The organism is Staphylococcus sp. GDY8P198P, from assembly GCF_017891615.1.
Classification (GTDB): Bacteria; Bacillota; Bacilli; order Staphylococcales; family Staphylococcaceae; genus Staphylococcus; species Staphylococcus cohnii.
Genome location: NZ_JAESJQ010000002.1, coordinates 57,672 through 108,459, shown reverse-complemented (window position 1 = coordinate 108,459; position 50,788 = coordinate 57,672). Strand labels below are relative to the sequence as shown.

Here is a 50,788-nt window from a genome sequence, read left to right as displayed (position 1 = left end):
GCTTGTCTAAAGTCAGGAAAGGTCCTTAGCGCCGAAGGTAGCCGACTTACGTTCCGCAAGAGTAGGACGTTGCCAGGCAATTAAGACCCGAAAGGGTCTCTTTTTTTTGCATCAAAAAGGAGCTTAACTTCCAGTTCGAAGAACTGTAAACTGACAAAAGAAAGCGTTTGAAGCTGACGAAGTGAGCGAAAGACGAAACGAGCTTACAAGTGGTAAGTGAGTGAGGAAAGCGTGAAACTGAGAAAAGATGCGAGCGCTTGTCTAAAGTCAGGAAAGGTCCTTAGCGCCGAAGGTAGCCGACTTACGTTCTGTAAGAGAAAGGAAACGGAAATACATGGCATGAGCAAAAGCTCATGCATAAGTACCATTAGAACAATAAATTGAAAATGTTAAATTCGTATTGAACATAAAATAAAAAGTCTAGCATAAGCTAGACTTTTTTAAATTAATAGTGAATAAAGCATTTTATTCTCATTGATGTAGATATTTGAAGGGTCAAATTCATCTACATTTAACTTTAAGTTATCTAAATCTTGATGATTATTTAATTGGATACCGATGATAACAGTCCCTGTATTTTGAGAACTTTTCTTAAGATACTCAAATTTAGTAATGTCATCTTTTGGTCCAAGCACATCATTTACAAATTCTCTTAAAGCTCCAGGTCTTTGTGGGAAGTTGAGAATGAAATAATGTTTCATTTCCTCAAATAATAAAGAACGTTCTTCGATTTCTTTCATGCGGTTAATATCATTGTTACCACCACTTACAACACAAACAACTGTCTTACCTTTAATTTCTGAACGATATTGTTCTAATGCTGAAACACTCAAAGCACCAGCAGGTTCAGCTATAATTGCTTGTTTAGAATACATGTCTAAGATTGTTGAACATACAGCACCTTCATGGACTTGTACGTAGTCATCAACTACATTTTTGGCGATATCATATGTGATTTCACCGACTTTTGCTACAGATGCACCATCCACAAATTTATCAATTTCAGGTAAAGTCACAATTTGATTTTCTAGCACAACCGAAGCATACATGCTACTAGCACCAGCAGGCTCTACGCCAATGATTGAAGTTTGTGGTGAATGTTCTTTAAAGTAAGTACCTACCCCTGAAATTAATCCACCACCACCTATAGCTGCAAATAAATAATCAAATTGTACGTTATCCTCTTTAGATTGTTCTAAAATTTCTTTAGCTAGTGTACCTTGGCCAGCGATTGTATAAATATTATTAAATGGATCGATGAAATTCATTTTATGATCTTGTGTATACGTGAGCGCCTTTTTTAGACAATCATCAAATGTATCACCGGTGAGTACGACTTCAGTGTTACTTCCACCAAAAAATTTCACTTGATTTATCTTTTGAAGAGGCGTAGTCACAGGCATAAATATAACAGCATTTAAATTAAGTTTGTTAGCCGTGTATGCAACACCTTGTGCATGGTTACCTGCGCTTGCACATGTAATACCGTTTTGTCTATCACTTTCATTTAACGCTATAATTGCGTTATAAGCACCTCTTAATTTAAATGATCTAACCCATTGTAAGTCCTCTCTTTTTAAATAGACATCACAATCATATTTATGCGATAAGTAATGATCCTTTTGCAAAGGAGTTTCTTTAACAACATCTTTCAATTGTAAGAAAGCTTCATCTATATCTTTTGAAGAAACAGTTGTTTTAACAGCCATAAATTTCACACCTTTATTTAAGTTTCGTTAAAAAATTTTTGACGTTTCATAAGCTTGAATTTCATCTTCGTATTGTAGTGTTACCGCAACATCATCAAGTCCATTAACAAGTTTATTTTTCCACGTTCCATCAATGTCAAAGTGAAATGATTTATTATTTGCAGTTACAGTTTGATTAGGTAAGTCAACAGTGACTTTGCCTGCATTGGCAATATATTGACGTTCATCTGCATTTAATACGATAGGTAACATCGCATTTTTAGTACAATTCATATAAAATATATCGCTATAACTACCAGCAATTATAATATCAAACCCATAATCTTTAATTGCCCAAGCTGCATGTTCACGGCTCGAGCCACAACCAAAATTATCACCCGTTACTAAAATAGTGGCATCTTGGTATTCTGGTTTATTTGGATTGAAATCTGGATTGTCGGATCCATCCTCTAAGTAGCGCCATTCATCAAAGGCAAAAGGTCCAAAACCAGATTTAGAAATTCGTTTTAGGTGCACTTTTGGAATGATTTGGTCAGTATCTATATTATCATGGAACAGTGGCACAACTTTACCAGTATAGGTTGTGATTGGTTGAATTTCCATATTATACAACCACCTTTCTTACGTCTACAAACTTACCGTTAATGGCTGCAGCAGCTGCCATAGCAGGGGAGACTAGATGTGTTCGTGCACCTTTGCCTTGACGTCCTTCAAAGTTACGATTACTTGTTGATGCACAATGCACACCAGCAGGTACTTGATCTGGGTTCATACCAAGACACATCGAACAACCAGGTTCTCTCCATTCAAATCCAGCATTTTTAAATACTTTATCAAGCCCTAGCTTTTCTGCTTCTATCTTTACAGTTCTAGACCCTGGAACAACGATTGCTGTAATATTAGGATGCACTTGATTTCCTTTTACAATATGGCTCGCTTCTATTAGGTCAGATAGTCGGGCGTTCGTACAAGAACCTAAAAATACATAACCTAAATCAATGTCTTCTGCTTTTTGGCCTGGTTTTAACCCCATATAGTTGTAGGCACGTTCATCATTAACGTCATTGATTTCGGGGAATGGTGTATTAAAGCTAACACCCATTTCAGGGCTAGTACCCCAAGTCACTTGTGGTTCTAAATCAGATACATCTAGTTGTATGATTTTATCAAAATTTGCATCTTCATCTGTGTATAATTCACGCCATTCATCCACAGAGTACGCATAGTTTGTTGCATAGGGTCTTCCTTTAACATATTCAAATGTAGTTTCATCAGGAGCCATCATGCCATATTTTGCACCTGCTTCGATTGCCATATTACAAATAGTCATTCTAGCTTCCATTGATAGACTACTTATAGTTTCACCTGAAAACTCAAGTGCATATCCAGTACCAAAGTCAACACCATGTTGGTTAATAAGATGTAAGATAATATCTTTTGCATATACACCTGTAGGTAATTTACCAGTTACATCAATTTTTAAATTTTTAGGCTTTGTTTGCCATAATGTTTGTGTTGCAAAAACATGTTCTACTTCACTAGTTCCAATACCAAATGCAATTGCACCAAAAGCACCGTGTGTGGCAGTATGTGAGTCTCCACATACGATTGTTTTTCCAGGTTGTGTAAGTCCGGTTTCAGGACCAACCATATGCACGATGCCTTGTTCATCAGAACCCATATCAAATATATGCACATCAAATTCTTTTGCATTTTTTTGAAGTGTTGTTATTTGTTTATTAGCAATTTCATCTTTGATATTAAAAATATCAATCGTAGGGACGTTATGATCTAGTGTTGCATATGTTAAATCTGGTCTGCGCAACTTTCTATTTTGTAGTCTGAGCCCTTCAAAGGCTTGAGGAGATGTGACTTCGTGTATAAGATGTAGGTCTATATATAATAATTGTGGGTCACCTTCTTTACCAGTTAAGACATGCTTATTCCAAACTTTATCAAATAGTGTTTTACCCATATGACATCTCCTCCTTTTTAAAGATTTTGTTTAATAAATTTAAAAATATCTGTTGTTTTATATTTACCATTGAGATCTTGAGTCGTTTTTTCATCTTCGATAAGTTGGTATATGACTGATTCTAATTTTTGAGCTGCTTCAGGAGCATTAAGACTTTCTCTTAAACACATAACCACTGATAAAAGCATGCCGAATGGATTTGCAATATCTTTATTTGCAATATCCGGTGCAGAACCATGAATTGGTTCATAGAGTCTTGGTCCTTTTTCACTAAAACTCGCTGATGGCGAAAGACCGAGTGAACCAGGAATTACAGATGCCTCATCACTTAAAATATCTCCAAATAAATTTTCAGTTACAATGACGTCAAATTGAGAAGGATTTGTAATGATGTGCATTGCGCAAGCATCTACAAGTAAATGATTAACCTCAACCTCTGGATATTCTTTAGATACATCATTTATAACTTTTCTCCATAATTTACTAGAAGATAGTACATTTTCCTTATCTACTGAAGTTAATTTTTTATGACGATTTTGGGCTAAATCAAAAGCAACCCTTGCAATTCGTTCTATTTCTGTGCGTGTATAAGTTAAGGAATCTAAAGCTTTATCTTCATCCCAATGTTTTGGTTCGCCAAAGTAAATACCACCTGTTAACTCTCTCACTAAAATAAAATCTGTACCAGCTACACGTTCTTTTTTAATAGGTGATAAATTGCTGGTACCGCTTGTTACAATAGTGGGGCGAATATTAGCAAATAGACCTAATGCTTTTCGAATACCTAATAGACCTTGTTCAGGTCTATTGTTAGGGTCTGTCCATTTTGGGCCACCAACAGCACCTAATAGAATTGCATCGGCTTGTTTACAAGCATTTAGCGTCGTATCTGGTAGTGGTGTACCATGATTATCAATAGCGATACCGCCAAAATCATGTGTTTCTATTTCATAGTTAAAATTATAGATATCACTTAGTTGTGAAAGAATTTCTAGTGAACCATTTAAAATTTCTGGCCCAATCCCATCCCCGGGAAGTGCTACAATCTTATAACTCATGAGTGAATACCTTCTTTCACTTCTGAATTAGAAACGTATTTAGCATGTGCTTCAACATAAGATTTACATGACGCTAATAAGATGTCATGGTCAATACCTACACCTGTAACAATTTGATCTCCTATTTTAATTTGCACGTGAACTTCTGCTTGTGCATCAGTACCTTCAGTTACAGAGTCAATGCGATAATCTATAAGTTCAGTTTTGCGATCAAAAATTCGATCTACCGCATTGTATACAGAAACAATTGAGCCAGTACCAATACTTGAGTCTTGATACGTATTTCCATCTCTATCTTGAATAACTACGACAGCACTTTGTAGTCCATTTGAGACGAATTGTAGTTGTAGTGCTTCTACTTTATAGATTGCATTTTGTTCGTGTTCAGTACCTTGAATGAGCGCATGTATATCTCTGTCAGTAACTGCTTTTTTCTTATCAGCGATTGTTTTAAATTGCTTAAATAGTTCTTTTTGTTCTTCTGAATCTACATCATATCCCAATGCGACTAACTTTTCTGAAAAGGCATGTTTACCTGATAATTTACCAAGTGGTAGTTCAGTTGTTTTGACGCCTACTAATTGTGGTGTCATAATCTCATAAGTTTCAGGGTTTTTAAGAACACCATCTTGATGAATACCTGATTCGTGACTAAAAGCATTTTGTCCGACAATAGCTTTGTTTCTTGGGACTCGAATACCTGCATATCGTGCTATTAAATCAGATGTATTTTTAGTTTCTTCAAGATTTATTTGTGATTGATTACCATAATGATCTTGTCGAACGTATAGGCCAAGTGCAACTTCCTCTAGGGCTGTGTTACCTGCACGTTCGCCAATACCATTTAAGGTGCCTTCAATGCGTTTGGCGCCATTTTCAATTGCGGCCATACTATTTGCAACTGCCAAGCCTAAGTCATCGTGACAGTGTGCACTATAAATAACTTCGTGATTCGTATTAACGTTTTCTTGGAGTGTTTTAAAAATTTTGCCATATTCTGTAGGATAACTAAATCCAACAGTATCAGGTATATTGATTACACTTGCTCCCGCATCAACTGCAGTTTGCACACATTCGATTAAGAAGGGCAGTTCCGTTCTTGTAGCATCTTCTGGTGAAAATTGAACTACGTCAAAATACTTTGTAGCATAAGCAACATGCTCTTTGATTGATGTTAACACTTCTTCTTTAGACATCATGAGTTTTGAGTCACGATGTATAGGGCTAGTTGCTAAGAATACATGTATTCTAGGTTTTACAGCCTCTTTAGTTGATTGGTACACTGCGTCAATATCTTTTTTTACACAGCGTGCTAAGCCACAAACAGCAGTGGTTGTTAATGCTTTAGAAATAGCTTCCACAGATTTAAAGCTACCTGAACTTGAAGCAGGAAAACCAGCTTCGATGATATCAACGCCCCATTTTTCAAGTTGCTTCGCAATTTTCAAGCGTTCATCGAATGAAAAGTTTACGCTGGGCGTTTGTTCTCCGTCTCTTAGTGTTGTATCAAAAATTTGAATATGGCTAGTCATTTTAAACATCTCCTAATAAATAGATTTAGTTGAATATGATGTGTCGGCTGAAGAATCTTAACTTGTCCTTAAAATAAAAGGGGGACTTCGCTTGATTCTTCAGACATCATCATATAACTAGTTATTTTTCAATACTCTTGGATTTAATGAACGGCATCATTTCACGTAAGTCTCTACCTACCGCTTCAATTTGATGTCCGTGTTGTTCTTCACGTAGTTTATGGAATTCTTCGAAATTATTTTCATTATCTTTGATGAAACGATCACTGAAGTTTCCTTGTTGGATATCGTTAAGTACTGCTTTCATATTATCTTTAACATCTGGAGTGATTACGCGTGGTCCTGATACATAGTCACCAAATTCAGCTGTGTTTGAGATGGAATAACGCATGTTTTCCATGCCACCTTCATACATTAAATCAACAATTAATTTCATTTCATGTAATACTTCGAAGTAAGCAATTTCTGGTTGATAACCAGCTTCAACTAAAGTTTCAAAACCAGTTTGAATTAGTTTTGTTGTACCACCACAAAGTACAGCTTGTTCACCAAATAAGTCAGTTTCAGTTTCTTCTTTAAATGATGTTTCTAAAACGCCAGCACGTGTTGCGCCAATACCTTTTGCATAACTTAATGCTAAATCAGTAGCTTCTCCACTAGCATCTTGTTCAACTGCAAATAGGGCAGGTACAGCGCTTCCTTCGGTAAAGGTACGTCTAACTAAATGTCCAGGTCCTTTTGGTGCTACTAAGAATACATCTACTGTTTCAGGTGGTTGAATAACATTAAAGTGAATATTAAATCCATGTGCGAAAACAAGTGCATTATTTGGTTCTAAATTAGGTTCAATTTCTTCTTTATATACTTGTCCTTGAATTTCATCTGGTAATAATACCATGATGACATCAGCTTGTTTTGCTGCTTCATTTACAGGATATACTTCGAAACCATCATCTTTTGCTTTATCAAATGAACGCCCTGGTCTGATGCCAATAATCACGTCATAGCCGTTATCTTTTAAGTTTTGAGCATGGGCATGTCCTTGTGAACCATAGCCAATGATAGCTACTTTTTTACCTTGTAATGCATCTTTCGTTACTGATTGGTCATAATAAACTGTTGTCATAATAAAATCCTCCATGTTTTTAAATTATAGTTTGGTGACTTGTGTTTTAAACTAAACCGGCTGAACCAGTTCTTGAAACTTGTTCAATGTTATATGATGATAGATCGTCTAATAAATTATCCATTGTATACTGTGGACCTGATGCTTGTAGATAGGTATAAGGATCTTCATTTTTTAAAATAGAGACTAGCGCATCATAAGGTTTAATTACTTTTTGTAAATCTTGATGGTTGCTTGGTGTTTCTAATTTCACAAGCACCAATTCTCTGTTGTAAGTGTTAGTATCAGTGATATCTTCTACATCAATGATATTTATTTGTTTTTCTAATTGACTAATTAGGTTTCTTAGAACATCTGAATCTGGAATTTCTGCTACGAATGTTATGTTGGAAACGCCATCTTCTCTAGTAGGTGTAACTGATAACGTGACAATGTTAAATTGTCTGCGAACAAAGATGCTCGTTAATCTATTTAAAGTACCAGCTTTATCTAAAACTCTTGTTCTAAATGTGCGTCTCATAATAATCCCTCCATCTCATAATTAGCTTTACCGCTAGGAACCATTGGGTTAACTGGTTCGATAGGTGAGATACGAACATCAATTAATGCAGGACCATCATGTTTGAAAGCAGCATCTAGTTGTTCTTCTAAATGTGTTGGATCATCGATAAGGAAACCTTTAACATTGTATGCTTCACCCAATTTTAAGAAATCGGGTTGTCCATTAAAGACAGAATGAGAGAAACGTTTGTTAAAGAATTTATCTTGCCATTGCTTAACCATACCTAACGTACCATTATTGATAATTACAACTTTTATATCTAAACCGTATTCTTCTAGTATTGCTAATTCTTGATTGGTCATTTGGAAACCGCCATCGCCGACAAAGGCCACAACTGTTTTATCAGGTTGAGCTAACTTTGCACCGATTGCTGCAGGTATGCCAAATCCCATTGTTCCTAAGCCACCACTCGTAACTAATTGTCCATGATTTTTAAATGGATAGTACTGGGCAACCCACATTTGATGTTGACCAACATCAGTAGTAACTACTGCATCACCTTGTGTAATTTCTCCTATATACTCAATTGTGCGTTGTGGTTTTGAAAACGTACCATCAGGGTCTTCACTGTATGCAAAAGGTTGTTCTGCTTTATTGTTAAAGCATTTTTCTAACCAGTCATCATGGTTGATTGAATAGCTATCGAATTCTAGTAAAGCTTCTAATGTTGCCTTACAATCCGCAATGATGCCTAGATCAACCTTGATTATTTTATTAATTTCTGATGGATCAATATCGATATGAACAATTTTTGCATTAGGTGCAAATTCATCCGGTTTGCTAGCAAGTCTGTCATCAAAACGACTACCAAAGTTTATGAGTAGATCGCACTCAGTTAATGCCATATTGCTGGCATATGATCCGTGCATACCTCCCATGCCTAAAAATAGGGGATTTTCATATGGTATGGCACCTAAACCTAATAAAGTGCTAACTACAGGCAATTGATGTCGTGTAACAAATTCAGTGAAAACTTCATTTGCTTTAGCGTGATTTATACCAGCTCCTGATAAAACAACAGGTTTCTTAGAAGTTTTTAAATAATCACGTAATTTTTGAATTTCTGTTTTGTCTGGTTGATTAGGTACTGAATAGCCAGGTAGATTTAATTCGTTTGAAATTTCTGCGTTAGTAGATAAGATTCCCATATCTTTAGGAAAATCAATAACTACTGGTCCTTTTCTTCCTGTGTTAGCCACGTGAAATGCCTCGTGGATTATTTTTGGAATTTCATTTACATTTTTAATCTGATAGTTATGTTTAGTTATCGGCGTGGTCATTGAAAGCAAGTCTGCTTCTTGGAAAGCATCTTTACCTATACCAGCTGTAGCAACTTGACCTGTGATAACGACAAGCGGTAATGAATCACTATAAGCATCTGCAATACCAGTGATTGCATTTGTTGCTCCTGGTCCACTTGTAACAACAACAACACCAGTTTTTCCAGAAACACGGGCATAACCTTCAGCAGCATGTGAAGCGCCTTGTTCATGTCTTGCTAGAATATGTTTAATTTTCCCGTCATAAAATGTGTCATATAGTGGAAGTACAGCGCCACCCGGGTAACCAAATATAAAATCTACATCCTCATTTACAAGTGAATCTACTAATAATTCTGAACCAGATTTCATTTCATCAATTGTTTCTTTTTCTAATTCAACTTCGGGTTCAATTGTCTCTGCTGTTTCAAAATAATCTAAATTTTCTGATTTTTCATATTCAAGTATTTCAGTTTGTTTAGACATCATACTCACTCCTTAAATGAGATCTTCAGGTACTTGCATAATACCACCAGTGTTAGCACTCGTTACTAACGCTGTATAGCGTGCAAGATAACCTGTTTTCACTTTTGCTTTAAATGGTTTCAAGTTTTGCTTTCTAGATTCTAACACTTCTTCTGTAACTTCTACATTTAATGTTCTGTTTGTTAAATCAATTGTAATATCGTCGTTGTTTTCAATTAAAGCGATAGGGCCACCCGCTGCAGCTTCTGGTGAAATATGTCCAACAGCAATACCTCGTGTTGCCCCGGAAAATCTACCATCAGTGATTAATGCAACGTCTTTACCTAATCCTCTTCCTACAATAGATGATGTAGGGGCCAACATTTCTGGCATTCCAGGACCACCTTTAGGGCCTTCATACCTAATCACAACTACATGACCTTCACGTACTACGTGATTATCAATTGCTTCAACGGCTTCATCATGTGAATTAAAACAAATCGCTTTTCCTTTAAAGACTTTAATTGAAGGATCTACACCGCCGACTTTTATGACTGCACCTTTAGGAGCTAAGTTACCATATAGGATTGAAAGGCCACCTTGTTTATCGTAAGGATTATCAAGGTGTCTGATAACATCACTATTTAATATCTCTTTTTGTTCGTTATTTTCACGAAGTGTTTTACCTGTAGCTGTGATTCTGTCTGGATGAAGTGTACCTTCTTTTTTAAATAATTCATTAATGATTGCTGGAACGCCACCAGCTTCATGTACATCATGCATAGAGTAGGAAGAACTAGGTGCTATTTTTGACAAATAGGGCGTTTTTTTCGCAATTTCGTTAATCCTTGATAAGTCATAATCAATACCTGCTTCATTTGCAATTGCTAATGTGTGTAATACTGTATTGGTAGAACCCCCCATAGCCATATCTAAAGCAAATGCGTCATCAATTGCTTCTTTAGTTACAATGTCTCTTGGTTTAATGTCATTTTTGATATTATCGACTAGTTTAAATGCTGCTTCTCTAATCATTTCTCTACGTTGTTCACTTACTGCAAGAGCTGTACCATTATATGGGAGAGCTAAGCCTAAAACCTCCATTAAACAATTCATTGAATTTGCTGTAAACATACCAGAACATGAGCCACAAGTAGGGCAAGCATTTTGTTCCATATCCAAAAATTCATCTTTTGAAATTGAACCATCTTTAAATGCTCCGACAGCTTCAAACATTGAAGAAAGTGTTAAAGCTTTGCCTTGTGATGATAAACCTGCTTTCATAGGTCCACCTGAACAAAAAATAGCAGGAACATTGGTTCTTACAGCAGCTAATAACATGCCAGGTGTAATCTTGTCACAGTTTGGTATGTAAAACACACCATCAAACCAGTGTGCATTGATGACTGTTTCTGCTGCATCAGCGATAACCTCTCTAGATGGCAGTGAATATCTCATTCCAATATGTCCCATTGCAATACCATCATCTACACCGATTGTGTCAAATTCAAAGGGGATGGCACCTGCTTCGCGAATTGCTTCTTTAGCAATATCAGCTAATTCTCTTAGGTGAACGTGCCCTGGAACAATGTCGATATATGAATTACATATAGCTACGAAAGGCTTATTCATATCTGTTGGTTTTTCTAAAGCACCTGTTGCATGCAAAAGGCTTCTTGCTGGAGCTTGATGATCTCCTTTTTTGATCATATCGCTTCTCATATTAATTCCCCCATAAATTTGAAAATAAAAAAGCGTCCCAATAAATAATTGGGACGCTTTCAAGTCCCATTCAACTAGAAATAGGACTTAAACATTTAGTAGATTCTTTACTAAAGTTCCAGTCCTAATAGCATAATAAAATGACTAAAATATTTGAAGTTGTTGGTTGGTATTGCATTGTATATTTGGTCATCTCATTATGCTCCTTTCCGTTAGAATGGTTTATCTTTTAATGTGTTAAATTGAATTGTCTAAAAATTCGATAAATTAAATTTACTATACTGAACTTCTACTGTCAATGATTTTTTTAAATTTTCTATCAATTCAAATAATTCCAAAATGTTGGAACTTGTTTTAGTTTGAAGTAAAATAAGAAAAAATTTGTTAAACTATAATAGTTAATTTAATGATAATAAAGTTTTTAAAGAAGCAGATAATCATTAAGCGCTGATGTAATTATTAAATATATTAGTCATTTTTATCCATCAACAATATTTTGAAAGTAAATAGAAATACTTGTGCGAAGCTCAAGTATAAGCGACCCTAACTAAATTAATTTGGAACTGTTGCTAAAAAAGGAGAGGCATATGATTAAAATAAATGATTTAGAAAGTATGGCACATTTTGCAGAAGTGTTAGCGAAACATTTATCTATAGGGGACATTATTTTATTAAATGGTGATTTAGGCGCTGGTAAAACTACATTAACGCAATTTATTGGTAAAGCCATAGGTGTAAAACGAAATATAAATTCACCGACGTTTAATATCATTAAATCTTATCAAGGTAATGCATTTAAATTACATCATATGGATTGCTATAGATTAGAAGATAGTGAAGAAGACTTGGGATTTGATGAATATTTTGAAGATGAAGCTGTTACATTGATTGAGTGGAGTGAATTTATTGAATCATTTTTACCAAATAATCACCTAACTATAAATATTAAAACTATAAATGAAACGAAAAGACAAATAGAGATAAAAGCAGTCGGTGAACATTACCAAAAGTTAAAGGAGGTTGTTGAACATGATATATCTGTTGATTGATACATCGAATCAACCGTTGTCTGTTGCAGTAATGCAAAATAATGTAGTATTAGGTGAAATCAATACTAACGTGAAGCAAAATCATTCTACTCAGTTAATGCCAGCCATTCAACAGTTGATAAATGAGAGTGAAATAGCAAAAGAAGAAATAAATGCTATTATTGTTGCACAAGGACCTGGTTCATATACTGGTCTTAGAATTGGCGTAACCGTTGCTAAAACTTTAGCTTATGCATTGAATGCTGAACTATACGGTGTATCTTCACTAAAAGCGCTTGCTGCAACTGTTCAAGATGACGAACGACTATTGGTTCCAATATTTGATGCACGTAGAGAAGCGGTTTACACTGGCGTTTATCAATATAATGAAAATCAATTGGTTCAAATAGAAGAAGATCAATATTTACCAATACAAGAACTTCTCAACTTATTACATAGATTGGGGAAACCCTATGTATTTGTGGGCATAGATACTGAAAAAGTAAAAGATTTATTAGATAGTGATTGCATACCCAACTTACCAAAAGCAAAATATATGAAACATTTAATTGAAACTACTGACGATATACATCAATTTAAACCAAACTATATTAAATTATCAGAGGCTGAAAGAAATTGGTTAAACCAACAGAAAAAGAGTTAAATATACGTTTGATGACTTTGAGCGATGTACCTCAAGTATTTGATATTGAAAGAAATAGTTTTAACGACAGTAGTTGGACGATTGATGCTTTTTATCATGAAATAGAACAAAATGAGTTTGCACATTATTTTATTATTGAATATAATCGTATGATTATTGGGTATATTGGTATTTGGATAGTGATAGATCAAGCTCAGGTTACAACAGTTGCCATAGATGAAACATATAGAGGTTATGGTTTAGGACAGTTATTATTAAAATATGCGATGAATTATGTACAAACCAAATGTGAAATAATGAGCTTAGAAGTTCGTGTAGACAATGAGGTTGCACAACATGTGTATACAAATTTAGGCTTTCAATTTGGTGGTAAACGTAAAAATTATTATGGTGAAGGTGAGGATGCGATAGTGATGTGGGTGAATTTAAATGAGTGAGCAAACATTGATTTTAGCAGTTGAATCAAGCTGTGATGAAACGAGTGTTAGTATTATTAAACAGGGCACAGAGGTTTTAAGTAATATTGTATTAAGTCAGATTGAAAGTCATAAACGCTTTGGAGGTGTGGTACCTGAGGTCGCTAGCAGGCACCACGTGGAAGGCATTACAACGACAATTGACCAAGCATTAAATGAAGCAAAAGTAACAATGGAAGATATAGATGCAGTTGCTGTAACACAAGGCCCTGGGCTCATAGGTGCATTACTAGTAGGAATCAATGCAGCTAAAGCGTTAGCTTTTGCTTATGATAAACCATTGATACCTGTACACCATATTGCAGGGCATATTTATGCGAATCATTTAGAACAACCATTACAATTTCCTTTAATAGCTTTAATCGTTTCAGGAGGCCATACAGAACTTGTATACATGAAAGATCATTTGAATTTTGAAGTTATAGGAGAAACTAGAGATGATGCTGTTGGTGAAGCCTATGATAAAGTTGCAAGAACGATTGGCTTAGGTTATCCAGGTGGTCCGCAAGTTGATCAATTAGCAGCAAATGGTCAAGATTGTTATAACTTTCCAAGAGTTTGGTTAGAGGCAAATAGTTACGACTTTAGTTTTAGCGGGTTGAAAAGTGCAGTGATAAATAAATTGCATAATTTACGACAAAAAGGGTCTGAAATAAAACCTGAAGATGTTGCAACGAGTTTTCAAAATAGTGTTGTAGAAGTATTAGTTGGAAAAGCAGTGTCAGCTTGTGAGGCTTATGATGTGAAACAGTTAATTGTAGCTGGTGGTGTCGCGAGTAATAAAGGTTTAAGGGCAGCGCTTAATAAAGCATGTAAGGATTATGATATCAATTTGCGTATACCAAGCCCAAACCTTTGTACAGATAATGCTGCAATGATTGGTGCTGCAGCACATTATTTATATCAAGCAGGGTTAGTTGGAGATATGTCACTAAATGGATTTAACGATATGGATATTGAACAATTTTCATTAAATAATTAAAATTGGTATTGTAAATATTTAAATATGTAATAACAAATCATAGTGTAGTTTTAACTGAGTATCACAATGTACTTATTAAATGCGCACAAAGTATGTTAATTACTAATACTGGAAATGTTGGAGTAGGAATTTTAAATCAAACAGTGATTTGATTTATGTTTCTACTTTTTTTGAAATTTACTACTATGACTTTCAGAAAAATATAAAGGATTGATTTTATCAATTTAATCAAGCTCAAATGTTTAAATATTAAAAAATGGGTATATATTTTAATATATAGTCATACTATATAGAATAATGTAAATAAGCATTACATTATTAGGAGGCGTCTTATAAATGAAATCAGTTCAGTATTTTAATTTTGAAAATAGTTTAGCAGCATTAGACTTTTATGAAAAAAATTTAGGTGCCACAGATATTCAACGTATTGGTGGTGACCATGAAATGTTTACAGATATGCCAGAAGAATTCCAAGTAGATAAAAACTTTACAATGAATGCTTCATTTAAAGTCTTAGGTGAAACATTTTATTGCAGTGACACATGGAAAAATAAAAAAATCGATAATAGTGGTGCGATTGTAACATTTACATTCGATCATAGTAATGAAGCGGATAAACAACAAGCTATTGATTTTTTTAATAATGCTATAGCAGCTGGATGTGAAGAGGCAATGCCGTTAGGTAAAACGGAGTGGTCAGAATTATATGGTATGTTTAATGATCCTTTTGGTGTTACTTGGATGATTAATGCTGAATAAAATATTTAAACTAAATAAAGGAACAATGAAGTAAATGCAAACTTCATTGTTCTTTTTTTTGCATTCATAAACGCATTTATGATTATGTTATTAGGTTTAAGATTTCAAAGACTTAAGTGGAAGATGCTTTAGCTCGCGTATAAACTTGATTAGGGAATTTTAAGATTCTTAATAATTCAATAGCATTTCTTGTATCTGCTTTTCCAGCTTTAATTTTATAATCAAAAGCGATCTCATTTTCATAAATAATCTCATTAAAATGAAAGTTTTTGAAATTATCTTCTAATAACGTGGCTAATTCAATATCATGAGTCGCAGCTATGATTTCGTAATTTTGGCTATTACCTAAATAATTTAACACGGATTCAGAAGCAGCGATACGTTCAGTTGTATTGGTTCCTTTAAATATTTCGTCTATAAAGCAATAAATTTTATCCTCTGTTTTTAAATCAAATAATCGCTTAATAGATTTGATTTCTGTCATAAAATAACTATCACCAGACAAGATATCATCTTGGTTCACCATAGAAGTGAAAATTAAACCAGGTTTATACTTGAAGTAATTTGCAGTAACTGTATTTATCGTTTGAGCTAATAAAAGATTTAAGGCGATTGCTTTCATAAAAGTTGATTTGCCTGACGCGTTTGACCCAGTTAATAATATATGGCTATTGATTTCTAAATCATTAGAAATAGCATTGACAAGTAATGGATGCGTAAGTGCTTCAAATTCTACTGAATCATCATTACTTGCTTGAGGCAATGCATATTGTGATAGCGTTTCTCTCCACAATGCTATTGCATAATGATTGTCTATGCTACCTATATATTCATAACAAGCCATAACTTCAGATTCATATTTTTTAAAGCTATGTTGTATTAAATGGAAGATATGATAGTCCAACATAAATATTGCTTTAAATAAAAATGCAAATATCATAGAATCTTCTGCTGTATTTACTCTTCCTAGAAGACCGCTTAGCCTACGAGCAGCCTTAAAATGATTAAAGTCAACATCTATGGTAGGCGCACCATCTATTTTATGAATTGCATAAGCTTTTTTAATAACATTTGACGTATAAAATAAAGAGTTCAAATCTTGATCAAACGTTTTTCTAAGTATGCCACTCAAAATCATATTGAATATAGCAGCAAGTATAGTTAAAAGTATACCGATTTCAGGTTTTAAAAATGTAAATAGCAAAAAGGCTAACGGAAAATACGTAGTCAACATAAAAAAATGATTACGTTTCACTGTAGTCAATTGATCAGGGAACGTTGGATAAATCGCTTTACTTATTTTAGCAAGGTGGGTTGATATTTTAAGACGAAAAATATCATCATTTTTAAATTTTTGAATTAAAGCTTGATTATGAATCGTAAACATCTTTCTTAAGGTTGCATACAAGCGCATTTCGCCAATTGCAGAAAAATTAAAATTCATGTTGTCGAAAAGGGCATTTAAATTCAAATCAGCGTAAGTTTTATCATCTATAAGATTTGTTTCATCAAATTGGTGTTTATATGTATCAAATTGATAACTATACCTATGATTAGGTCGAACAAAAGATTCCAAAGGTTTTCTTAGTGACCATAAAGGTTTGATATCATGTTTTAATTTTTTATTGGCAATGATTGTCGTGATAATAAATAACAGTGTTGTTCCAATTATTAATGCGATTAGGAACCAAAAAATAGGATACATAAGTTTCACCTCATACTAAATTAATATGTTTTATTATGTCATGAAATAAATGGATTCACAAATAGCTGGATATGTTAAGTGGTGATATATGTCAATAGAGAACGTGCGTACTTATCAACAATTAGTGTATAACTTGTTGATAAGTCGTGGGCAAATGTGTGGATATGCATTGTTTTCTGAATATTCAACGGTTGAAAAGTTACATTTTACTTGTGGATAAATAGGATAACTCTGTGGATAGCTTTGATGATAGGGTTAAAGCTGTGAATAGTTAATGTGTAAAATAATAATAAAAAGTACGAAAAATGAAAAAATCATTTTTCGTACTTATAGTTAAAATTAGTTTTAAATTAACTTTTCTTGTAATTCTGCCCATTTTGACATGACTTGTTCTAATGCTTGTTCGCTATTTTCTTTCTCTTTGGCTAAACGATTTGCTTCCTCTGGATCACTATATATATCTGGTAAAGTAAGCAATTCATTGATTTCACTAATTTTAGTTTCAAAGTTATCTATCTCGGTTTCACATTCATCAATTTGGCGTTCAATTTGACGTTGTTCGCGTTTTTGAAGTTTTTGATCAATATAATTATCGTTTTGGGTCACTATCGGTTTTGTCTGATGTGAAGCTTCATATTCTTTTTTAGCTTGAATCGCTTCGTTTTCTTCTTTCTTCTCTATAAAATATTGATAATTACCTAAATACATTGTGCCACCATGAGTGTCTAGATCATAAACTTTGTTTGCAAGTTGATTAATAAAATAACGGTCGTGAGAAACAAATAAAATCGTTCCTTCGAAGTAATCCAATGCTTGTTCTAACATTTCTTTTGAATCTATATCAAGATGATTTGTAGGTTCATCTAAAATAAGTACATTGTTACGTTCAAGCATTAACAAAGCTAATTGTAATCTAGCTTTTTCGCCACCAGAAAGGTCATTAATGATTTTTTTAACATCTTCTTGTACAAATAAAAATCTACCTAATACTGCACGTATATCTTTTTCATTCATTGATGGGTATTGGTCCCAAAGGTAGTCTAGTATTGTTTTACTAGATTTAAATTCAGCTTGTTTTTGATCATAGTAACCGATTTTTAAATTCGCACCAGTAGTAATTTCGCCGTTTAATTTTGGTTGAATACCTGCAACTGTCTTGATTAAAGTAGATTTACCGATACCGTTAGGCCCGATAATAGCGATATGGTCTCCTTTAGTTACTTCAATGTTGATACCTTTGGTAACTGCCTGTTCATAACCAATATCTAAATCTTTGATATGAAAAACATCATTACCTGTATTTCGATCAAAATCAAATTGGATATTAGCACTTTTGGCATCAACCATTGGTTTATTGATTCTTTCCATTTTTTCAAGCATTTTCCTACGGCTTTTAGCCATGCCAGTAGTTGAAGCCCGCGCTATATTTTTATCAACAAATGTTTCTAAGCGTTTAATTTCATCTTGTTGACGTTCATATTCTTGCATGCGTTTTTCATAATACTTATCTCTTTTTTCAATAAATTGTTTATAATTACCTATATAATGTTGTACATCTCCAAGTGCTACATCATAGATTTGATTTACTATTTTATCTAAAAAATATCTGTCGTGGCTAATGATAACAATAGCCCCTTTAAAATAGTTTAAATAACTTTCTAACCATTGCGTTGTTTCCATATCCAAATGGTTAGTTGGTTCATCTAGCAATAATAAATCAGGCTCACTTAGTAACATTTGGGCTAATGAAAGCCTTGTTTTTTGACCGCCACTAAAGTCATTAATAGGGCGACTGAAATCTGATTCAGTGAAATTTAGACCGTGGAGTACGGTTTTTATCTTACTTTCATATTGATATCCATCTTGTTGTTCGAATTTATTGGATAAGTATTCATAACGATCAATATGATTTTTATATTCGTCTGTATCATATTCTTTTGCATGCTGTGCTAACCAATCTGTTTCTTTTTTCATTTCAGATTCAAGTTTTTTCATATTTTCAAAAGGTTTGGACATTTCTTCAATCACAGTTTGGTTTGTGTTGAGAGTCATTTGTTGTGTTAAATAACCAAGTTTTAAATTTTTACTTTTTGAAATATGACCACTATCATAACCTTCGACGCCAGCGATAATTTTCATTAATGTAGATTTACCAGCTCCGTTACGTCCAACGATACCGATACGTTCGCCAGTTTTAACTTCAAAATTTACATTGTTAAAAATATCTTCTCCGTCGAATGATTTTGTAATGTCGTTTAATTGTAATAATATCATCCGATTTTGCACCTCTCTATTCATTATCATTCTACCGTATTCTGCGTGTTGTTAAAACTACCAGTGTTTATTTTTATAATGTATTAATGTATAATGTTGAAGTAATTATAAGATTAATTAGAGATTATAGTATAGGAGGACAAGATCTTGGCTAACCAAAGCGAAAAGATTCCTCGTGCCACGTTAAAACGGTTACCGTTATATTATAGATTCGTCAATACTTTGAAATCTAAAGGGATAGACAGAGTTAATTCTAAAACAATTAGTGAAGGTTTGAACATTGATTCTGCAACAATTCGTCGTGATTTTTCTTATTTTGGTGAATTAGGCAAAAAAGGGTATGGCTATAATATTGATAGCTTGTTACATTTTTTTAAAAATGAGATAAGTGAAAATGATGAAATTAAAATAGCCATCGTAGGTGTAGGGAACCTAGGTAAAGCATTACTAACATATAATTTTTCTATTCATGATGAAATGACTATCACAGAAGCGTTCGATATACGTGATGATGTAATAGGAACACAAATAGGCAATGTGGTTGTAAGCCCGTTTTCAAAAATCACTGATGTATTAAAGCAAGGGCAAATTGATGTCGTGATATTAACAACGCCTGAAAACGCAGCACAACAAGTTGCAGATACATTAGTTGAAGCAGGAATTAAAGGGATTCTAAATTTCACACCAACACGTGTTTATACACCGTCAGATGTACAAGTTCATCACATTGATTTAGGGATTGAATTACAGTCTTTACTTTTCTTTATGAAAAATTATAGTAATAAATAATGATTTTTAAATATTAACTTTGTAGAGACACAAACATTATTGATGTTTAGTTGTCTCTACAAAGTTTTTTTATTGTTCGCTAGCTCCGCTTCATCTTATACATATACCTATGAATAACCCTGAAAACATAAAGGTTGAAATTTCAGCATAAATCTAATATGATAATTCTTATTGATTTTATCGGAAAGAGGTAATGTTATGACGTGGTTAATAATCAGTGGCTTAATCGTAGGTGGACTTTTGGGATTTGTCATGCAACGTACACGATTTTGTCTTGCTGGTGGATTTCGGGATATGTATATTCAAAAAAGTAATAAAATGTTTTATGCCTTGTTAATAGCAATATCAGTGCAAAGTATTGGACTGCTAATTCTAACTTCGACAGGGTTAGTAGAAATACCAGAGTCAACATATCCAATCATAGGTACGGTTATTGGCTCATTTATTTTTGGTATTGGAATTATATTAGCTGGTGGTTGTGCAACTGGTACATGGTATAGAGCTGGAGAAGGATTGATAGGTAGCTGGGTAGCACTTATTGCATATGCATTTACATCAGCTGCTACTAAAATTGGTTTATTATTACCTTTAATGAACGGTATCAATAAACCTACTAATGTAAATACAAGTATGGCTCAAACAACTGGTATTCCAACATGGGTATGGGTCGCATTATTAACAATTATAACGGTTATATTTGTTGTTAAAACGCTACGTAAACCAAAGCCAAAATTTGCGGTACCCAAATTAAAACAAAAGTTTACGGGAATTCGTTATTATTTATTTGAAAAAAAATACCATCCCTTTGTTGCAGCTATTGCAGTTGGGCTAATTGCATTATTGGCTTGGCCAGTGAGTGAATCTACTGGCAGAATGTACGGTTTAGGAATTACAACGCCTTCTGCAAATATCGTTCAATTTTTTGTAACTGGTGATCTTCAACTATTAGATTGGGGTGTATTCCTTGTTTTAGGTATCTTTGCTGGTTCTTATATTGCAGCAAAAGGAGCTAGAGAATTTAAATGGAGACTACCTGATAAAAAGACAATCCGCAATAGTGTTATTGGTGGCGTATGCATGGGATTTGGTGCATCAGTAGCAGGTGGTTGTTCTATCGGAAATGGTTTAGTTGAAACAGCTACAATGTCTTGGAAAGGCTGGATTGCGCTTGCATCAATGATACTAGGTGCTTGGTTTATGAGTTATTTCATATTTATTAAGCCGATGAAAAAAGCACAAAAATCTACAACTCAAACAGTTTCCGCACAAACACAAACGACATAAATTTTATTTTTAGGAGGATTTCATTATGGTATATGAATTAGGTACAGTAGGTATGGTTTGTCCTTTTCCTTTAATTGAAGCACAAAAGAAAATGACTACTTTAGAGAATGGTGACGAATTAAAAATTGATTTCGATTGTACTCAAGCAACTGAAGCAATTCCAAATTGGGCAGCTGAAGAAGGTTATCCAGTTACTAATTATGAACAACTTGATGATGCTTCATGGACAATCACTGTTCAGAAAGCTTAATGATATAAAATTAAATTTAAATAACGGGGTAAGATGAAAGTTAATATTATATTAAAAAAATATTATTTTGTTATATACTGCTCACTGAGAGAAAGTCCGAGACATATTCTATGATGTTTCGGGCTTTATTTTGATTTATAAAAATGTCTTATATTGAGTGACACATGTTGTAATTGTAAATGAGATTAGTCGTTTTTGAATGATATATATTTTTAATACTAATAATGTATATAGTTGCTTCTTGAAGTCAGTATTATTTTTTGTGTTTACAAAGTAGTTTGAGTTTGACTTTTAACAGTATTTAAAGGGAATACAATATGATAAAATAGATGATGTTTACAATGCCAAGTAATGAGAGTGAAAATAAAATATGATTGGCAAATCAAAGTGTAAGATTTTTTAGATAATTGATGATAAATTCAGTTACTGTCAATATGTGCAATTATGGTGTCAAAATAATATGCGATAAGTTAAATAATAGACGTTAACAAATCTATACAAATTTAAATAGTAATTTAAAAATTGATGTGTGAGGAATTTTTTATATGAATAAAGTTGATGCCATTTTAAGTATTATTGGTTGATGGCGCCCTTGTTACAGGAATCACATTTCGATTAATACATCATACCGCGTGTGCAATTGTTTTGTAGCAGTGGAAGCCATAGCTTTGTATCAATGAGTAGGATAAATCTAATATAATGATAATGAAATACATAGATATTATGATGCACTGAATTGCGACAGAACAAATATCAGAAAGTAGTAGTTTGTAATAGGAGGAAATAAAGTGAGTGAATGGACAAGAGATGAACGTTATCAACGTTATGAAGATATTAATCAAGAAACAATGGACGAATTAACTGAGTGTGTGAATCAATCTAAATATAGACAATTGTTTCATATCCAGCCGAAAACAGGATTGTTAAATGATCCTAATGGTCTGATTTATTATAAAGGAGATTACTATATCTCATATCAATGGTTTCCTTTAGGAGCCGTCCATGGTTTGAAATATTGGTATACATATAAAAGTAAAGATTTAATAAATTTTGATGATCAAGGAATTTCACTAAAACCAGATACGAAATATGACAGTCATGGTGTATATAGTGGCAGTGCATTTACATATAACAACAACTTGTATTATATGTATACAGGAAATCATAGAGATGAAAATTGGAATAGAAAGTCTACACAACATATAGCTAAGGTACATGACAATGGTGAGGTTCAAAAATTTCCTAAAGCAGTAATAGCAGCACCACCGTCAGGCTATACGCAACATTTTAGAGATCCTAAAGTATTTGTGAAAGATGAAATTTACTATGCAGTAATTGCTGCACAAAATGAAGAAGGATATGGAAGAATACTTCAATATCAATCAACAGACATTGTGAATTGGACATTTCAAGGTGAAATAAAAACAAAACTTGAGGCGTTTGGTTTTATGTGGGAATGCCCAGATTATTTTAATTTAGATGGTTTCGATTTACTGCTATTTTGTCCTCAAGGTATTGAACCAGAAGGTGAAAAATTTAGGAATATTTATCAATCTGGTTATATTATGGGGCAATACGACATAGATCACCTCGTTATGGATCATGGTGATTTTCATGAATTAGATCATGGTTTTGATTTTTATGCGCCTCAAACTTTTACAGATGAATATGGCAAAAGAATACTCATTGGTTGGATGGGTTTACCAGAAGTGAACTATCCTACAGATTCAGATGGTTGGGCGCACTGTTTAACAATTCCTCGTATTTTGACAATTGAACAAGGTAATTTAAAACAGCGTCCTATTAAAGCACTTCAACAATTAAGAACGAATAAAGAAACAGCATTAGGTTATGCTAATAAGTTTACGCGATTTTTAAATCCATATGAAGGTAAACAATTTGAATTGATTATTGATATTTTGGAAAATGACGCTACTGAAATTTATTTTGAAATCAGAGCTTCAAAATCACAGTCTTTACTTATTGCTTATAATACAAAAACAAGAAAAATTACATTGGATCGTAGTGAAAGTGGCTTATTACCAGAACCAGTCGATGGTAATACACGTATCACGTATTTAGATACGCCATTATCTCAACTACAAATGTTCGTAGATACATCGAGTATTGAACTATTTTGTAATGATGGTGAACGTGTGATGACTTCAAGAATTTTCACAGATGATGATGCCATAGGATTTAAAGCTTCTACCGAATCTGGCCAAGTCTTTCTTAATTTTACAAAATATGACATAAAGGATGATCAATAAATGAAACGTTTACTTGCAATAGGGGAAGCACTTATCGATTTTATCCCTAATCAAAAAGATTCAAAATTAAAAGACGTTGAAGGGTTCACAAGACAAGTCGGTGGTGCGCCTTGTAACGTTGCCTGTACTACGACAAAATTAGGTGGGCAAGCAGAAATGATTACCCAGTTAGGTAATGATGCATTTGGTGATTTGATTGTTGAAACCATAAGTAATATTGGTGTGCATACAAACTATATTCGACGTACAGATGAAGCGAATACTGCTTTAGCATTTGTAAGTTTAACCAAAGAAGGGGAACGTGATTTTTCATTCTATCGTAAACCATCAGCAGATATGTTATACCAGCCTAGCAATATTGATGCAATTACTGTAACAGAAAATGATATGTTACATTTTTGTTCTGTTGATTTAGTAGATAGTCCAATGAAACAGGCGCATAAAGCGTTAATAAATAAGGTGAAATCGGTAAATGGTACGATTATCTTTGATCCTAACGTACGCTTGCCGTTATGGACTAGTGAAGCGGAATGTAAAAATGCAATTCGTGAATTTTTACCATTAGCGCATGTGCTTAAAATTTCAGACGAAGAGCTGACATTTGTGACTGGAAAAAAAGTTGAAAAAGAGGCCATCGCGTGGCTATTCCAAGGTAGCGTGGAGGCAGTTATTTATACTAAAGGCAAAGAAGGTGCAGAAATTCATTTTAAAGATGGCACAGTGATTGATCACCCTGGTTATAAAGTGAAAGTGATAGATACTACTGGCGCTGGCGATGCTTTTATAGGAGCATTAATTAATAGATTGGCAGTATCTGATATTGTGAATCCAATAGAAGCATTAAAACTCCAAGGTGAAGATATACTTCAATTTAGTAACATAGTTGCTGCAAAAGTTACTACTAAATATGGCGCGATTGAGAGTATACCTAGTTTAGATGAAGTTAATGAGGTACTTGAATATTAAAAGAGTGAACGTGGAAAGCAATCTTATTCAATGAATCCAATTACGTTAAGATGAGTGTGGGGATAATAAGGATTAAGGAATATTTGGGCATTAGCGCATGTATAAGTCCCACTAACTCAATAAATTGAGAAGTGTGCTTTAATGATAATAGGCAGAGACAATGAATTGTCTCTGCCTACTAATTTATGTATTAAATTTTTTTGACATTACGTACGGACGCGTAGCAGTGTTCATTATTTTTGAAGTAAACAATACGAGACTTAGAATCAATGGATTCTATATTGTGTCTATTAACAACAAAACTATTATGACATCTAAAAAATCGTTCATCTAAATTATCGATTTCTTTTAAATTACCATAAAATTCAATTTGCCTATTGTCTAGATGAGCAATCAAACGATGTGAATTCGAAGAAGATTCAAAAAACATTACATCATCATATTGTACATAAATAGAATTACTGCCACGTTTGAGCTCGATTGTTTCAACTGTGTTTTCTTTTGAAAGTAGCTTCAATCGAGTTTCTGATGTTTCGAGACAATCAATTACTCTTGATTTTAATTCATCAGGATCATCTTTGAAAATAAAATCCATAGCAGCAACTTTATATACAAAAGTTAAATAAGTGAGCTCACTGTGACTTGTGACAAATATAATATTGCTCACAGGATCGTATTTTCTAATCTCACTTGCTAATTTAATGCCATTAATATCAGCTTCTAATTGTATATCAAGAAAATAACAACCAATATCCTTAAGTTCTTTTGCACGTTCCAATACCTCATAAGGATCTGACGTAGCTACTTCAATTTCCATTGGCTTTTCTTCTATCATGATGTAATTATTGATAATTGAAACTATATTTTCACGTTGTCTTACATCATCTTCACAAATGAATATTTTCATATTTACACATCCTTATGAATTAGAATTTAATATTTCTACTTTTTGGATAAAGTAATTATTATCAATAGTTGTATCTAATAAAACATTGGAAGTTGCATCGGTTATTTCCTTTAAGTTAGATAATCCTAAACCACGATTTTTTCCTTTTGTTGAGTAGTTTTCTTGGAATAAAGTATGCACTCTAGGCATATCAGGTTTACATTTATTCATGATGATAAACATCACTGAATCATCTTCATTTTTGATAAAAGCAATGCGAATTAAAGGGTCATCTTCAATTTTTTCTGATGCTTCTATGGCATTGTCTAATAAAATACCAATAACTCTACTTAAATTGATAATAGGCATATCAATTTTTTCAATTGGTTCTGGAACTTCAATGCTCAATCTTATATTTTTTTCTTGAGCTTGTAATATTTTAGTTGTTAATAAACCTTTAATTTCACGAACTTTTAAATTTTCAATGCCATTAATTTTAAGTGTTTTCATTTGCATATTATCTTGCATTGGTATGATTTCTTCATTAAAATACTTACGTAAACCTTGCATATCGTCTTCTCGGATATAATCAGATAATGTTGAAAGTATATTAACATAGTCATGTCGAAATTTACGCATCTCATTATTAATTTTTTCAATTTGCAACGTATATTTATAATAATTTTCTATTTCTTTGATATTACGTTTATATTGAATTTGTCGTATAATGCTGAAGGAAATAGTAATGATTAAAATAGCAGTAGTAATAATGACCACTGCATACATGATTACAACAAATTTAATATCTGAAAATGATAAAATGGAATTTGGTAAATAAAAATAAATTAACAGTAAAACTGTGAGTAAAAACAAGCATACAATTGAAAGATATATTTTATTTAAAGATAAAAATGAAGTTGACATTTTTATAAAAAAATATTTTATTATGTATCCTAAACTTATTGCAATTAAGATAAAACTTACTGCATAGAATGAACTAAAAATATAATTTAATGTGATAACTTCTATTAATTGAGTAGCTAGCCAAATAGAAATGAAGTTAGCCATATATAAGATGAAAAAACTGATCAATGCTGCAACGACACCTATGGTTTGCTTTCTTATGTACATAAATATAACGACAGCTATTAATAATAAAATAGTTGTTTTTTCACTAATAAAGTAATAAATAATAGTAGAAGGGATTATAATGCAAATCATTGCGATATAATCCCTAAAAGTATATTTGATGTTCGTTAAAGTTTTAACATTAACGAATAAAAGAACTGATTGTATAATTGCTAACAAAACAGAATTAAAAACTACCATATATATACACACTTTCTAATAACGAATTATTTGTATAAATCTGTAATTTCTTTTGGTACCTCAGGTTCATCAAAATAAGCACTGCAAACTTTTCCACCTGAAACTGCTCCTAAAACACTAAAAAATTTAACGAATAAGTTTATAATAGATTCAAAAATATGCATATCTAAACATCCTCCTTAGGAAAAAATATAGGGAGTTGTGCAAACGCAATTAGTGTAATACCTAAAAGTACTAATTGTGAATACGGCTCCTTTAAGATTAATGAAACACACAATAATAATAAAGTTACAACGATTGTTTTGATTTTTTTACCTTTTCTAAGTTTTATTGGAATCGGTTGTTTTTTAGTTGCTGAAGGCGCATAAATAACTAAAATAATAAAACCTAACAAAGCAAGTGTATACATAAGTAAAATATCCACTTTTATATACCCAATAAACCATGGTAATAAAACAAATAAAACAATGTTTTGAATATGACACGAAAGCGATGACTTCGCATGTGCACCGTGTGCATACTGTCTAATCAAATAATAAGATAAATGAACAGTTAGTGTGTATAGAAATATATGGCAAAGGATTGAAATGCCATAAACTACAATAGTTTTCGCAAGATTGCTAACAAAAACTTGCATGCCTAAACGGAGTTTTAGGAACTCAAGATGATCAAGATTATTTCTTTGTTGAAGATATCGTGCTAAGTTTTCAATTTTGTTATCAATTCCCCTTAACATGGCTATTCTCTCCTCACCCGTATTATACAATTTTAATTATATTTTAGGCGTCTCATTGCTTAACTGTAAGTTTTGTATTCCTAACTGTTTGAATTTCTTATCTTTTTAATTTTAACATATAATTCTTAACAAATAAGTATGAAATATAACGAGTTAGGAATTATTAAACGCAATTCTAGAAATCCATGGTTTAATATACTTGTATCACAAAGAAGTGATGAAATTATTTAGACTTAACCGTTTAAATGAAGATGTTAATTAGGCTTTTGAGCAGGAGTCTAATTGGCTTTACTAAATTGTAACTGTATCTTCGTATAGTTATTGGAGTTACAAGTTTAGTTGTCGGTTTCATTTCTTTGAATACGGACAAGAGGAGGCTGATGTTGTGACAAGAACCTTTTCAGTAATAGCTAGTGGTTTCGTAAAATAGTACTAGATTAGTACACAACTCGCTTAATACGTTAAGCAAATCCCTTAAATTTGTATTTGTAGACCTTTCCCAGTCTCAAATCAAATCTATTTTAACTTTGTCTATAACAGAGACAATTTAAAATTTAAACATGTAAGCTATCGTAAACATCATTCAATTTATCATTTTAATCGGTAAATTCACTAATTTTTTTCATAATTAATAACATCCCCAAAAAATAGATAGAGAAATAACTGTATAAAACATTCCCTTAATAATAAGTTACAAAAAACCGTGAGTCCCTCCCAAGCTCACGGTTTTTTTATGTTTATTTATAAAGGTGTGGTCTCAAATTTTTAAAGACTGGTATTGCTTCACGTTGTTTGACAACCTCATCTAAATTTAGTGAACAACTTAATCTTCCTTCTTTGTTGTTGAGTTGATCTATAATTTCACCATTTGGATTAATAATCATTGAGTTACCAGCATACTCAGTTTTACCATCATCACCACAGGTGTTACAACCGACGACAAACATATCATTTTCTATCGCACGTGCTTTTAGTAAAGCAATCCAATGGTCTAATCTAACACTTGGCCACTGCGCTACATAAAATGCGATTTCTGCACCTTTACGTGCTGGATAACGTAATATTTCAGGAAAACGTAAATCATAACAAATAATTTGTGCGATTTTCACCCCGTTAGAAAGTGAAAAGGGCTCAGGAACAGCGTTACCTGGACTCATAAAGAGTGGCTCATCTAACATCGGGACGAGGTGTACCTTATCGTAACTATTGATTAAATAGCCTTGTTTCGATACTGCAAAGGCAGTGTTATATACATTTTCTTTCATAATATTAGACACAGAACCTGCTACAATATCTACTTGATATTGTATAGCTAATTTTGAAATAAATTCAAAACTTCGTGATAACTGTTGATCAGCTAGTTTGTTTAATTGGGGTAAGGCATATCCGTTATTCCACATTTCTGGCAATACAACAACATCTGTTTCAGTTGTTACATAATTAGAGAACCAATTTTTAATGGTTGTTTCATTAAATGAAACATTTGCTGGTTCAATTTTAAGTTGAAAGATTTCTATATTCATCAATTTCACCCCTTATATTAGTGTTAGACTAAATATACTAAATATATTTAGAAAATTCAAAATTTGGTTAACAGTATTATAAAGCAAATATAAAAAAGAGGCGAAGACATGAAAGTCTTTGCCTCATATAATGATAGTTATATAAATAAATTTATTTTTGTCTATGTTTTTTGATGTTGGATGTAAAATATCTTGTCATTCTGTAGATATTTAATTTTTTACTTTTTTATAAGGAAGCGTTTATCTATATCATTAAATTCTTTTTCGCTAGCTTCTTCACGAATATTACCGAAAGGCATTTGTGCCATAAGTTTCCAAGTTTTAGGAATATCAAAAGCTTCAGAGACTGCTACGTCTACAAGTGGGTTATAATGTTGTAATGAAGCACCGATACCTTCAGTACTTAGTGCTGTCCAAATAGCGAATTGATGCATGGCGTTTGTTTGGCTTGACCAGATCGCAAAGTTTTCTGCATAGTTAGGCATTTGATTTTGTAAACCTTCGATGACTTCTTCATCTTCAAAGTATAAAACTGTACCGTATGAATGTTTAAAATTATCAATTTTATCAGCGGTAGGTTGGAAATCACGATCAGGTCCCATTGTATTTTTAAGTTCTTCTTTTGTGATTTCCCAGAATTTATCATGATTATCATTTAATAATAAAACAATACGTGTAGATTGTGAGTTAAATGAAGAGGGTACATGTTTAATTGCATGTTCAATTATATTTTCAACTTCTTTATCAGAAATTGAAATTTCTTTATTTAAACTATAAATTGTACGTCTCGTTTCTATTGCTTTTTGAAATGCATCTAAATCTTTTGATTTTTTAGTGAATAATCCCATTATAGTAGCTCCTTTATTAATTCAAAATATATATCTAGTATAATAATTATATCAGATTTTGTAAATAGGCTTTTTACAAAAAATTTCAGATTTATTACTTTTTCCTTTCAATAACCATCTATTTAATGAAAAAAAGTGAGCTTTCTAATATAATTATAATGAATATAAGGTTTATTACTATGGAGGTGAGAAAATGAAAGGGTATAAAATGAATAAAATATTAGTTTCTAGCTTCGCTTTTGCTATAAGTGCTTCTTTATTATCAAAACCGATTCAGGCAGCTGAAGATCAAAAAAATAATATATCAACTGATACAAAAGATGTTTTAGCTGGAAATGATGACATGGGACGTTCAAATTTTGTACCTTCAATTTCCGACCTTTATAGTACAGATGGTAAAGAAAATTTTGACACTAACGTTGAAAACAATAATACAATAAAAAATGAGTTGTCAGCTGATAAATTAAATTCAGGTGAAAAAGAAAAATCAGTAGACGATGACGTATTTAATAATGAAGGTACTGATACACCAGTTCAACCAGATGAACCAAACGATGGAGACACGTCTGATTTAAGTGAAGACGATAATACAGGAGAGCCAACAACACCAGATGAACCAAACGAAGATGAAAGCACACCATCAGAACCAGACAATCCAAGTGATGAAGACACGTCTGATTCAAATGATGGAGATAACTCTGGTACAAATGAAGGGACAGATGAACCAAGCGATGGTGACACGTCTGATGCAAGTGAAGACGATAATACAGGAGAGCCATCAACACCAGATCAACCAAACGAAGATGAAAGTACGCCATCAGAACCAGACAATCCAAGTGATGGAGACACATCAGGTTCAAGTGAAGACGATAATACAGAGGAGCCATCAACACCAGATCAACCAAATGAAGATGAGAGTACACCATCAGAACCAGATGAACCAAGTGATGAAGATACGTCTGATTCAAATGATGGAGATAACACTGGTACAAATGAAGGGACAGACGAACCAAGCGATGGAGACACGTCTGATTCAAGTGAAGACGATAATACAGGAGAGCCATCAAAACCAGACAAACCAAACGAAGATGATGAGAGTACACCATCAGAACCAGATGGATCAAGTGATGAAGGCACGTCTGATTCAAACGATGGAGATAACTCTGGTACAAATGAAGGGACAGACGAACCAACGACTCCAGACCGACCAAATGAAGGTGGAGGCACGCCGCCAAAACCAGACAAACCAAATGATGGAGATAACTCTGGTACAAATGAAGGGACAGACGAACCAACGAACCCTGGCCGACCAAATGGAGGTGGAGGCACGCCGCCAAAACCAGACAAACCAAGTAATGGAGATACATCTGGTTCAAATGGAGGAACAGGCATACCGACGAATCCAGATCGACCTAATGTTGGGGGAGGCACGTCATCAAAACCAGATAATCCAAGTGAAGGAAGTACATCTGGTTCAAATGGAGGAACAGGAGTACCGACAACTCCAGACCGACCGAATTTGACACCTCCGCAAACACATTATCCAAATAAACCAAGTAATGGAAACCATAGAAGCGGTAATGACGATGCGTATCAACCAACACAACCAGTCAAACCTTCAAACCCTACACGACCAAACTTAAAAAGACCAAGTGAAAATACGCAACCAAACAAATATCAAAATGAAATAAATTATGGAGACTTGTCAGTTAAACAAGATACAAGTCAAACGTCGGGCAGTACAAATAGTGATCGTCAAATTTTAAATAGATTTAATCAAATGTCTACCGGTTCGTTTAAATATAATCCTTTTGTCGTAAACCAAGTAAAACAATTAAATAATGGTGAACAAAAAATCTCTAACAGAGATATTTTATCCATTCTTAGACCACAACGATTTGATGATAATGCTTTTTTAAATGAGTTACAGAAAGGAACGAATTATTTTAAATTTCAGTATTTTAATCCTTTGAAATCACAAGATTATTATCAAAATTTGGATAATCAAGTATTAGCTTTGATTACTGGTGAAATTGGATCAATGCCAGATTTAAAAAATCCAAAAACGGAAAGTGCTTCAGGTAAATATGAGTATCACTCTAGCAGCGATGAAGAAATGACTGAAACTGCAGACAAAAATTCAAAAAATACTATCGATATAAAATTTGAACGTATTTTATTCGCTTTAATAACAGCTATTTTTATTATATTTATTGGTGTCGTAGTTGGTTACTTTGTTCATCGTAAAAATAAAAATAATGAATAATTGAAATATAAAAAGGACTAATCCATTCAATAGTATGGATTAGTCCTTTATTTTGAGCATAGAAGTTATTTCCAAATTTGCTAAATAATAAGACTGAAAATAAAAGAAGTAGTTTCTTGTAATTCTTTTATTTTTTCTGGGCCAATTAAAACTTGAATTATTACAACAAAACCATTTTGCATCATATGTACAGCAATAGGTACCCATATGCGTTTTGTAAAAGCGTATAACCCTGAAAAAATCATTCCCATACCAAAGTAAATGATGAAGAAGGCTGGGTCACCATGTGCAGCACTAAATATAATAGAACTTACTACTGAAGCTACTATGAATTTTAAGGTTTTATTGCCTTTCATAAGTTGATATAACTCACCAAAAATAACTTTTCTAAATACATATTCCTCGAGGATTGGACCTACGACTGAAATTAAAATAATGAAGACGGGAATATCCTGAGCTACTTTCATTAACCTTTCAGTATTTGGACTTGATTGTGGACCACCTAATACGAACATATTAATTAAATTAGCAATAATTTGATAGACCATAACACAAACATATCCAACGAGCGCCCATAATATTGCGTAGCGTTTCTTTTCTTTTGTTCGTTGTTCTAATTGTGTTGGATTAGCAATGAAATTATTGATTATAATGATAATGATTGATGCGATTATAAATAAAATAACTTGTGTATAAATATTGGTAAACATTAATGATTTACCACTTAAATTGTTGAAAAAACCTGCCATATGTAAAAATATAACACCATATTGCGCTAGACCATAAATAATTAATGTCAATATGGATACCCACAAACGAGACATAATGAACCTCCAAAAAATAGTTTATATCTTATTTTAGCGCAAATTATCGTCACACACAAAATATACAACGATGGTTTTAACTTGAAATGTTGACCAACTTTGATTATTATAGAAATTAGATTAGCACTCAAGGTAATGAAGTGCTAAAGATTTCCAATTCTAAGGAGGAACAATCAATGTTAAAACCATTAGGTAACCGAGTAATTATTCAAAAAATAGAACAAGAGCAAACAACAAAAAGTGGTATTGTATTAACAGATAGCGCTAAAGAGAAGTCAAATGAAGGTACGATAATTGCAGTAGGTGCAGGACGTATTTTAAAAGATGGTTCTCGAGTTGCTCCTGAAGTGAACGAAGGCGATAACGTTGTTTTTCAACAATATGCTGGCACAGAAGTTAAACGTGGAGACGAAACATATTTAATCCTTAACGAAGATGATATTTTAGCAATTATTGAATAATAAATTATAAAACGATAAATCATACTAACAACATGGAGGTTAAGAAATATGGCTAAAGATTTAAAATTCTCTGAAGATGCACGTCAATCTATGCTAAGAGGTGTAGATAAATTAGCAAATGCTGTTAAAGTTACAATTGGTCCTAAAGGGCGTAATGTTGTATTAGATAAAGAGTACACTTCACCATTAATTACTAATGATGGTGTAACGATTGCAAAAGAAATTGAATTAGAAGATCCTTATGAAAATATGGGTGCTAAATTAGTACAAGAAGTAGCAAATAAAACAAATGAAATCGCTGGTGATGGTACAACAACAGCTACTGTATTAGCACAAGCAATGATTCAAGAAGGTTTAAAAAATGTTACAAGTGGTGCTAATCCAGTTGGATTACGTCAAGGTATCGACAAAGCTGTAGAAGTAGCGATTGAAGCTTTACATGAAATTTCACAAAATGTAGATAATAAAAATGAAATCGCTCAAGTTGGTTCTATTTCAGCAGCTGATGAAGAAATTGGTAAATATATTTCTGAAGCAATGGAAAAAGTTGGAAATGACGGTGTTATTACAATTGAAGAGTCAAGTGGCTTTAATACTGAATTAGAAGTTGTAGAGGGTATGCAATTCGACAGAGGTTATCAATCTCCATATATGGTCACAGATTCAGATAAGATGGTTGCAGAGTTAGAAAGACCGTATATTTTAATTACAGATAAAAAGATTTCATCTTTCCAAGATATTTTACCGTTATTAGAACAAGTGGTTCAAGCTAATCGTACAATTTTAATTGTAGCTGATGACGTTGAAGGTGACGCATTAACAAATATAGTCTTAAACCGTATGCGTGGTACATTCACAGCAGTAGCAGTAAAAGCGCCTGGATTTGGTGATCGTCGTAAAGCTATGTTAGAAGATTTAGCAATTTTAACAGGTGCACAAGTGATTACTGACGATTTAGGCCTAGAACTTAAAGATGCATCAATTGATATGCTTGGTACTGCTAACAAAGCTGAAATTACTAAAGACAATACTACAGTTGTCGATGGTGATGGTGATCAAAACAATATCGATGCAAGAGTAAGTCAAATCAAATCACAAATTGAAGAAACTGATTCTGATTTTGATAGAGAAAAATTACAAGAACGTTTAGCAAAATTAGCAGGCGGTGTTGCAGTAATTAAAGTTGGTGCTGCAAGTGAAACAGAATTAAAAGAACGTAAATTACGTATTGAAGATGCCTTAAATTCTACAAGAGCTGCTGTTGAAGAAGGCATCGTAGCAGGCGGTGGCACAGCATTTATGAACATTTTTGATAAAGTATCGAAAATTGAAGCTGAAGACGATGTAGCTACTGGGGTTAATATTGTCTTAAAAGCTTTAGAAGCTCCTGTACGTCAAATAGCAGAGAATGCTGGTTTAGAAGGCTCAATTATAGTTGAAAGACTTAAAAATTCAGAAGTTGGCGTTGGCTTTAATGCGGCTACTAATGAATGGGTAAATATGCTTGAAGCTGGTATCGTAGACCCAACTAAAGTAACACGCTCTTCGCTTCAACACGCAGCAAGTGTTGCAGCAATGTTCTTAACAACTGAAGCAGTCGTAGCCAATATTCCTGAAGAAAATAACAATGACCCACAACCAGGTATGGGCGGTATGCCAGGTATGATGTAATATAGCTATTGAGGTTATTACATCAATGTTAGTTGGTTGACATGACAAAATAATATAGAAATTTAAAATCAAACTTCATTGAAGTTAATCATTGACGTTTCTCATTAAGCATAAAGCTTTTTGAGAAGCGTCTTATTTTATATCACAGTTTAGATTAAAGCAAAAATAAAAATGTTATAAATCTTGAAAATTAATGATAATAAAATGTTAGTACAAGCTTTTTACTTATAGTTTATATCAGAATTTTGAATTAATGTGAAGGGCTTAATAATCATAATATTCATTGTTAATAATTTTAGTAATGTGAATAAGTATTAAATAAAAGGGTAGAGAGTGGGTGTAAGTTTTAATAGTTGCAACATATTTTAGCTGCACGATATTTGAAGAGTGGAGGGAATTAAATTATGACTAAGAAATCAGTATATGATGTTATTGATATGGGTGTTAATTATTTAATTTCAGGTTATGATAATTGGAATAATGACCAAGTATTGGACGATAAAATTGATTTATTTCCAAATACAATACATTGGCAATATGGTCATGTTTTAACTATATTTGAATCTGCTTTATCTCTATATGATAAAAATACAGTTGATATAGAACAATACACACGCTTATTTGGTTATGGCTCCTCACCAGAAAATTGGGGAGATGAAACAATACCAAAAATTGATGAAATATTGAACAATTTACAGACATTACCAGAGCGCGCTCAAAAACTTTCAGATGAAGAACTACAAACAGAATTAACTGAAACAATCGCAGGTTGTAATACATTGGATGAATTGTTGGTATTAAATGCCATTCATATTCCTTTACATGCTGGTAAAATTGAAGAAATGTCACGTGTTTTAAAACAACAACAATAAATTAAAAAAGATGAAATTGCTATGAATAGCAATTTCATCTTTTTTTTATACATTTTGTAAATCAGAAATGGCTTTAGCTATTGAATCAAAGACATGAGGGATATCATCTTTTTCTACACAACTAAAAGCAATTCTAATGTCAGAATCATTTAATGCAATTATACCAATAGAATAATTTTCGATTAAATGCTTACGCAATTGTTCTGGATTAACATTTTTAACTTTAAGCGCCATAAAGTATCCAGAGTTAAAATCATAGGGTTGCCAATATGTTGAATATTTTTCGTCATAAACAACAGATTTTGTGGTTTGGTATCTCGCATTTAATGTATCAATATTCTTTTGAATTTCTTTATCAAATTGATCATGGTTTTCAAGTATATATTTAACTGCGCTTTGAGAGGGCATAGGTCCACTAGAAATATTACTTCTAATTAATCCTTTTACTTTGGCTTCTAAGACTTGCTTTGTAATAGGGTCGTTAACACCAAAACTGATAAAGCCTACGCGTAATCCCCATGCAAAGAATTCTTTAGTAGCTCCATCTAAACGGATAGGTAATAAATTAGGTAAATGTAAATTTGTTAATGCAGTAAATAGAGATTGCGTGTAAACATCTTCATAGAATAAACCATAGTAAGCGTCATCTATCAATGCAATAACATTAGTACCACGCTCTGCAAGTGATTTGATGGCATCGACAATAACGGCTACTTCATCTTTAGTAGGCGTGTAGCCAGTTGGGTTATTAGGATAATTTAGGATTAAAATAACTTTATCTTTGTCATATTGTTCTAAAGTATGAACAAGCTGTTCAGTGGTAAAATGTCCGTGCTCATCGAAGATATCATATGTTTCAATTTCAGCACTATGTCTTGTACTATATACTAGTTTATAGTTACCCCAATTATGTGATGGTAGTAATATTGTGTCACCGCTATCAACGAACATATCTCCTACAATAGATAGACCGTGTGTCAATGCATTTGTAACAATAGGTCTTGTCATGTGGTTCGCAGTTAAATCAGGATTGTCTTTCAACATTTTTTGTTGCCATAAATCACGAAGTGCTTCTAAACCTTGAGGAGGTGCGTACGGAAAGATGTCATTTGGTTCTAAATGATTGAACATATCATTTAACGTTTCAGCATACATTTTACTATCTTTATATGTTGCCATACCGATTGTGGCATTATATTTAGTAGCTTTCGCTTCTGCGGATTGTGATAAAATGCCCTTTGGATAATACATTAATTTGCCTAAATCAGAAAGCATATCTGCAATTTCTGGATTGGATTTAGATAATTGCTCGTTTAAATCTAAAGCTAAAGGATTCATAGTTTGTTAACCTCTCTTTACTTTTTAAATGATATAACTATATTATCTTGAAATCAGTCAAAATTAAAGCGTTGCAAACATTTTATAAGAAAAATATAAATTTAAGGTCATTTTATACGAACAGGTGTTCTGTTTTATGTTAGAATATAGATAGGCCATCAAAATCCTACATGGTACTTTTTTTGTGGGGGGTGTAGTATGATTACGTGGTGGCAAGAAATTTTAGTAACTTTAATAACAGGTGGCTTACTTGTTGTATTCCGTGTTTGGTTAGAAAATAAGTGGAAAGACAAATAGGTGGCCTTACACAAAAAACCCCAAGTCTGCGCTATCAGACTTGGGGTTGTGTAGTATAATTCGTGGATACAATTATATTTTAGCACCGCCAAGTATAAACTGCAAACAATATATTCTATTGCATGTAATGCAAATTAATAATAAGATAATTTTAAAATTAGAATAGTATGAATGAGTTTTAGAAATTGTGAGTAAATTTTGATACAATGTAATTATTTGAGGTGAGTATAGTGAAGCATTTAACAAAAATATTTGTGATTATTGCTATTGTATTATTTGTCGTTGGTTACTATTTACAGGCTACTGGACATGAAAATTCAGGCATAAAATTATTAATTGCAGCAATTATGTTTATGATTTGTGCATTTATAAATAGAAGTAATGATAGACGCAAAAAAAATAATCAAAATAATAAAAAGAAATAAGTAATAAGAGTGAGACATCTCTCTCTTTCATATTGGATAAGGCTGACCATTTTATGTGGGTTAGTCTTTTTTTTATTTTAAATGGTATAGTTATTTGCACTTATTTTAGCTCAAAATTTTTAATCACTTTAAAGTTTTTAGTAAAAATGAAAATTTGGCTTTACAAGCGTGTATATATTGTATATATTGTGTATATACAGTTATAGGGGAGGACGTTAATGAAAATACTTTTAAAAAACAGTAGTGAAAGACCGATTTATGAACAAATCAAACAACAAGTAAAAGAGAACATTTTAAAAGGACACGTTACTCCTGGAGAACATTTGCCATCAATGAGAGAACTGGCACAGGATTTAAGTGTTAGTGTGATCACTACGAAACGTGCTTACGAAGATTTAGAAAAAGATGGTTTTGTTTTTACCATAAGAGGAAAAGGTACATTTGTGAAGGAACAGGATAGTTCAATTTTAAAAGAAAAACAATTTATAGTTATTGAGTCCTTAGCCAAATCAATGAGTAAAGAAGCCAAGACCATTGGGATGACTTTATCTGAGTTACAAGAAATTTTATCGTTGATTTATGAGGAGGACGACGAATGAATGCTATAGAATTGAAAAATATTAACTATCAATTTAAAGAATTTCAATTAAATGATATTTCATTTGAAGTTCCTCAAGGTTTTGTAACTGGTTTCATCGGTGCAAATGGTGTTGGTAAAACTACAATTATCAGGTTAATCATGGACTTAATTGAGCCCAATGATGGTGAAATATTAATTTTTAATCAAAAAATGAAAAATAACGCTGTAGCAATAAAAGATAAAATTGGTTTTATTTATTCGGAATTATATCTTAATGACAAATGGACAATTAAAAAAATCGAAAATTATATTGCGCCATTTTATAGTTATTGGAACCATGATGTTTTTGAACATTATGTTGGATTATTTGATTTGCCTTTTAATAAAAAGATTAAAACATTCTCAACGGGAATGAAGATGAAGTTATCTATTGCAATCGCATTTAGTCACCAAGCTGAACTATTTATTTTAGATGAACCTACTTCAGGTTTAGATCCTATAATTAGAAATGAAGTTTTAGATATCATTCAAAAAGAACTTATTGATGAAAGAAAGACTGTTTTTTTATCGACACACATTATTTCTGATTTGGAGAAAATTGCTGATTATTTAGTTTATATTAAGGATGGCGAAGTTGTTTTAAATGACTTTTTAGATCATCTTTTAACTCAATTTAAAATTGTCAAAGGTGATTCCAACCAAATTGATGAAGAGTTAATGCATTTAACTCAATATTTTGAAATTAATAAAACGGGTTATACTGCGTTAACAACACAGGCTAATGTGTTCTATGAAATATTTGGTAATGCTGTTGCAATCACGAGTCCAACAATTGAAGACTTAATGGTTTACCTCGAAAAAGGAACCCCAAAGCATAATTTGGGACTTTCTAATAATTAACAATGTGGGAGGTATAAGATGAAAAATTTACTTATTCGAAACCTTAAGTTACGCAAATGGACGATTGTTTTATATGCAGTTTTACTGATTGTTTCACCTCTACAATTAATTTTGAATCATGACACATTGATAAATAAAGTGCTTTATTCTGCACTTGTTATGGTACTAGTAGTTATTTCAGTGTTAGATTCAGGACATGTTTTTAGATTTAATAAAAAGTTAGGACATAAACAGGCATATGATTTTTTTGCCAGTTTACCGGTTTCTAAATTATCTTTACTAAATGCGAACTATATAACTGTTTTGGTATTTACTTTGGTTGGTGCAGGTATCTTATCATTATATGGCATATCCAATGATAACTATTCAAGTAATACAATTAATATTAACTTCACATTGCCATTTTCTTATATTGCCATTAATCTTTTCGCGATACCATTAGGTTTTAAGCGATTTATAGAACAAAAGGCAGAATATATTTCATTTATTCCTTATGTGTTAGGAATGTTAATTTTCTTACCTTTTGTCATTGCAATTATCATTATTGGTTGTTCTGTACTATTTGATTATGACTTTGAACATTTAAGATATTTTAAAGATTTCTTTAACTATGGCTTCTTATTGTTAAGTGTTATATTTTTAGGAGTAAATTATATCATTCAATATAAAAAGCTAAATTAACTTTAAAGGAGGCGCATTATGCAGTTAAAACAAATTACTAAAACATATGGTAATAATAATGTATTAGACCATATTGATTTTGATTTTGGCCATAGTCAAATTGTTGGTTTAATAGGTAAAAATGGGGTGGGTAAAACCACTTTAATGAAAGTGATGAATGGCAACATTGTAAATTATAAAGGTGAAGTTCAATTAAGTAATAAAGAAAACGTAGGTTATTTAATAGAACACCCTAAACTATATGATAATAAATCTGGCTTATATAACTTGAAACTTTTTGCAAATGTGTTAGGAAAAGGATTTGATAAAAAGTATGCTGATCAAATTATTGATGCATTTGGAATGCGTAGTTATATTAAAAAGAAAATTAAAAAATATTCAATGGGTATGAAACAAAAGTTAGCCATTGCAGTTTCTTTAATGAATAAGCCTAAATATTTAATATTAGATGAACCAACAAATGGAATGGATCCTGATGGCTCAATTGACGTTTTAAAAACGATACAATCGCTTGTTCAGGAACTAGATATGAAAATTTTGATTTCAAGTCATAAACTTGAGGATATAGAATTAATTTGTGATAGAGCAGTCTTTTTAAGAGATGGTACATTTGTGCAAGATGTTGATATGAAAGAAGGCGCCCCAACTGATTCTACAGTATTGAACCTTGAAGCGGGTGACTTTGAAGCAGGATTAGCTTATTTAAATGAACACTTTGATGTTATACAGTCTCAAAGAGAGACAGGAGAAGTTATATTAAAGGCTCAAAAAAACTATAAAGACATATTAAAAGGACTAGCAAGTAAAGAAATTTTCCCTGAGTTTATTGAAACACGCAAAAGTTCTTTACGTGATACGTACTTCAATATCAATCAGAAAGGTGGCCAATAATGAACAGTATTCAACTTGTAAAATATGACTTGATTAGTATTTTTAAAAGTCCTTTAACTTACTTAGCATTATTATTGACTATTTTACCAATGATTGGATTTACAATTTTATTTGTTCAACAATCTGATGAAATGAACGGTAATACATTACTTTCAATAGGTAGTTGGTTCTTTTCTATTATGGGACTACTTTTTGTAATAAAAACAATCACACGTGATATTTCACAAGGTACGATTCAATTATATATGAATAAAACATCGAGTCGTGTAGGTTATGTTGTTGCAAAAGTTGTTTCTATTATATTAATTGCCATATTAATAACAGCAATTCTTGTTGCATTTGTTTTAATTGTTCAGGGTATTGTAGATGGTGAAAATATTAAAACTGATAAAATTTTTGAATTATTATGGTTTTTCCTAATGTTCCATTTATTCTTTGGATTACTATTATATTTATTTGCATTAGTAGTGCCTAAAACAGCGCTTATATTCACATTAGGGATTTTCTTAGTATTGATTGTGCCTTTTGCAGAGCCTTTCTTACCAATGATTCCAAAAATTGGAGATAATATACAAGACTCATTAAAATATATTCCATTTAGTTATTTAACATCGAAAACGACTTCTGGAGATTATACATTTAGTAATTGGCAATGGTTTATTACCTCAGCTTCAATTGTTATTTTATTTATTATTAATCTATTCTATGCATCTAAAAAAGATATTTAATAGTAGAAATTAAACTTCAATAAAAAACACGTATGAATTGTAGTAAAGCTAATCCAATTCATACGTGTTTAATTATTTAGTGATTAATTTATCTAAGATTGAATCGTAAACATGCTTCCACATTTGTGAGTCTGTTTTGTAACGATTTGCAATAATTGTATGTGTTTCTGCAGATTTATCTTTAAATGTAGGATCGTCTTTTTCAGGTAATTTTGAACGCGTTTCATCTACAAAATTTTGGACTTGTCTAGCACGAGGACCCCAAACAGTTTGTTGTTCAAAGTCATCATTTAGAAAAACAAATATTGGAATGGATCTAGCTGTGCCATTTGTTAAGTATTGATCTATTAAATCTGTATTTTCATCGCGATGGAATACTCTGACTTCCAAGTGTAGTGCTTCGCTTATATGCTTTAGAATAGGAAGGTTCATCATAGCATCTCCACACCAATCTTCCGTTATTACAAGCACTTTACTGTAAGGTAAAGATTTGATTTTTTCAAGACGTTCATCATCTTGAGGAAGTGAGAATGATTTATAAATTGTTAGTAAATTTTCTTGGTTTTCAGTCATATCCTCAATGTACTGATCAAGTGGTTGACTGTTTTTGAAATAAGTTTCTAAACTTGTCATTATTTTTCCCCCTTTAATTTATTAGCTATTATTATATCAACAATTTTAAATGAAAGAAAATTTTTAATACTTAGAAAAGTAATAAGTTTTAATATTTGTTTTAAATGAAAATACTAAATGTTTATGCTATATTGATTTAGTATGAATAGTGTAAAACAACATTGAGTTACATAACTTTTTGATATCTATTTTTTAACTAATAATATTTAAACATTAATTAATTATATAATCATTTAACTTTTGTAAGTTACATTTGGATAATAAAATATATTAAAATTTTTTGTACATAGAAATGGTGAAAGATAGAGCATTGAAATTTATAGTAACTAAATTTGGTAATGACACTCCGCAGTGGTTTGCCATTTTTGAATTGAAATAGAAATTGATTAAATCCTACAATTTGAATGGCGGTAGATAACTTGGATAAAATCACATTTTTAAATGCGCTAGAACAAGAATTAGAAAACCTACCTCGAAATGAACGAGACAAAGTGATGTATGAATATGAACAATATTTTTTTGAACAAGAAAATAATGGAAAAAATGAATACCAAATCATTGGAGCTTTAGAATCACCAAAGCAGATTGGTAAACAGATAATGGCAAAAAATGCTATTGTATCTGCCGAATATAGGCCAAATACTAAAAATATTGTCAGAGCAATTATGGCTTCTTTAGGTATGGGGATTTTGTCATTAATTATTATTTTGATACCCATGGTTATACTAGCTGTGTTTATGTGTGCATTATTGCTCGTTGCATTTTTCTTAACTATTAGCCCAATATTGTTAATTGTTCATGGATTATTGAATCATATGATCAGCCTCGCGATAAGTAATTACTTTTTTGCTTTTTCTTTTACAGGATTAGGTATTGTTTTATTTGTAATTATTGCTAAATTAGCACAACTTGTCTATCGTTTAATTTTAAAATACTTAAGATGGAATATCCGAACAATTAAAGGAAGTGTAGATTTATGAAGCGGTTATTTTTAGGTGGGCTAACTTTATTTATAACATGCTTTCTTTTAGGAAGTGTTACATGGTTCGGTTTTGAAAAACAAAATGAAAAATTAAATAGTGTTAATAAAGTATTAGATTCTAAAGATATTAATAATTTAGATGTTTTAACTGAAAATTGTAAAGTTTTAATTAAACCTGGAGATAAAACGTCAGTGAGATATAAAGGTAAAAGAAATCTTGATATCAACAATAATGATAAAACGTTGAAAGTTAAAGAGACTGAAAAACTAGAAAACCATTATGGTTTAAATTACAATCCTTTTAGAAATTTTGAGGATAACTTAATTATCACTTTGCCTGAAGAAAAATTAAATAAGCTACATGCATCAAGTAAATATAATACTATAATTGTTAAACAATTAAATGTAAATAATGCAAATTTATCAAAAAATCATAAAAATGGCGGCAAAGTGATTTTAAATGAATCTAAGTTTGGAAAGTTAAAATATAAAGGATTAAATTCAGCTATAACGTTTAAAGAAAGTGAAATAAATAATGCCAATATTAAAACTGAAAATGCCAGAATAGCGGGTGAAAATACGCTTATTCAGGATTCAGTGTTATTAGTAAACAATGGAACTATAAGATTATCTGATACTGACATCAATTCAAATTTTAAAGCATCTGCTAAAAAAGGAGATATTAACATTAGTTATAAAAACGCTCCGAAAAACACACTTCTTAAGTTATATCCGTTTCATGGTGATAAAAAAGTTAATAATAAGCATTTTATGAATGAAAAAGTTGGAAATGGAGATAATATTTTAGAGCTATATACTACTGATGGGGATATAGTGGTTGATTAATTAGGGACATCATTGATTCGCCCCTGACTCGTGCTTGTTGTTAGTAGTTGACTGAGCTTCAGCTCAAGTAATCATTTTATACTTTTTTCAATCCTAGTCATCTTTATTGGTATGGGGCGACGAAATCTTTTTAATAAAATTAGGTTTCGTCGTCCCACTTTTTTAATATAGTTCAATATGTTGCAAAAGTTAATTCGGTATCTAAATGACCAAAAAGTGTATCTGTGGATAAAGCTTGTCCATTAATCCAATCTGCAAAGTTTATTTTGGTCGGATGATTATTTTCGCCGATTGCAATATGTGCAGTTAAACTTTGTGGTTCATACATGCTTGTATGTATCGTGCCTGACCAACTTTTAAATAATTTACTGTAAATTTTATATTGTGGATTATTAAACAGCTTGAAGGCCTCTGCTTTATTTAAGTGCTTTGGTTTATGCTTAATAAGCCGTTCTAAACGCGCTTCTGATTCTGCTGTATAATTTCTATTTTCATGTGTTAATAATTTAAAGTGATTCGTACAAGTTTGGTCATAACGCACATTAATCGAACGAGGTGTAACTTCAATGATTGCATGTTCTAGGTTTTTATCCATAACAATGTAACTAAACGAACTTCTATGTGGGATTTCTTTTAACAATTGAATTGCTTCTGGCACAGTTTTACAGTACTGCAAAATAATTCTGCCAATCATGTAACATACAAAACCATCACCAGGATGTTTACGATGCATGAAATTGTAGCCCATAGAAAGGCCGGCTTCGTTCATTCCGTCCATTCTTCCAGTTACGCGTGAAGTTGGGCCAATCTGTGCTAAACCACCATCATTTGGTTGAAATAATAAATATCGACCATCATAAGTGGCAGGATGATAATCGTAGTTGCGTACCATGTAATCATTACCTAAAAATACAGTACAGCCGCTATTTTTTAATGGTGTAAAACGATAATGTCCGAAGTTTAGTATCATTTGTTTGGTAGGAAGGTTTAAAACTTCTTGCATACCTTTTATTTCTTCCCAAATTTGTGGTGCGTACATTTGGAAAACATCATATGTTTCTTTAATGTTTATATCAAATCTAGGCATACGCTTTTTCCATTCTTTTTCTCTGTTTTTTAGCATTGGCGTTTGCTGCATCCATTGAGCAGTTTTGATGCCTAAATCAAAATGTGATCCTCGATGCGTTAAAATATCTGATTGTACTTTTTGCATAAAAAAACTCCTATGTTAAGTGTAACCTTACAATAATGTTATCTCATTGTAACGTCATGTTAATTGTATTACCGTGCTGTGGAAGTTATCATAAAATTAACTTTTAAAACTAAAGCTTAATTTAGTTGAATGAGGTGATGATTATGTTAAATTACTATGGACAATTAAGAGATGCTCTGTCAACTTGGTGGGGTAATTAATATCTAATAATTATTTTATAGTAGTATCATGTTTACTTCAAATGGTTATTAATATTCCAATTCTTTTCAAACTATTTAGTATATAATAGTTATTTAGTATATTTATAATGTAATTTTATATTATGAATGCTAAGAATAATTTATTTGAAAAAGGGTATATATTTATTGATGTCTTTAAGTATGCTATCATAAATGTTAGACATGTTAATAAATTATTGAGGTGAAACAGAATGTGGAATTTTATTAAAGGTTTATTTAAATTTGTATTCGGTACAATTCTTACTGTATCGTTAGCAGCAGGAATAGGTGCTGTTGTATTTGCTTATATTTTCAAAAAAGACTTTGAAGATATCGAAAATAAAACAAAAGAAATCGTTTCAGACATCGAATCTAATAATTAATTACTGATAGAACACTTTTAAGTGTTCTATTTTTTTTAGCCTCCGTACATCTGCAGAATGAAGATGGTACGGAGGCTTATGCAGTCGAAAGACTGCGAACCTAAAACGAGAGTGCTGCAGAATGCAGATGATACGGAGGCTTATGCAGTCGAAAGACTGAGAATTAAGTGTATCCAATAATTGACTTTTAATTCGACTTTGGTTGGTGCTTTAGATTTATGTTTGTGATATCAAAAAGCGATAATTTTATTGTGTTTGAAGTAGCAAGTGGATATCCTTCCAAATACATATTAAGCATATCAATATTCTTAATTTCCAATGTGATATATTCTAACCAACCATTCTTATAGTATTCGATATTCACTGGTGTATTCGCATGTAGTGCTTGATGTAGTTGAATATTGAGTTCATTTAATTGATCGTCTGATAAAATAGGACGGTCAATTTTATTTTGATCAATGATATGTTGTTGTACTGCCTCAAATTGTTCGGGTAACGTTGCAAAAGGCGCCCATTTAACCAAACCACGCCCTTGTGGAATATTAGGATTTAATTTTTCTCTAGGTATTTTTCTGTAATCTGTTTCTTTATTATTATATTTACTTGAAAGCATCCAATCACCTCAACTTAATAATAGAACACTTGTTCGTATTATTGCAAGTTATTTTTCAATATTTAATAAAACATTGATTCCAATGTCTGAAAACTCAGTTATCTTATAAAAGAAAGTAGATAATAATTAAAATGAAAGTTAGAAAATGATAAGTTTAATTAAGATAAGTCAGTTCAATAAAAGTAAAATATATTTATGTCATGCAAGTTTCAATAGGATTATTTATAAACGGCGTATTAACGCTAAAACCATTATATTGTCATTTAGTATTAATATTTATTAAAATGAAAGTATCATAATATGGAGGGGTTTACATGACTACAGTAGGATATATCGGTTCATATACGAAAAAAGAGGGAAAGGGCATTTACCGTTTTGAATTAGATGAACAAACAGGAACGGTTGTCGAGGTAGAAACGGGTTATGAATTAGAAGCATCAACATACGTGAATCAGCATCATTCATTTTTATATGCTGTCACACGTGAAGGTGAAGACTGCGGTATCGCAAGTTTTAAAATAGAAAAAGATAGCAAACTTAGCCTTATTAATAAATGTTTAGCTTCAACAAAAGGTAGCGGATGTTATGTTTCAGTTTCACCAGATGGAAAATATATCTTTGAGGCAGTTTATGGTGCAGGACTGGCTCGTATTTATGAAGCGAATCCGACTACTGGTGAAGTTATTCGTTTAATCCAAGAGTTAACACATGACTATCCAACAGGCCCATTAGAAAGACAAGAGCAACCTCATGTCCATTACCTTGGTATAACGCCAGATGAAAAATATGTGGTAGCCATGGATTTAGGGACTGACAAGATTGTGACATATGAATTTGGAGATAATGGCTACAGTGAATATGCTGTATATGATTTTGAGCCCGGAGATGGGCCACGACATATTTCATTCCATGAAAATGGCAAAATTGCTTATGTTGTACATGAATTATCAAATATTGTAAGTGTTATGGCATATGAAAATGGTGAGTTCTCAGAAATTGAACGCCATGCAACAATACCCGAAAATTTTGAAGGTGCAACAAAATTAGCTGCAGTAAGATTATCTCATGATCAAAAATTCCTATATATCAGCAATAGAGGACATGATAGTATAGCTATATTTAAAGTTGGAGACAATGGATCAACAATTTCACTTGTAGATATAGTAGCGAGCGGCGGAGCATTTCCACGTGATTTTAATATTCCTGAATCAGATGATTTCTTAGTTTGCGCTCACCAAGAAGGTAATTATGAAGTAGTTGTATTTAAGCGAGATAAAGTTACTGGGAAATTAGAGAAATCAGATGAATCACAAAATGCGCCAGAAGGTGTTTGTGTTCAGTTCTTAAAATAAAAACAAACGATAAGAAGCCCGAAAACTATATTAAGTTTTCGGGCTTTAATATATCAAAATACTATTTGTTGAAAAATGCTTTAATATATTTAAATTTTCCTTTATAAGGAGGGAACAATAGGCTTGATTCAAGCCTTGTAGATTTGAAAATATAAGATTTATCATGGCTAAAAGTATCAAATGAGTATTTTCCATGATATTTTCCTATACCGGAAGCACCAACACCGCCAAAAGGTAAGTTAGGATTTGCTAAATGCATAAGGGTATCATTGATTGCACCGCCACCAAATGATAATTCATTTAATATTCTCTCTGAACTGTTTTCATCTTCACTAAATAAATAAAGACTTAGTGGTTTAGGTTTAGTACGTATTAAATCAATTGCTTCGTCAAAATCATCATAAGCTATAATAGGTAAAATTGGGCCAAAAATTTCATTTTCCATAATTTTTGAATCGAAAGTAGTACCTTCTAAAATCGTAGGTGCAATAAAATTTTCATTAATGTCAGTTTGACCACCGAAAGTAATTTCAGGGTAATGGATATTTAATAATTCGTTTAAACGATGATAATGTTTTTGGTTTACAATTCGCCCATAGTCTGGACTATCTTGAATATTTGTGCCATAAAATTCAGTGATTGTCTTTTTTAATGCACTGATAAGTTCATCTTTAACTTTACGGTTTACAAGTAAGTAATCCGGTGCAACACAAGTTTGCCCAGCATTTGTAAACTTACCAAAACAAATACGTTCACTTGCAACTTTAATATTTGCACTCTCATCAATGATTGCAGGTGACTTTCCACCAAGCTCTAAAGTTACTGGTGTTAAGTTTTTACTTGCTGCGCCATAAACAACGCGTCCAACCTGTTCACTACCTGTAAAGAAAATATAATCAAAAGGAAATTGAAGTAAAGTTTGAGTTGTATCAGCATTTCCTTGAATGATATTAATATATTCAGGATCAAATGCATCGGCAATAATTTGTTGTATGACACCAGATACATTTGGTGTGAACTCAGAAGGCTTTAGTATCACAGTGTTCCCCGCAGCAATTGCACCAATCAATGGTTCTATTAGTAATTGGAACGGATAGTTAAAAGGTCCAATAATGAGTACTGTGCCATAAGGTTCTTTCATAATGTAGCTTTTAGTAGGGAACATAAATAATGGTGTGTTTACTTGTTTGGTTTTCGCCCAATTTTTAAGTTCTTTACGAGCTGATTTAATATTTTTTAATGTAAAGCCAATCTCAGTTGCATAGGCTTCTACTTTATTTTTACCTAAATCTTCTTGAAAAGCTTCAAGTAATTCACTTTCATAGTTTTTAATACTCTTACTTAATTGCTTGAGTTGCTTTTTTCTGAATTTAAGTGATTTGGTTTCATGAGTATTAAAATATTGTTTACTATTGTGGAAAGATTGTTCTATTGAATTCAAATATTATTCCTCCTAGTATATTGATGATTTAGATAGTTTAAAATGATGGATAAAAAACTGGAACATAATTATTATTATGTTCCAGTTTTTCTATATAGTAAACTATTTAAGTTTTTACTATTACAACGTTATATATTGATAAAGTATGAAATTAACTTAAAGCTTCTGTAATTTGTGGTACCACTTGTTTTTTACGAGATACAACACCTGGTAAAAATGCAGTGTTGTTGTCTAGTCGAACATTGAATGCATTGCCTACTTTATCTTTTTCGGCACCAACGACTAAAATCTTAGAGTCACTGTTGATGATATCAGTTACAAGCAATACAAATAAATCATATTTTTCATTTGTACTTACTTCTAACATTTCTTTTTCTAACTCTTCTTGACGTTGGAATACTTCATCAATATCTACAGTATTAACTTGGCCAATACGTGTAATATAGTCACCCATATTAAATGATTTCGCATCCATATTTAACAGTTCAGATGCAGTTTTATCAGTTGTAGACGCACCTGCTTTTAACATTTCTAGACCATAGGATTCTAAGTCAATGTCTGCAATTGATTTTAAAGCTTCAGCAGCGTCAATATCTTGTTGTGTACAAGTTGGTGATTTAAATAGTAGGCTATCTGAAATGATAGCAGAAATCATTAAACCAGCAATTTCAGGTTTGATTTCAAATCCGCGTTCTTTGTACATTTTGTATAAGATTGTTGCAGTACAACCTACTGGCTCTGCACGATAATACAATGGTGCTGCAGTTTCAAAGTTTGAAATTCTATGATGATCAACGACATGTTGAATTGATGACTTGTCAATCGTATCAGCACTTTGTTGGAATTCATTATGGTCAACTAAAATAACATTTTGATTATTTAAATCATCGCTAAGTAATTCTGGTGTTTCCACATTAAAATGATCTAATGCATATTGAGTTTCAGGTCCTACTTCACCTAAACGATAAGGTGTTGCGTCTGTATTTCCTGTTTGTT

At 32.2% G+C, this 50,788-nt stretch carries 49 protein-coding genes (1 of these 49 running past the window's edge); 25 read left to right on the top strand and 24 right to left on the bottom strand.

From position 1 onward, the window contains the following. Window positions 1–440: 440 nt before the first annotated feature. The 9 genes from ilvA to ilvD form a co-directional block, all read right to left on the bottom strand. Window positions 441–1,709: a threonine ammonia-lyase IlvA gene (gene ilvA / locus KA824_RS02230; RefSeq protein ID WP_107383571.1), complete on the bottom strand. Its 1,269-nt coding sequence runs from the start codon at window positions 1,707–1,709 to the stop codon at window positions 441–443. Window positions 1,710–1,736: 27 nt separating this feature from the next. Then, window positions 1,737–2,312 (bottom strand): 3-isopropylmalate dehydratase small subunit, encoded by a 576-nt coding sequence (gene leuD, locus KA824_RS02225; protein WP_181187628.1) that lies wholly within the window; start codon window positions 2,310–2,312, stop codon window positions 1,737–1,739. A 1-nt stretch (window position 2,313) separates the two neighbouring features. After that, on the bottom strand, window positions 2,314–3,684 hold the full coding sequence (gene leuC, locus KA824_RS02220) for a 3-isopropylmalate dehydratase large subunit (RefSeq protein WP_107383572.1): 1,371 nt from the start codon (window positions 3,682–3,684) through the stop codon (window positions 2,314–2,316). 17 nt (window positions 3,685–3,701) lie between these two features. Next, window positions 3,702–4,742, bottom strand: a complete 1,041-nt coding sequence (leuB, locus tag KA824_RS02215; protein ID WP_107383573.1) for a 3-isopropylmalate dehydrogenase — start codon at window positions 4,740–4,742, stop codon at window positions 3,702–3,704. Next, window positions 4,739–6,274, bottom strand: a complete 1,536-nt coding sequence (locus tag KA824_RS02210; protein ID WP_107383574.1) for a 2-isopropylmalate synthase — start codon at window positions 6,272–6,274, stop codon at window positions 4,739–4,741. The genes leuB and KA824_RS02210 overlap by 4 nt, the downstream gene beginning before the upstream one ends. Before the next feature lie 121 nt (window positions 6,275–6,395). Further along, window positions 6,396–7,400: a ketol-acid reductoisomerase gene (gene ilvC, locus KA824_RS02205; RefSeq protein WP_019469538.1), complete on the bottom strand. Its 1,005-nt coding sequence runs from the start codon at window positions 7,398–7,400 to the stop codon at window positions 6,396–6,398. A gap of 46 nt (window positions 7,401–7,446) precedes the next feature. Then, a complete protein-coding gene (gene ilvN, locus KA824_RS02200) occupies window positions 7,447–7,920 on the bottom strand; it encodes an acetolactate synthase small subunit (protein ID WP_107383575.1) in 474 nt (157 codons plus the stop codon). Continuing rightward, window positions 7,917–9,707, bottom strand: a complete 1,791-nt coding sequence (gene ilvB / locus KA824_RS02195) for a biosynthetic-type acetolactate synthase large subunit (protein WP_107383576.1) — start codon at window positions 9,705–9,707, stop codon at window positions 7,917–7,919. The genes ilvN and ilvB overlap by 4 nt, the downstream gene beginning before the upstream one ends. A gap of 12 nt (window positions 9,708–9,719) precedes the next feature. Further along, window positions 9,720–11,408, bottom strand: coding sequence for a dihydroxy-acid dehydratase (gene ilvD / locus KA824_RS02190; protein WP_107383577.1), 1,689 nt, complete (start codon window positions 11,406–11,408; stop codon window positions 9,720–9,722). 587 nt (window positions 11,409–11,995) lie between these two features. On the opposite strand from ilvD, the gene tsaE reads away from it, so the two are divergent. The 5 genes from tsaE (at window position 11,996) to KA824_RS02165 (ending at window position 15,317) form a co-directional block, all read left to right on the top strand. Further along, window positions 11,996–12,457 (top strand): tRNA (adenosine(37)-N6)-threonylcarbamoyltransferase complex ATPase subunit type 1 TsaE, encoded by a 462-nt coding sequence (gene tsaE / locus KA824_RS02185; protein ID WP_107383578.1) that lies wholly within the window; start codon window positions 11,996–11,998, stop codon window positions 12,455–12,457. Next, window positions 12,438–13,100 (top strand): tRNA (adenosine(37)-N6)-threonylcarbamoyltransferase complex dimerization subunit type 1 TsaB, encoded by a 663-nt coding sequence (gene tsaB / locus KA824_RS02180; RefSeq protein WP_107386127.1) that lies wholly within the window; start codon window positions 12,438–12,440, stop codon window positions 13,098–13,100. Before tsaE ends, tsaB begins: the two co-directional genes overlap by 20 nt. 11 nt (window positions 13,101–13,111) lie before the next feature. After that, entirely contained in the window at window positions 13,112–13,537 is a 426-nt protein-coding gene (gene rimI / locus KA824_RS02175) for a ribosomal protein S18-alanine N-acetyltransferase (protein ID WP_394859185.1), read from the top strand. Continuing rightward, window positions 13,530–14,558 carry a tRNA (adenosine(37)-N6)-threonylcarbamoyltransferase complex transferase subunit TsaD gene (gene tsaD / locus KA824_RS02170; protein ID WP_107383581.1) on the top strand — a complete coding sequence of 343 codons (1,029 nt, stop codon included), beginning with the start codon at window positions 13,530–13,532 and terminating at the stop codon, window positions 14,556–14,558. The genes rimI and tsaD overlap by 8 nt, the downstream gene beginning before the upstream one ends. Before the next feature lie 336 nt (window positions 14,559–14,894). Continuing rightward, the gene (locus KA824_RS02165) at window positions 14,895–15,317 is read left to right on the top strand and encodes a VOC family protein (protein ID WP_107383582.1); all 423 of its coding nucleotides are present in this window, start codon (window positions 14,895–14,897) and stop codon (window positions 15,315–15,317) included. A 112-nt stretch (window positions 15,318–15,429) separates the two neighbouring features. Here KA824_RS02165 and KA824_RS02160 read toward each other — a convergent pair whose 3' ends face one another. Continuing rightward, window positions 15,430–17,022, bottom strand: coding sequence for a MutS-related protein (locus KA824_RS02160; RefSeq protein WP_181187629.1), 1,593 nt, complete (start codon window positions 17,020–17,022; stop codon window positions 15,430–15,432). A 345-nt stretch (window positions 17,023–17,367) separates the two neighbouring features. Then, on the bottom strand, window positions 17,368–19,296 hold the full coding sequence (locus KA824_RS02155) for an ABC-F family ATP-binding cassette domain-containing protein (RefSeq protein WP_107383584.1): 1,929 nt from the start codon (window positions 19,294–19,296) through the stop codon (window positions 17,368–17,370). 147 nt (window positions 19,297–19,443) lie between these two features. On the opposite strand from KA824_RS02155, the gene KA824_RS02150 reads away from it, so the two are divergent. The 5 genes from KA824_RS02150 to KA824_RS02130 all read left to right on the top strand — a co-directional run bounded on the left by KA824_RS02150 (window position 19,444) and on the right by KA824_RS02130 (window position 24,855). Further along, window positions 19,444–20,085 carry a redox-sensing transcriptional repressor Rex gene (locus KA824_RS02150; RefSeq protein WP_181187630.1) on the top strand — a complete coding sequence of 214 codons (642 nt, stop codon included), beginning with the start codon at window positions 19,444–19,446 and terminating at the stop codon, window positions 20,083–20,085. A 198-nt stretch (window positions 20,086–20,283) separates the two neighbouring features. Continuing rightward, window positions 20,284–21,369: a YeeE/YedE family protein gene (locus KA824_RS02145; RefSeq protein WP_107383586.1), complete on the top strand. Its 1,086-nt coding sequence runs from the start codon at window positions 20,284–20,286 to the stop codon at window positions 21,367–21,369. 25 nt (window positions 21,370–21,394) lie between these two features. Then, on the top strand, window positions 21,395–21,619 hold the full coding sequence (locus KA824_RS02140; RefSeq protein ID WP_019469551.1) for a sulfurtransferase TusA family protein: 225 nt from the start codon (window positions 21,395–21,397) through the stop codon (window positions 21,617–21,619). A 788-nt stretch (window positions 21,620–22,407) separates the two neighbouring features. Then, entirely contained in the window at window positions 22,408–23,889 is a 1,482-nt protein-coding gene (locus KA824_RS02135; RefSeq protein ID WP_181187631.1) for a sucrose-6-phosphate hydrolase, read from the top strand. After that, a complete protein-coding gene (locus KA824_RS02130; protein WP_107383588.1) occupies window positions 23,890–24,855 on the top strand; it encodes a carbohydrate kinase family protein in 966 nt (321 codons plus the stop codon). Window positions 24,856–25,045: 190 nt separating this feature from the next. Here KA824_RS02130 and agrA read toward each other — a convergent pair whose 3' ends face one another. The 6 genes from agrA to KA824_RS02100 all read right to left on the bottom strand — a co-directional run bounded on the left by agrA (window position 25,046) and on the right by KA824_RS02100 (window position 30,177). Continuing rightward, window positions 25,046–25,762 (bottom strand): quorum-sensing response regulator AgrA, encoded by a 717-nt coding sequence (agrA, locus tag KA824_RS02125; RefSeq protein ID WP_019469554.1) that lies wholly within the window; start codon window positions 25,760–25,762, stop codon window positions 25,046–25,048. 12 nt (window positions 25,763–25,774) lie between these two features. Then, window positions 25,775–27,070 carry a quorum-sensing sensor histidine kinase AgrC gene (agrC, locus tag KA824_RS02120; protein ID WP_181187632.1) on the bottom strand — a complete coding sequence of 432 codons (1,296 nt, stop codon included), beginning with the start codon at window positions 27,068–27,070 and terminating at the stop codon, window positions 25,775–25,777. Between the two features lie 26 nt (window positions 27,071–27,096). Next, complete coding sequence (agrD, locus tag KA824_RS02115) at window positions 27,097–27,234, bottom strand: cyclic lactone autoinducer peptide AgrD (RefSeq protein WP_019469556.1); 138 nt, start codon at window positions 27,232–27,234, stop codon at window positions 27,097–27,099. 2 nt (window positions 27,235–27,236) lie between these two features. Next, window positions 27,237–27,806, bottom strand: a complete 570-nt coding sequence (locus KA824_RS02110; protein ID WP_107383590.1) for an accessory gene regulator AgrB — start codon at window positions 27,804–27,806, stop codon at window positions 27,237–27,239. A gap of 737 nt (window positions 27,807–28,543) precedes the next feature. Next, complete coding sequence (locus KA824_RS02105) at window positions 28,544–29,329, bottom strand: carbon-nitrogen family hydrolase (RefSeq protein ID WP_107383591.1); 786 nt, start codon at window positions 29,327–29,329, stop codon at window positions 28,544–28,546. Window positions 29,330–29,547: 218 nt separating this feature from the next. Then, entirely contained in the window at window positions 29,548–30,177 is a 630-nt protein-coding gene (locus tag KA824_RS02100; protein ID WP_019469559.1) for a nitroreductase family protein, read from the bottom strand. A gap of 193 nt (window positions 30,178–30,370) precedes the next feature. Between KA824_RS02100 and KA824_RS02095 the strand changes: the two genes are divergently transcribed. After that, window positions 30,371–32,443, top strand: coding sequence for an SdrH family protein (locus tag KA824_RS02095; RefSeq protein WP_181187633.1), 2,073 nt, complete (start codon window positions 30,371–30,373; stop codon window positions 32,441–32,443). 80 nt (window positions 32,444–32,523) lie between these two features. Here the strand turns inward: KA824_RS02095 and mroQ are convergent, their stop codons facing one another. Beyond that, window positions 32,524–33,267, bottom strand: coding sequence for an intramembrane glutamic endopeptidase MroQ (gene mroQ, locus KA824_RS02090; protein ID WP_064264595.1), 744 nt, complete (start codon window positions 33,265–33,267; stop codon window positions 32,524–32,526). Window positions 33,268–33,443: 176 nt separating this feature from the next. On the opposite strand from mroQ, the gene groES reads away from it, so the two are divergent. From groES to KA824_RS02075, 3 genes are all read left to right on the top strand, one after another. Then, on the top strand, window positions 33,444–33,728 hold the full coding sequence (gene groES, locus KA824_RS02085; protein ID WP_019469562.1) for a co-chaperone GroES: 285 nt from the start codon (window positions 33,444–33,446) through the stop codon (window positions 33,726–33,728). Between the two features lie 48 nt (window positions 33,729–33,776). After that, window positions 33,777–35,399, top strand: coding sequence for a chaperonin GroEL (gene groL, locus KA824_RS02080; protein ID WP_107383594.1), 1,623 nt, complete (start codon window positions 33,777–33,779; stop codon window positions 35,397–35,399). A gap of 404 nt (window positions 35,400–35,803) precedes the next feature. After that, window positions 35,804–36,271 (top strand): DinB family protein, encoded by a 468-nt coding sequence (locus tag KA824_RS02075; protein ID WP_107383615.1) that lies wholly within the window; start codon window positions 35,804–35,806, stop codon window positions 36,269–36,271. Window positions 36,272–36,316: 45 nt separating this feature from the next. Here KA824_RS02075 and KA824_RS02070 read toward each other — a convergent pair whose 3' ends face one another. Next, entirely contained in the window at window positions 36,317–37,609 is a 1,293-nt protein-coding gene (locus tag KA824_RS02070) for an aminotransferase class I/II-fold pyridoxal phosphate-dependent enzyme (RefSeq protein WP_107383616.1), read from the bottom strand. Window positions 37,610–37,810: 201 nt separating this feature from the next. Between KA824_RS02070 and KA824_RS12855 the strand changes: the two genes are divergently transcribed. The 7 genes from KA824_RS12855 (at window position 37,811) to pmtD (ending at window position 42,111) form a co-directional block, all read left to right on the top strand. Then, window positions 37,811–37,906, top strand: a complete 96-nt coding sequence (locus tag KA824_RS12855; RefSeq protein WP_224396387.1) for a Trp-rich small protein — start codon at window positions 37,811–37,813, stop codon at window positions 37,904–37,906. A gap of 230 nt (window positions 37,907–38,136) precedes the next feature. Further along, window positions 38,137–38,331 carry an SE1626 family protein gene (locus KA824_RS02065; RefSeq protein WP_064264599.1) on the top strand — a complete coding sequence of 65 codons (195 nt, stop codon included), beginning with the start codon at window positions 38,137–38,139 and terminating at the stop codon, window positions 38,329–38,331. Window positions 38,332–38,549: 218 nt separating this feature from the next. Beyond that, on the top strand, window positions 38,550–38,930 hold the full coding sequence (gene pmtR / locus KA824_RS02060) for a PSM export ABC transporter transcriptional regulator PmtR (protein WP_019469568.1): 381 nt from the start codon (window positions 38,550–38,552) through the stop codon (window positions 38,928–38,930). Continuing rightward, on the top strand, window positions 38,927–39,811 hold the full coding sequence (gene pmtA / locus KA824_RS02055; RefSeq protein WP_107385281.1) for a phenol-soluble modulin export ABC transporter ATP-binding protein PmtA: 885 nt from the start codon (window positions 38,927–38,929) through the stop codon (window positions 39,809–39,811). Before pmtR ends, pmtA begins: the two co-directional genes overlap by 4 nt. Window positions 39,812–39,829: 18 nt before the next feature. Then, complete coding sequence (gene pmtB / locus KA824_RS02050; RefSeq protein ID WP_064264602.1) at window positions 39,830–40,492, top strand: phenol-soluble modulin export ABC transporter permease subunit PmtB; 663 nt, start codon at window positions 39,830–39,832, stop codon at window positions 40,490–40,492. An 18-nt stretch (window positions 40,493–40,510) separates the two neighbouring features. After that, window positions 40,511–41,383: a phenol-soluble modulin export ABC transporter ATP-binding protein PmtC gene (gene pmtC / locus KA824_RS02045; RefSeq protein WP_107386640.1), complete on the top strand. Its 873-nt coding sequence runs from the start codon at window positions 40,511–40,513 to the stop codon at window positions 41,381–41,383. Further along, on the top strand, window positions 41,383–42,111 hold the full coding sequence (gene pmtD / locus KA824_RS02040) for a phenol-soluble modulin export ABC transporter permease subunit PmtD (RefSeq protein WP_019469572.1): 729 nt from the start codon (window positions 41,383–41,385) through the stop codon (window positions 42,109–42,111). Before pmtC ends, pmtD begins: the two co-directional genes overlap by 1 nt. A 72-nt stretch (window positions 42,112–42,183) precedes the next feature. Here pmtD and KA824_RS02035 read toward each other — a convergent pair whose 3' ends face one another. Further along, window positions 42,184–42,744 carry a thioredoxin family protein gene (locus tag KA824_RS02035; protein ID WP_107385278.1) on the bottom strand — a complete coding sequence of 187 codons (561 nt, stop codon included), beginning with the start codon at window positions 42,742–42,744 and terminating at the stop codon, window positions 42,184–42,186. 419 nt (window positions 42,745–43,163) lie between these two features. Between KA824_RS02035 and KA824_RS02030 the strand changes: the two genes are divergently transcribed. Next, window positions 43,164–43,724, top strand: coding sequence for an HAAS signaling domain-containing protein (locus tag KA824_RS02030; protein ID WP_064264605.1), 561 nt, complete (start codon window positions 43,164–43,166; stop codon window positions 43,722–43,724). Beyond that, entirely contained in the window at window positions 43,721–44,572 is an 852-nt protein-coding gene (locus KA824_RS02025) for a DUF4097 family beta strand repeat-containing protein (RefSeq protein ID WP_181187634.1), read from the top strand. Before KA824_RS02030 ends, KA824_RS02025 begins: the two co-directional genes overlap by 4 nt. Before the next feature lie 172 nt (window positions 44,573–44,744). On the opposite strand, the gene KA824_RS02020 is transcribed toward KA824_RS02025, so the two are convergent. Beyond that, window positions 44,745–45,785, bottom strand: a complete 1,041-nt coding sequence (locus tag KA824_RS02020) for a C45 family autoproteolytic acyltransferase/hydrolase (RefSeq protein ID WP_107385053.1) — start codon at window positions 45,783–45,785, stop codon at window positions 44,745–44,747. Between the two features lie 430 nt (window positions 45,786–46,215). Between KA824_RS02020 and KA824_RS02015 the strand changes: the two genes are divergently transcribed. After that, window positions 46,216–46,386, top strand: coding sequence for a hypothetical protein (locus tag KA824_RS02015; RefSeq protein WP_019469577.1), 171 nt, complete (start codon window positions 46,216–46,218; stop codon window positions 46,384–46,386). 187 nt (window positions 46,387–46,573) lie between these two features. Here KA824_RS02015 and KA824_RS02010 read toward each other — a convergent pair whose 3' ends face one another. Then, window positions 46,574–46,999 carry a YolD-like family protein gene (locus KA824_RS02010; RefSeq protein WP_107385054.1) on the bottom strand — a complete coding sequence of 142 codons (426 nt, stop codon included), beginning with the start codon at window positions 46,997–46,999 and terminating at the stop codon, window positions 46,574–46,576. A 314-nt stretch (window positions 47,000–47,313) separates the two neighbouring features. On the opposite strand from KA824_RS02010, the gene pglS reads away from it, so the two are divergent. Further along, a complete protein-coding gene (gene pglS, locus KA824_RS02005) occupies window positions 47,314–48,351 on the top strand; it encodes a 6-phosphogluconolactonase (protein WP_107385055.1) in 1,038 nt (345 codons plus the stop codon). Window positions 48,352–48,412: 61 nt separating this feature from the next. On the opposite strand, the gene KA824_RS02000 is transcribed toward pglS, so the two are convergent. Both KA824_RS02000 and KA824_RS01995 read right to left on the bottom strand, forming a co-directional pair. Next, complete coding sequence (locus KA824_RS02000) at window positions 48,413–49,792, bottom strand: aldehyde dehydrogenase (protein ID WP_107385056.1); 1,380 nt, start codon at window positions 49,790–49,792, stop codon at window positions 48,413–48,415. 151 nt (window positions 49,793–49,943) lie between these two features. Next, window positions 49,944–50,788, bottom strand: the 3' portion of a protein-coding gene (locus tag KA824_RS01995) for a manganese-dependent inorganic pyrophosphatase (protein ID WP_064264578.1). The gene runs 82 nt beyond the window's last position; only the last 845 of its 927 coding nucleotides appear in the window; its start codon lies off the right edge, out of view; it ends in the stop codon at window positions 49,944–49,946.

What these genes read in the sequence shown, in the direction of transcription:
- pglS (WP_107385055.1), top strand. Translation starts at nt 47,314, where the DNA reads ATGACTACAGTAGGATATATCGGTTCATATACGAAAAAAGAGGGAAAG.
- KA824_RS02165 (WP_107383582.1), top strand. Translation starts at nt 14,895, where the DNA reads ATGAAATCAGTTCAGTATTTTAATTTTGAAAATAGTTTAGCAGCATTA.
- KA824_RS02095 (WP_181187633.1), top strand. Translation starts at nt 30,371, where the DNA reads ATGAAAGGGTATAAAATGAATAAAATATTAGTTTCTAGCTTCGCTTTT.
- tsaE (WP_107383578.1), top strand. Translation starts at nt 11,996, where the DNA reads ATGATTAAAATAAATGATTTAGAAAGTATGGCACATTTTGCAGAAGTG.
- pmtD (WP_019469572.1), top strand. Translation starts at nt 41,383, where the DNA reads ATGAACAGTATTCAACTTGTAAAATATGACTTGATTAGTATTTTTAAA.
- KA824_RS02075 (WP_107383615.1), top strand. Translation starts at nt 35,804, where the DNA reads ATGACTAAGAAATCAGTATATGATGTTATTGATATGGGTGTTAATTAT.
- tsaD (WP_107383581.1), top strand. Translation starts at nt 13,530, where the DNA reads ATGAGTGAGCAAACATTGATTTTAGCAGTTGAATCAAGCTGTGATGAA.
- leuB (WP_107383573.1), bottom strand. Translation starts at nt 4,742, where the DNA reads ATGAGTTATAAGATTGTAGCACTTCCCGGGGATGGGATTGGGCCAGAA.
- KA824_RS02130 (WP_107383588.1), top strand. Translation starts at nt 23,890, where the DNA reads ATGAAACGTTTACTTGCAATAGGGGAAGCACTTATCGATTTTATCCCT.
- agrC (WP_181187632.1), bottom strand. Translation starts at nt 27,070, where the DNA reads ATGGTAGTTTTTAATTCTGTTTTGTTAGCAATTATACAATCAGTTCTT.
- ilvC (WP_019469538.1), bottom strand. Translation starts at nt 7,400, where the DNA reads ATGACAACAGTTTATTATGACCAATCAGTAACGAAAGATGCATTACAA.
- KA824_RS02145 (WP_107383586.1), top strand. Translation starts at nt 20,284, where the DNA reads ATGACGTGGTTAATAATCAGTGGCTTAATCGTAGGTGGACTTTTGGGA.
- KA824_RS02155 (WP_107383584.1), bottom strand. Translation starts at nt 19,296, where the DNA reads ATGATATTATTACAATTAAACGACATTACAAAATCATTCGACGGAGAA.
- tsaB (WP_107386127.1), top strand. Translation starts at nt 12,438, where the DNA reads ATGATATATCTGTTGATTGATACATCGAATCAACCGTTGTCTGTTGCA.
- KA824_RS02100 (WP_019469559.1), bottom strand. Translation starts at nt 30,177, where the DNA reads ATGGGATTATTCACTAAAAAATCAAAAGATTTAGATGCATTTCAAAAA.
- ilvN (WP_107383575.1), bottom strand. Translation starts at nt 7,920, where the DNA reads ATGAGACGCACATTTAGAACAAGAGTTTTAGATAAAGCTGGTACTTTA.
- mroQ (WP_064264595.1), bottom strand. Translation starts at nt 33,267, where the DNA reads ATGTCTCGTTTGTGGGTATCCATATTGACATTAATTATTTATGGTCTA.
- KA824_RS02070 (WP_107383616.1), bottom strand. Translation starts at nt 37,609, where the DNA reads ATGAATCCTTTAGCTTTAGATTTAAACGAGCAATTATCTAAATCCAAT.
- KA824_RS02105 (WP_107383591.1), bottom strand. Translation starts at nt 29,329, where the DNA reads ATGAATATAGAAATCTTTCAACTTAAAATTGAACCAGCAAATGTTTCA.
- KA824_RS02210 (WP_107383574.1), bottom strand. Translation starts at nt 6,274, where the DNA reads ATGACTAGCCATATTCAAATTTTTGATACAACACTAAGAGACGGAGAA.
- pmtA (WP_107385281.1), top strand. Translation starts at nt 38,927, where the DNA reads ATGAATGCTATAGAATTGAAAAATATTAACTATCAATTTAAAGAATTT.
- KA824_RS02160 (WP_181187629.1), bottom strand. Translation starts at nt 17,022, where the DNA reads ATGTATCCTATTTTTTGGTTCCTAATCGCATTAATAATTGGAACAACA.
- KA824_RS02110 (WP_107383590.1), bottom strand. Translation starts at nt 27,806, where the DNA reads ATGTTAAGGGGAATTGATAACAAAATTGAAAACTTAGCACGATATCTT.
- KA824_RS02035 (WP_107385278.1), bottom strand. Translation starts at nt 42,744, where the DNA reads ATGACAAGTTTAGAAACTTATTTCAAAAACAGTCAACCACTTGATCAG.
- ilvA (WP_107383571.1), bottom strand. Translation starts at nt 1,709, where the DNA reads ATGGCTGTTAAAACAACTGTTTCTTCAAAAGATATAGATGAAGCTTTC.
- rimI (WP_394859185.1), top strand. Translation starts at nt 13,112, where the DNA reads ATGACTTTGAGCGATGTACCTCAAGTATTTGATATTGAAAGAAATAGT.
- pmtC (WP_107386640.1), top strand. Translation starts at nt 40,511, where the DNA reads ATGCAGTTAAAACAAATTACTAAAACATATGGTAATAATAATGTATTA.
- groES (WP_019469562.1), top strand. Translation starts at nt 33,444, where the DNA reads ATGTTAAAACCATTAGGTAACCGAGTAATTATTCAAAAAATAGAACAA.
- KA824_RS02010 (WP_107385054.1), bottom strand. Translation starts at nt 46,999, where the DNA reads ATGCTTTCAAGTAAATATAATAATAAAGAAACAGATTACAGAAAAATA.
- pmtR (WP_019469568.1), top strand. Translation starts at nt 38,550, where the DNA reads ATGAAAATACTTTTAAAAAACAGTAGTGAAAGACCGATTTATGAACAA.
- leuD (WP_181187628.1), bottom strand. Translation starts at nt 2,312, where the DNA reads ATGGAAATTCAACCAATCACAACCTATACTGGTAAAGTTGTGCCACTG.
- ilvD (WP_107383577.1), bottom strand. Translation starts at nt 11,408, where the DNA reads ATGAGAAGCGATATGATCAAAAAAGGAGATCATCAAGCTCCAGCAAGA.
- agrA (WP_019469554.1), bottom strand. Translation starts at nt 25,762, where the DNA reads ATGAAAATATTCATTTGTGAAGATGATGTAAGACAACGTGAAAATATA.
- KA824_RS02020 (WP_107385053.1), bottom strand. Translation starts at nt 45,785, where the DNA reads ATGCAAAAAGTACAATCAGATATTTTAACGCATCGAGGATCACATTTT.
- pmtB (WP_064264602.1), top strand. Translation starts at nt 39,830, where the DNA reads ATGAAAAATTTACTTATTCGAAACCTTAAGTTACGCAAATGGACGATT.
- groL (WP_107383594.1), top strand. Translation starts at nt 33,777, where the DNA reads ATGGCTAAAGATTTAAAATTCTCTGAAGATGCACGTCAATCTATGCTA.
- KA824_RS02140 (WP_019469551.1), top strand. Translation starts at nt 21,395, where the DNA reads ATGGTATATGAATTAGGTACAGTAGGTATGGTTTGTCCTTTTCCTTTA.
- agrD (WP_019469556.1), bottom strand. Translation starts at nt 27,234, where the DNA reads ATGCATATTTTTGAATCTATTATAAACTTATTCGTTAAATTTTTTAGT.
- KA824_RS02025 (WP_181187634.1), top strand. Translation starts at nt 43,721, where the DNA reads ATGAAGCGGTTATTTTTAGGTGGGCTAACTTTATTTATAACATGCTTT.
- ilvB (WP_107383576.1), bottom strand. Translation starts at nt 9,707, where the DNA reads ATGTCTAAACAAACTGAAATACTTGAATATGAAAAATCAGAAAATTTA.
- leuC (WP_107383572.1), bottom strand. Translation starts at nt 3,684, where the DNA reads ATGGGTAAAACACTATTTGATAAAGTTTGGAATAAGCATGTCTTAACT.
- KA824_RS02015 (WP_019469577.1), top strand. Translation starts at nt 46,216, where the DNA reads ATGTGGAATTTTATTAAAGGTTTATTTAAATTTGTATTCGGTACAATT.